The organism is Vibrio xiamenensis (assembly GCF_900100015.1).
Taxonomy (GTDB): Bacteria; Pseudomonadota; Gammaproteobacteria; order Enterobacterales; family Vibrionaceae; genus Vibrio; species Vibrio xiamenensis.
In genome coordinates this window covers 57,672-102,433 of the sequence record NZ_FNDD01000019.1, presented here as the reverse complement: position 1 = coordinate 102,433, position 44,762 = coordinate 57,672, and the positions used below count along the sequence as shown (strand labels likewise).

General features: G+C 47.5%; 33 protein-coding genes, 1 rRNA gene and 2 pseudogenes (1 of these 36 only partly in view). 16 read left to right on the top strand and 20 right to left on the bottom strand.

The window, feature by feature from the left end:
• The 8 genes and pseudogenes from BLS03_RS15615 to trxA form a co-directional block, all read right to left on the bottom strand.
• Positions 1-329, bottom strand: a 16S ribosomal RNA gene (locus BLS03_RS15615); the annotation flags it as partial.
• A 521-nt stretch (positions 330-850) separates the two neighbouring features.
• Positions 851-1,564: an NAD(P)H-flavin reductase gene (gene fre / locus BLS03_RS15610; RefSeq protein WP_093275926.1), complete on the bottom strand. Its 714-nt coding sequence runs from the start codon at positions 1,562-1,564 to the stop codon at positions 851-853.
• A 14-nt stretch (positions 1,565-1,578) separates the two neighbouring features.
• A complete protein-coding gene (locus BLS03_RS15605) occupies positions 1,579-1,848 on the bottom strand; it encodes a 2Fe-2S iron-sulfur cluster-binding protein (RefSeq protein WP_093275924.1) in 270 nt (89 codons plus the stop codon).
• Positions 1,845-2,204: pseudogene (locus BLS03_RS26210) on the bottom strand (4-hydroxy-3-polyprenylbenzoate decarboxylase); the annotation flags it as partial. The pseudogene BLS03_RS26210 and the gene BLS03_RS15605, both read right to left, overlap by 4 nt.
• Positions 2,205-2,314: 110 nt before the next feature.
• A pseudogene (gene ubiD / locus BLS03_RS15600) lies at positions 2,315-3,698 on the bottom strand (4-hydroxy-3-polyprenylbenzoate decarboxylase); the annotation flags it as partial.
• A 91-nt stretch (positions 3,699-3,789) separates the two neighbouring features.
• Positions 3,790-4,788: a hypothetical protein gene (locus tag BLS03_RS15595; RefSeq protein WP_093275918.1), complete on the bottom strand. Its 999-nt coding sequence runs from the start codon at positions 4,786-4,788 to the stop codon at positions 3,790-3,792.
• 103 nt (positions 4,789-4,891) lie between these two features.
• Positions 4,892-6,151: a transcription termination factor Rho gene (gene rho / locus BLS03_RS15590; protein ID WP_093275915.1), complete on the bottom strand. Its 1,260-nt coding sequence runs from the start codon at positions 6,149-6,151 to the stop codon at positions 4,892-4,894.
• Between the two features lie 200 nt (positions 6,152-6,351).
• A complete protein-coding gene (gene trxA / locus BLS03_RS15585; protein ID WP_093275912.1) occupies positions 6,352-6,678 on the bottom strand; it encodes a thioredoxin TrxA in 327 nt (108 codons plus the stop codon).
• Positions 6,679-6,790: 112 nt separating this feature from the next.
• Between trxA and rhlB the strand changes: the two genes are divergently transcribed.
• Together rhlB and gppA are read left to right on the top strand one after the other, a co-directional pair.
• A complete protein-coding gene (gene rhlB, locus BLS03_RS15580) occupies positions 6,791-8,101 on the top strand; it encodes an ATP-dependent RNA helicase RhlB (RefSeq protein ID WP_093275910.1) in 1,311 nt (436 codons plus the stop codon).
• Between the two features lie 6 nt (positions 8,102-8,107).
• Positions 8,108-9,598 (top strand): guanosine-5'-triphosphate,3'-diphosphate diphosphatase, encoded by a 1,491-nt coding sequence (gene gppA, locus BLS03_RS15575; protein ID WP_093275907.1) that lies wholly within the window; start codon positions 8,108-8,110, stop codon positions 9,596-9,598.
• An 88-nt stretch (positions 9,599-9,686) separates the two neighbouring features.
• Here the strand turns inward: gppA and BLS03_RS15570 are convergent, their stop codons facing one another.
• The 3 genes from BLS03_RS15570 to recQ form a co-directional block, all read right to left on the bottom strand.
• The gene (locus BLS03_RS15570) at positions 9,687-10,364 is read right to left on the bottom strand and encodes a 7-cyano-7-deazaguanine/7-aminomethyl-7-deazaguanine transporter (RefSeq protein ID WP_093275905.1); all 678 of its coding nucleotides are present in this window, start codon (positions 10,362-10,364) and stop codon (positions 9,687-9,689) included.
• A gap of 233 nt (positions 10,365-10,597) precedes the next feature.
• Positions 10,598-10,918 carry a DUF3630 family protein gene (locus BLS03_RS15565; RefSeq protein ID WP_093275903.1) on the bottom strand — a complete coding sequence of 107 codons (321 nt, stop codon included), beginning with the start codon at positions 10,916-10,918 and terminating at the stop codon, positions 10,598-10,600.
• Entirely contained in the window at positions 10,911-12,746 is a 1,836-nt protein-coding gene (gene recQ, locus BLS03_RS15560) for an ATP-dependent DNA helicase RecQ (protein WP_093275900.1), read from the bottom strand. Before recQ ends, BLS03_RS15565 begins: the two co-directional genes overlap by 8 nt.
• A 164-nt stretch (positions 12,747-12,910) precedes the next feature.
• On the opposite strand from recQ, the gene rarD reads away from it, so the two are divergent.
• From rarD to ggt, 4 genes are all read left to right on the top strand, one after another.
• The gene (gene rarD / locus BLS03_RS15555) at positions 12,911-13,837 is read left to right on the top strand and encodes an EamA family transporter RarD (protein WP_093275898.1); all 927 of its coding nucleotides are present in this window, start codon (positions 12,911-12,913) and stop codon (positions 13,835-13,837) included.
• Between the two features lie 105 nt (positions 13,838-13,942).
• Entirely contained in the window at positions 13,943-14,749 is an 807-nt protein-coding gene (locus BLS03_RS15550; RefSeq protein WP_093275894.1) for an AraC family transcriptional regulator, read from the top strand.
• Between the two features lie 114 nt (positions 14,750-14,863).
• On the top strand, positions 14,864-15,526 hold the full coding sequence (locus BLS03_RS15545) for a LysE family translocator (RefSeq protein WP_093275892.1): 663 nt from the start codon (positions 14,864-14,866) through the stop codon (positions 15,524-15,526).
• A gap of 156 nt (positions 15,527-15,682) precedes the next feature.
• A complete protein-coding gene (ggt, locus tag BLS03_RS15540; RefSeq protein ID WP_093275889.1) occupies positions 15,683-17,434 on the top strand; it encodes a gamma-glutamyltransferase in 1,752 nt (583 codons plus the stop codon).
• 744 nt (positions 17,435-18,178) lie between these two features.
• On the opposite strand, the gene uvrD is transcribed toward ggt, so the two are convergent.
• Both uvrD and prlC read right to left on the bottom strand, forming a co-directional pair.
• Positions 18,179-20,353, bottom strand: coding sequence for a DNA helicase II (gene uvrD, locus BLS03_RS15535; protein WP_093275887.1), 2,175 nt, complete (start codon positions 20,351-20,353; stop codon positions 18,179-18,181).
• Positions 20,354-21,266: 913 nt separating this feature from the next.
• Complete coding sequence (gene prlC, locus BLS03_RS15525) at positions 21,267-23,309, bottom strand: oligopeptidase A (protein WP_093275883.1); 2,043 nt, start codon at positions 23,307-23,309, stop codon at positions 21,267-21,269.
• A 168-nt stretch (positions 23,310-23,477) separates the two neighbouring features.
• Between prlC and BLS03_RS15520 the strand changes: the two genes are divergently transcribed.
• A complete protein-coding gene (locus BLS03_RS15520) occupies positions 23,478-24,317 on the top strand; it encodes a 23S rRNA (adenine(2030)-N(6))-methyltransferase RlmJ (RefSeq protein WP_093275880.1) in 840 nt (279 codons plus the stop codon).
• A gap of 139 nt (positions 24,318-24,456) precedes the next feature.
• Positions 24,457-25,827 (top strand): glutathione-disulfide reductase, encoded by a 1,371-nt coding sequence (gorA, locus tag BLS03_RS15515; RefSeq protein WP_176765611.1) that lies wholly within the window; start codon positions 24,457-24,459, stop codon positions 25,825-25,827.
• A gap of 95 nt (positions 25,828-25,922) precedes the next feature.
• Here the strand turns inward: gorA and BLS03_RS15510 are convergent, their stop codons facing one another.
• Positions 25,923-27,812 (bottom strand): acyltransferase family protein, encoded by a 1,890-nt coding sequence (locus BLS03_RS15510; RefSeq protein ID WP_093275875.1) that lies wholly within the window; start codon positions 27,810-27,812, stop codon positions 25,923-25,925.
• A gap of 865 nt (positions 27,813-28,677) precedes the next feature.
• On the opposite strand from BLS03_RS15510, the gene BLS03_RS15505 reads away from it, so the two are divergent.
• Genes BLS03_RS15505 through BLS03_RS15470 form a run of 8 tightly spaced genes read left to right on the top strand, consistent with a single transcriptional unit; the run spans position 28,678 to position 37,577 of the window.
• Positions 28,678-29,532: an ABC transporter ATP-binding protein gene (locus BLS03_RS15505; protein ID WP_093275868.1), complete on the top strand. Its 855-nt coding sequence runs from the start codon at positions 28,678-28,680 to the stop codon at positions 29,530-29,532.
• A gap of 48 nt (positions 29,533-29,580) precedes the next feature.
• The gene (locus BLS03_RS15500; protein ID WP_093275864.1) at positions 29,581-31,260 is read left to right on the top strand and encodes an ABC transporter substrate-binding protein; all 1,680 of its coding nucleotides are present in this window, start codon (positions 29,581-29,583) and stop codon (positions 31,258-31,260) included.
• A gap of 15 nt (positions 31,261-31,275) precedes the next feature.
• Positions 31,276-32,094 (top strand): vWA domain-containing protein, encoded by an 819-nt coding sequence (locus tag BLS03_RS15495; protein ID WP_093275860.1) that lies wholly within the window; start codon positions 31,276-31,278, stop codon positions 32,092-32,094.
• Positions 32,091-33,626: an OmpA family protein gene (locus tag BLS03_RS15490; protein WP_093275855.1), complete on the top strand. Its 1,536-nt coding sequence runs from the start codon at positions 32,091-32,093 to the stop codon at positions 33,624-33,626. The genes BLS03_RS15495 and BLS03_RS15490 overlap by 4 nt, the downstream gene beginning before the upstream one ends.
• A complete protein-coding gene (locus BLS03_RS15485; RefSeq protein ID WP_093275849.1) occupies positions 33,626-34,441 on the top strand; it encodes a hypothetical protein in 816 nt (271 codons plus the stop codon). Before BLS03_RS15490 ends, BLS03_RS15485 begins: the two co-directional genes overlap by 1 nt.
• A 3-nt stretch (positions 34,442-34,444) precedes the next feature.
• The gene (locus tag BLS03_RS15480) at positions 34,445-35,629 is read left to right on the top strand and encodes a toxic anion resistance protein (protein ID WP_093275847.1); all 1,185 of its coding nucleotides are present in this window, start codon (positions 34,445-34,447) and stop codon (positions 35,627-35,629) included.
• A 10-nt stretch (positions 35,630-35,639) separates the two neighbouring features.
• Positions 35,640-36,692: a putative urea ABC transporter substrate-binding protein gene (locus tag BLS03_RS15475; protein ID WP_093275844.1), complete on the top strand. Its 1,053-nt coding sequence runs from the start codon at positions 35,640-35,642 to the stop codon at positions 36,690-36,692.
• Positions 36,693-36,746: 54 nt separating this feature from the next.
• Complete coding sequence (locus BLS03_RS15470) at positions 36,747-37,577, top strand: ABC transporter permease (RefSeq protein WP_093275842.1); 831 nt, start codon at positions 36,747-36,749, stop codon at positions 37,575-37,577.
• A 71-nt stretch (positions 37,578-37,648) separates the two neighbouring features.
• Here the strand turns inward: BLS03_RS15470 and BLS03_RS15465 are convergent, their stop codons facing one another.
• The 6 genes from BLS03_RS15465 to BLS03_RS15440 all read right to left on the bottom strand — a co-directional run.
• Positions 37,649-38,188 carry a hypothetical protein gene (locus BLS03_RS15465; RefSeq protein WP_093275840.1) on the bottom strand — a complete coding sequence of 180 codons (540 nt, stop codon included), beginning with the start codon at positions 38,186-38,188 and terminating at the stop codon, positions 37,649-37,651.
• A 124-nt stretch (positions 38,189-38,312) separates the two neighbouring features.
• Positions 38,313-39,251, bottom strand: a complete 939-nt coding sequence (locus BLS03_RS15460) for an SPOR domain-containing protein (protein WP_245696712.1) — start codon at positions 39,249-39,251, stop codon at positions 38,313-38,315.
• A 150-nt stretch (positions 39,252-39,401) separates the two neighbouring features.
• Positions 39,402-40,340 carry an ABC transporter permease gene (locus tag BLS03_RS15455; protein WP_093275835.1) on the bottom strand — a complete coding sequence of 313 codons (939 nt, stop codon included), beginning with the start codon at positions 40,338-40,340 and terminating at the stop codon, positions 39,402-39,404.
• 2 nt (positions 40,341-40,342) lie between these two features.
• A complete protein-coding gene (locus tag BLS03_RS15450) occupies positions 40,343-41,320 on the bottom strand; it encodes an ABC transporter permease (protein WP_093275832.1) in 978 nt (325 codons plus the stop codon).
• A gap of 175 nt (positions 41,321-41,495) precedes the next feature.
• Complete coding sequence (locus tag BLS03_RS15445) at positions 41,496-43,055, bottom strand: ABC transporter substrate-binding protein (RefSeq protein WP_093275830.1); 1,560 nt, start codon at positions 43,053-43,055, stop codon at positions 41,496-41,498.
• A gap of 96 nt (positions 43,056-43,151) precedes the next feature.
• On the bottom strand, positions 43,152-44,762 hold the 3' portion of the coding sequence (locus BLS03_RS15440) for an ABC transporter ATP-binding protein (RefSeq protein ID WP_093275827.1). Its footprint extends 105 nt past the window's final position; the window shows 1,611 of its 1,716 coding nt (coding positions 106-1,716); the start codon falls outside the window, past its right edge; it ends in the stop codon at positions 43,152-43,154.

Sequence of the window (44,762 nt, the reverse complement as noted above, 5' to 3'; positions counted from 1 at the left end):
CCAGTGTGGCTGATCATCCTCTCAGACCAGCTAGGGATCGTCGCCTTGGTGAGCCCTTACCTCACCAACTAGCTAATCCCACCTGGGCATATCCTGACGCGAGAGGCCCGAAGGTCCCCCTCTTTGAGCCGAAGCTATCATGCGGTATTAGCCATCGTTTCCAATGGTTATCCCCCACATCAGGGCAATTTCCCAGGCATTACTCACCCGTCCGCCGCTCGCCGCCCATAAACGCCCCCGAAGGTTTGTTTATGTCGCTGCCGCTCGACTTGCATGTGTTAGGCCTGCCGCCAGCGTTCAATCTGAGCCATGATCAAACTCTTCAATTAAAAGTTTTTTCGGCTCAATGAATACTGAACATTACATAAAGTAATGTTTGAATTGACTGTGCTCTTATTGGTTTTCACTTTTGAAAAAGTGAAACAAAACAGCTCAAGGCTGCTTCCCAATTCGAATGGTCACTTCGTATCATTGAAACCAATTTGATTCCGAAGAATCTAATTTGATTATCATCAACGAGTGCCCACACAGATTGATAGGTTTATATTGTTAAAGAGCTTGCTTTACGAAACATTGTTTCTCAAAGCGGAGGTGCATTCTAACGAGTTAATTTGAAGAGTCAAACACTTTTTCAAATTTTCTTTTTAGAAGTCTTACCCTCTGAAACACTTGCTGTTGTCTTTCGACTCCCACCGTGTCAGTGAGGGCGCATTATAGGGAGTTTCCGAACTCGCGCAACCCTTTTATTTAAATAATTTTCAAAAAACATTCGTTCGCCGAATATCTGTACGAAAGCATAAAAAAAGAGGGCAGAAATGCCCTCTTTTTGACCAAGCTGGAATTCATCTATTTAGATAAAAGCGTATGCGTCACCAAAAATACGTTCTTTCAATGCTGATTTATTTTGAGTGAACTGTTCGCGCGCTGCACCCGCCATGTCGAAACGACCTGCGATATAAATGTCAAAATCCGCCAATGATGAAAAGTCTTCATTTACCGCTTCCAGTACATTACCTACTTTTCCTTGCCAATCTGATTTCGCTTGTTCAATGACTGGCACAAAATCGATATGTGAATGGGATTGAGCAATATGGATAAGCTCATCTTTGGCATAAAGCTGTTCTTCATCACGCGCTCCCCAGTAAAGGTGGATTGGGTTTTGAATATTTTGCGCGATGCAATGATCGAGAATTGACCGCACGTAGCTAAATCCTGTTCCCCCAGCAATGAGCAACAACGAGCGCTCGCTGTCCTCTTTAAGCCAAGCTTCGCCATGGGGAGCATCAATCGTGATATCGCCTTGAGTCTCGAGCGCGGTTTTCATTGCCTCAACAACTTCAATCGCATAAGCGTTATGTTCCGCAGCCCCAATGTGCAACTCCAATTCACCCTCATGGCGACATGGACTGCTGGCAATCGAGAACGGACGTTTATCTTTCTCACCCATAACCACCATCAAATACTGACCCGCTTTAAAATCTAGTGCGGTTTCTGGATGCAGAAGGATTTGATAAGTATTGCTCGCAAGCGGCTGAATAGACTTTACTTTACATTGAACTGTCATGGTTATCCTCTTACTTACTCTGCAAAAGTAAGTACTAATTGACTTTCTGCGAAGGCCTGGCAGGGGAAAATCCAACCTTGTTGCTGCTCTTTCTCTGTGAGCATTGGCTCAAGGTGATAACTGACCACGCCTTCTATTTTACGACATAGACATGCTGCACACGCGCCAACTTGGCAACGGTGTGGAAAACGGATGTTATTGTTGAGCGCCGCTTCCAATACAGTTTGTCCTTGTGGAACTTCAAATTCGATGCCTTGTGGCACTATGGTGACAAGATGACTCATTCGATACCAAGTTGATGCCAAATACTATCGATTTTACTCACAAGCGTTGGATCTTTATGGATTGGCGTCCCCCACTCTCTTTGAACTTCACCTGGAAATTTTTTGGTGGCATCTAAACCAAGTTTCGAGCTGTTGCCTGCTTCAGATGGACACTGAACGGTATCCCTAGCAGGATCCATGCGGGTCGTAATCGCCCAAATAACATCATGCCAATCGTATGGGTTAACATCCTCATCACAGAGTACAACATACTTAACATCAGTATAAGGCGCGAGAAACGACCAAAGTTTATCTAGAACTTGCCTAGATTCGCCTGCAGACGCTTTTTGCATGGTAACAATAACAAACTGATTCGCACTGCTTGGCGCAAAGTGGATTTCGATGATATTTGCAGTTTGATGTTTAAAATCCGCGATCTCATCTTCACTTGGTCTAGCGTTAGCTTTTGTACTGACACTTGGACTCATCGCGATTTCCGCTTCCCATTTGATGGTGGCATCAATCCCCATCTTTGAGCCTAAGCCAGCAACTGGCGAGGCAAAATCGAGAGAATCGATCGGCGTATTTTCTATCATTAGAGCGTCACCAACCGGATCGGTATGCTCGGTGATGGCTTGAATGACGTCATCCCAGTGACGAGCATTAACGCTTTCATCACAGACAATCACAAACTTGGTGTACATAAACTGACGCAAGAAAGACCAACATCCCATCATCACTCGTTTGGCATGACCGGGATATTGCTTTTTCATCGTCACAACCGCCATACGATACGAACACCCTTCCGGCGGCAAATAGAAATCAGTAATTTCAGGGAACTGCTTTTGCAAGATTGGCACAAACACTTCATTTAACGCAACGCCTAGCACGGCAGGCTCATCTGGCGGACGCCCAGTATAAGTGCTGTGATAAATCGGCTTGTTACGCATCGTAATGTGAGTAATAGTGAACACACGATGGCGCTCTTTTTCGTTGTAGTAACCGGTGTGATCGCCGTAAGGCCCTTCATCAGCAAACTCATTCGGGTCGATATAACCTTCAAGCACAATCTCTGCGCTCGCCGGCACTTCCAAATCATTACTGATGGATTTTACCACCTCGGTTTTACTACCACGTAGCAGGCCAGCGAATGCGTATTCAGATAACGAATCGGGAACCGGTGTTACTGCACCAAGGATAGTGGCTGGGTCTGCGCCAAATGCCACAGATACTGGAAACGGTTTGCCGGGAAATTTCTCCATCCAATCTTGCAAATCCAAAGCACCACCACGATGGGCTAACCAACGCATAATGATTTTATTTTTAGCGATTTTTTGCTGACGATAGATACCGATATTTTGGCGCTTTTTATTTGGCCCTCGAGTGACTGTTAATCCCCAAGTCATCAGTGGCGCGACATCATCAGCCCAGCAACTCATCACTGGCACTTTATCTAAATCAACTTGCTCACCCGTCCATACAACCTCTTGGCACGGAGAATGCCGAAGTCGCTTAGCTGGCATGTTTAAGACTTTCTTAAACACAGGCAATTTATCGATGGCGTCTTTAAATCCTTTCGGTGGCTCAGGCTCTTTTAAATACGCCAGCAACTTACCGACTTCACGAAGCTCTTGAACATCTTGACGCCCCATTCCCATGGCAACACGTTCGGTGGTGCCAAACAGATTGGTTAACACTGGAATGTCGTAGCCGATTGGATTTTCAAATAACAGAGCAGGACCGCCCGCGCGTAATGTGCGGTCGCTGATTTCTGTCATTTCATAATGAGGATCAACCGGATGAGAAATGCGCTTCAACAAACCTCTTTGTTCAAGATGATCGGTGAAATCGCGTAAGTCCTTAAAACTCATAGGCCTTCTATTGACTGGTTAAACTGCAGGCAGTATATCAAAAAGCACCATCAACCGATCCCTCTTTTTGAGTATGGTTATCATTAAAGCGCTATTGTCCTATCGCGCTTAAGATAAGGCGGCTTTTCACACCTTGATTACTATTGGCAAGCTCTTCCAACCATGAATGATAACCTTGGCTTGCCAACTCTTTGGCGACATAAGGCGCATCATCGGCCAACGACATTCGAGCGATCAGAAAGGTTTTCACCTCTTCGCTCATCGGTTTGACTTGAGTGAGCGCTTTCAGTGCTGGTTCCTTTAAGCTTGGGTTACCCGTTGCTTGCATGACTTGCTTGAGCGAGAAATTATCCGCAACACGCGCGAGACGTTCTAATTCGTTAACTACGTTTTGATCAGCTCGCATACGCCACAGTAACGAGTACAGTTCTGGATCTTCACTGACTTGAGCTAGCCGAACCATCACACTTGAGGACGGCAGCCAACTGGTCACCGCTTCTTTGGTTAATTGATGATTCAGATAAGTAATCGCACTATGAGAAAGGCTGTCGACCTCACTGATGAGCAGAGCTTCTCGAGCTTGCACTTGGTAAGCAGAACCTGATAACCAATCTTTGAGTACCAAATCGTGCCGCTCCGCGGACAATTTAAAACCTAAACTCGATTGGTTTTGGTGCCAGCGTTTGAGAATTCGACTGGCAATAGAAGGGTAATTAAACGCGGGTACAGAAAACTCATAGCCGTCACCACGCTCAAGCACTTGATAGGTAGGTGCCATCGCTTGCTGTTCTTCAACAAACAACGCCATTTTTGGCGTTAGGAAAATGCTCTGCTGGTCGATTTTCTTGAGTAGCAAATAACGAGCAATCTCTTGCTGAGGTAGCGCCAAACGTTCGAGAGAAAATTTAAGCGTGTCGACCTCATCCTCGATGGCATATTGAAGAAATTGCGCGACTTTATCTTGTAGCTGCGTGTCTTTGAGCCACTGTTTGACTTCTTGCGGCTGCATTTCCGCCGCCTGAAGAGTTGGTAAACCTGTACCCAGTAGCAAGATTGACAGGAGTAGCGAAGACAACATTCCTTGTTGCATATTAACCTCCTTGTAACATTGCACCTATTTTGGGCACTGTTTGCCTAGAATGCAAACAAAAACGCCACCGCTAGGCGGTGGCGCTTCAAACTTTCGTTCGAGATCACTGACGACGCATAGCGTCAAAGAATTCATCGTTGGTTTTGGTCATAGCCAATTTGTCGATGAGGAATTCCATCGCATCGATTTCGCCCATTGGGTGAACAATCTTACGTAGAATCCACATTTTTTGTAGCTCGTCGGTTTTCGTTAATAACTCTTCGCGACGAGTACCACTGCGGTTAAAATCAATCGCAGGGAAAACGCGTTTTTCAGCAATCTTACGGTTCAGGTGCAATTCCATGTTACCTGTACCTTTAAATTCTTCGTAGATAACTTCATCCATCTTAGAGCCTGTATCCACAAGCGCTGTTGCGATGATAGTCAGGCTACCACCTTCTTCTACGTTACGAGCCGCACCGAAGAAGCGCTTAGGACGATGCAGTGCGTTCGCATCCACACCACCAGTAAGTACTTTACCTGATGAAGGAACAACAGTGTTGTATGCACGAGCCAAACGAGTGATCGAGTCCAAAAGGATAACCACGTCTTTCTTGTGTTCAACTAGACGCTTGGCTTTTTCAATCACCATTTCCGCAACTTGCACGTGGCGCGATGCTGGCTCATCAAAAGTAGAAGCAATCACTTCACCTTTAACCAGACGCTGCATCTCGGTTACTTCTTCTGGACGCTCGTCGATAAGAAGAACCATCAATTCACATTCAGGGTGGTTGTAAGCGATGCTCTGCGCAATGTTTTGCAGCAGCATGGTTTTACCCGCTTTTGGCGGCGCGACAATCAGACCACGTTGGCCTTTACCGATTGGTGATGCAAGGTCAAGAACACGAGCAGTGATGTCTTCGGTTGAACCATTACCACGCTCCATAACCATACGTTCATTCGCATGTAGAGGGGTTAAGTTTTCAAAAAGGATTTTGTTGCGGGCGTTGTCTGGTTTGTCGTGGTTAACCGTGTTGACTTTGAGAAGGGCAAAATAACGTTCACCGTCTTTTGGTGGGCGAATTTTACCAGCAATCGAGTCACCGGTGCGCAGGTTAAAACGACGAATTTGGCTTGGTGAGACATAAATGTCATCAGGACCTGCCAAATATGAGCTGTCGGCACTGCGGAGGAAACCAAAGCCGTCTTGTAGAATTTCCAGAACCCCGTCGCCAAAAATATCTTCCCCGCTCTTTGCGTGAGCTTTGAGGATCGCGAAGATAATATCTTGTTTTCTCAAACGAGCCAGATTTTCAAGGCCTAAGCTTTCGCCAAGTTTCACAAGCTCAGACACAGGTCTGTTCTTCAGTTCAGTTAGATTCATTGTGGAGGATACTTGTTTAGTCAAAATAGGATCTGTTTTCTAGTTAAGATGGATTTGGTCACAGGATCGACCAAGAAGAGGATTCTTGTTTATTTAACGTGCGATAAACTATCACTAAAAGAAAGACTAGTCTAGATTTTGTTAAGAGACAAAAGTAAAACCGCACGTGTTAATTAACGTACGGTTTTACAATTGAGACATTAAAGATTGGCGTCTAGAAACTCTTTAAGTTGAGTTTTTGATAGCGCACCAACTTTTGTCGCTGCAACACCGCCATCTTTAAATAGCAGCAATGTAGGGATACCACGAATACCAAATTTTGGTGGCGTGCCTGCATTTTGATCGATATTCAGTTTACCGATAGTGAGTTTGCCAGCGTACTCTTCGGCGATTTCGTCAAGAATTGGCGCGATCATCTTACAAGGACCACACCACTCTGCCCAAAAATCAACCAGAACCGGGCCTGCAGCGTTGATAACGTCGTTGTCAAAACCATCGTCGGTCAGCTGCAAAATATTATCACTCATCTTCAACTCCAATGTGCATTTTTTGAACTGGTTTAATGGTAACCAGCAAATAGATGCCCTATTGGAATGTATTTACTTTCGTATTGCAAGCTTAAGCTGATATTCTATAGCAATGAAAAAGACGCATATCACAGAGCAAAAGTTCGCCGACTTGGACTTACACGCCCAAGTTATTGAAGGATTGAATAAAAAAGGGTTCGAGTATTGTACCCCTATTCAAGCTAAGGCGCTGCCGGTTCTGCTCACCGGCCAAGACATTGCAGGCCAGGCCCAAACCGGGACTGGTAAAACCATCGCGTTTCTCGCTGCTACTTTCCATCATTTATTGGTCACGCCTGAACATGAAGGTCGTAAGCCAACTCAGCCACGTGCAATTATTATGGCACCAACGCGAGAGTTAGCGATTCAGATTTTCAACGATGCTGAACCCCTTGTCGCTTCAACAGGCCTAAAAGCGGCTCTCGCTTATGGTGGTGAAAGCTACGACAAACAGCTGTCGAAAATTCAACAAGGCGTCGACATTCTAATCGGCACCACGGGCCGTATTATTGATTTTTATAAGCAAAACGCTTTTAACCTCAATAACATTCAAGCTGTGGTACTGGATGAAGCCGACCGCATGTTCGACCTTGGCTTTATTAAAGACATTCGTTTCTTGTTCCGCCGTATGCCGGAAGCTAAAGATCGTTTGAACATGCTGTTCTCTGCAACGCTGTCTTACCGCGTGCAAGAGTTGGCTTTTGAACATATGAATGAACCAGAACATGTGGTGGTTGAACCGGAACAAAAAACCGGCCATCGCATTACCGAAGAACTGTTCTACCCGTCTAACGAAGACAAAATGGCGCTATTGCAAACTCTGATTGAAGAAGAGTGGCCAGATCGCGCAATCATTTTTGCCAACACCAAACACCAATGTGAATTGGTTTGGGGCCATCTTGCTGCCGACCAACATCGCGTTGGCCTATTGACTGGCGACGTACCACAGAAGAAACGCGAAAAGATTCTTGAGCAATTTACTCAAGGTGAAGTCGATATTCTGGTCGCGACCGACGTGGCTGCCCGTGGTTTGCATATACCTCAAGTAACACACGTATTTAACTACGACTTACCGGATGACTGCGAAGACTATGTTCACCGTATTGGCCGTACTGGTCGTGCTGGCGCAAGCGGCTTCTCAATCAGCTTCGCCTGCGAGCGTTATGCAATCAACTTAACTGCGATTGAAGAGTACACCGAACACTCGATTCCAGTTTCAGATTACGACCCAAGTGCACTGCTGCGCGACCTTCCTGCGCCATTGCGTTTCCGTAGCGGCAATCAGCAGCGCCGTACCAATACGGGTGGTTCTCGTTCATCGAATAACAAACGTCAGCCACAACGTCGTCCACGCCAACCGCGTAAACCGCAGAAGGATTCGTAGTCGTCTATGAGCCAAGCCGTATCTTCTCCGCTCTATGCTGCCATCGACCTCGGGTCGAACAGTTTCCATATGCTCGTTGTGCGTCATATTGATGGCAGCATTCAAACCATGGCGAAAATCAAACGCAAAGTGCGTTTAGCTGCCGGTCTTGATGAAAACAATGCCCTTAGCCAAGAAGCCATGCAGCGCGGTTGGGATTGCTTGAGCTTATTTGCAGAGCGTCTGCAAGACATTCCTAAGCAAAACATTCGCATTGTCGGTACTGCAACGCTTAGAACCGCGACCAATGTCGAGGTGTTTCTCACCAAAGCCAAGCAAATTCTCGGTTATCCAATCGAGGTTATTTCAGGCGAAGAAGAAGCGGCCACCATCTATAAAGGGGTGGCGCATACCTCTGGCGGTATCGGCCGTCGGTTGGTTGTTGATATCGGCGGAGCTAGCACCGAACTGATTATCGGTGAAGGCTTTGATGCCAAAGCGCTAACCAGCCTAAAGATGGGTTGTGTGACTTGGCTGGAACGTCATTTTAAAGACCGCCAGCTTAACGCGCATAACTTTAATCAGGCAATTCAAGCGGCTAAAGACACATTACAACCGATTCTTGAGCAGTACACTCAACTCGGTTGGGATGTATGTGTGGGAGCAAGTGGCACAGTTCAAGCTCTGCAAGAAATCATGCTGGCGCAAGGTATGGATGAAGTCATCACCCATGCCAAACTCAAACGTCTGCAAAAGCAAGCCATGCTTGCTGATCACCTTGAAGAACTTGAAATTGAAGGCCTGACGCTGGAGCGTGCGCTGGTTTTCCCAAGCGGCCTATCGATTCTAATCGCGATATTTGAATTACTGAATATCGACGCCATGACTCTGGCTGGCGGCGCCCTGCGTGAAGGTCTGTTGTATGAAATGGTCGATGAACTGCGCCAAGATGACATTCGCGCTCGCACCATTGCCAGCGTTCAAACCCGTTACCAGCTAGATAACGAGTATGGCGAACAAGTTGCGCGTCTCGCGCAGCAAATGCTGGCCAGTTGTGGTGGCAGTGAATGGATTGAAGAGCCACAAGCCGAAACCCTACTGATCTCAGCAGCCAAACTGCATGAAATCGGTTTGACGATCGACTTTAAAAAAGGTGGCGAACACAGTGCTTACTTGTTACAGCACCTTGATTTACCGGGTTTTACTCGCGCCCAGAAGCATTGTTTAGCTGAGCTCACACGTCGCTATCGTGAGCATCTCACCTCACTTCCTGAGCAACATGCTCTCTCTGGAACCAGCGCCAAGCGTTTGCTGCGTTTATTGCGCCTTGCCGTGCTGTTAACCCATCGCCGTACACCAGAGTTGGAGCCAGACATTCATCTGACCGCTAACGGTGACCAGCTAACACTAAGCATCGACACCACTTGGCTACAAGCGAATCCGTTAACGGCCGCAGAGCTTGAAATTGAAGTGCACCGCCAAAGCGACATCGGCTGGCCACTGGTGATTGGTAGCTAACCCTAAGCGGCTGATATCGGAAACTTAGGATCAAAAAAGCCGAGCTTAAGCTCGGCTTTTTTCTATCTCAATATTATTTCTCAGTCGATTAAGAACGCTGAGCCACGCCTGCAATGGTGAAAGCTGGGTTGACCTGAGTGAGCTTTTTGACCAAGTAATTGAGCAGCACACCATACATAGGCACAAACAGCCCTAGGCTAATAATCAATTTAACCCCGTAATCCACCAGCGCGATTTCGGTCCAGTGCTCGGCCATAAACGCATCTGGGCTATGGTAAAACGCGATAGCAAAAAACGCGATGGTATCAAGCGCATTACCAAATAAGGTTGAACAGGTTGGCGCAATCCACCACTGCTTAAGTTGACGCAGGCGGTTGAACACTTGAACATCCAGAATCTGACCTAGCAAATAAGCCATAAAGCTCGCCAGAGCGATACGTGCGACAAACAGATTAAACTCACCTAACTGAGCAAACCCTTGATACGCACCTTCATAAAACAATACCGATAACGCATACGACACCAACAGCGCTGGAATCATCACCAAGAAAATGATTTTACGAGCCAAAGGCGCGCCAAAAATACGTACGGTGAGGTCGGTGGCGAGAAAGATAAATGGGAAAGTAAACGCGCCCCAAGTGGTGTGTAAACCAAACAGGGTAAATGGAATTTGAACCAGGTAGTTACTTGAAGCAATAATGACTAAATGGAACAAAACCAGATAGTTAAGGGCTTTGCGCTGCTGCGCAGGAGTAAAGTTATTCATGCGATACCTTTTTAGTTTGGTTTGGGGGCGAGGGAACCCAAATCGAGCCTATTCCATGTATTTGGAACAGCCCTTACCAACAATGTATAAAGTCAGAAGCTGTATTGATATCAGCCACTAACCACGAAAAATTTCGAATCCACGATTCGAGCGGCTGGCGATTATACCGAAACCCACTCAAGCCGCAAGAGGCGAAATATTAAGCAAACGTTTAAACGCAACATTCCGCGTGATTAATTGAATCCTTGAGTAAACAACTGGGCCAAAAACGCCAGTTCTTCAACCGCTTCACCAACCGCCAATGCTTCAAACCAAACAGCTTCGCTGTAATGCTCCGCTTTGAGCATTAACTGGCAGCCTTCAAAATCAATCAACCAAGAGTGAATATCAGCATCGGTTTGTTTATCGACCGCTTGCGCCGACAATCTGCTTAGCAAATACTCGCCAAGCTTGGGAAATGAATCGTAATCAAAGCTCGGCGCATTGATCACCAACCGTCCGTGCACAGCGTCATAATGATTGAGCGAGAAATCTGCGCCGCTAGAATTAGCCATAGTGAGTCACATGTTCCTGAATTAAATCTAAAAACGCATCGGCGTATTTTTCTAATTTACGCTGGCCAACGCCGTTGACCGCCAGCATTTCGCCGTAAGACATCGGCAAAATCTCAGCCATATCGATCAAGGTCGCGTCACTGAACACCACATAAGGAGGAATGCCCTCTTCGTCGGCAATCGACTTACGCAGTTTACGCAATTTGGCAAATAGCTGTTTATCGTAGTGTTTATTCGACAGTTTATCGGATTTGGCGGCGCGGGCTGCGGTATCTAAACGCGGTACCGCCAACTCAATGCTCATATCACCGCGCAGTAGCGGGCGCGCCTCTTCGGTCAGCTGTAAGGTCGAATTGCGCGTAATGTTTTGAAACAGCAACCCTTTGTGAATCAACTGGCGGAAAATACTCACCCAGTAATCGTGGCTGTGATCGCGACCAATACCATAGGTTGAAAGCTTGTCATGGCCCTGCTCACGAATTCGAATGTTCTGCATTCCGCGCAGTACTTCCACCACATAGCCAATACCGAAACTTTGATTGACGCGATAGACACACGACAGCGCTTTTTGCGCCTCTTGAGTAGCATCAAAATGCTTAGGCGGATCCAAGCAAATATCACAGTTTCCGCAAGGTTCGTGGCGATACTCTCCAAAGTAGTTAAGCAGCACTTGGCGACGACAGGTTTGCGCTTCGGCAAACGCACTCATGGCATTGAGCTTGTGGCTTTCGACCTGTTTCTGCGGCCCTTCTGGCTTTTCATCCAACATACGTTTGAGCCAACCAATGTCCGCTGGGTCATACAGCATCATCGCTTCAGCAGGCAAGCCATCACGCCCGGCTCGGCCAGTTTCTTGGTAGTAAGATTCAATGTTGCGCGGAATATCGAAATGCACCACAAAACGCACGTTGGGTTTGTTAATCCCCATGCCAAACGCCACTGTCGCCACCACGATTTGAATATCATCGCGCTGAAACGCTTCTTGCACATAAGATCGCTCATCCATGTCTAGACCGGCGTGATAACTGGCGGCGCGAATATGGTTGTTACACAGCTTTTCGGTCAGCATTTCGACTTTTTTACGGCTGCCGCAATAGATGATGCCGCACTGGCCTTTTTGAGTGCCGAGAAAACGAATGATCTGCGATACCGGTTTGTGCTTTTCTACCAATGTATAACGGATATTCGGTCGGTCAAAGCTGCCAAGATGGATATCCGGTTCGCTGAGCTGCAAACGGTGCATGATGTCATTACGCGTCGCATCGTCGGCGGTCGCGGTTAACGCCATCACGGGCACATGGGGGAAATGCTGTTTGAGTTGGCCTAGTGAAGCGTATTCCGGGCGAAAATCGTGTCCCCACTGCGAAATACAGTGCGCTTCATCGACGGCAATCATTGATAGTGGCAGTTGGCTAAGACGCTCAATAAAATCGCGCATTAGAACCCGCTCTGGCGAGACATACACCAATTTCACCGCGCCACTATGAATGCGGTTATAAATGGTAATGAGGTCGTCTCGCGCAATCGTCGAGTTAATGCATTCTGCCGCCACGCCATTGGCTTTAAGTTGGTCGACTTGGTCTTTCATCAATGAAATCAGAGGCGAAATCACTAACGTTAGGCCAGAACGCACCAAGGCTGGAATCTGATAACACAGCGACTTACCGCCACCGGTTGGCATAATCACCAATGAGTCTTTGCCTTCGACCGCCGCTTCAATCACGGCTTTTTGACCTTCACGAAACGCCTGATAACCAAATACGGTTTCTAACACGCTTTGCGGCGTAAGTTCGGATTCGGGTTGCTGGGCTAACAGAGTGGAGGTCATGCAATATCTCAAACAAGCGGTAATTTAGGTCGAAACGATAATTTCGATTGAGCCGCACATTGTAGTGGGGTTTGCTGGTGAATAAAACTGCAAATTATTAGGTGAATACTTTTAGCGCTCGTATAATAAGCCCCCGCTCAACTTTCTAATGACAGAGATTTCTGATGTCAACCGACCAACAACTCCAAGCCAAACAAGGGGTATTGCTGGCTCTCGCCGCGTACACCATGTGGGGCATCGCACCGATCTATTTTAAAGCCATCGCTCATGTTCCCGCATTGGAAATTCTCGGTCACCGCATTGTGTGGTCATTCGTCTTTTTAGCCGTTTTGATTCACACTGGTAAACGCTGGCGCAGCTTCGTTGAGGTCTTTCGCAGTAAAACCAAACTCGCCTACATGCTGGTCACCTCGCTGCTTATCGGCGCTAACTGGCTGATCTTCATCTGGGCGATCAACGCTAATCATATGCTGGATGCCAGCTTGGGTTACTATATCAACCCATTGATTAACGTAGTGTTTGGCATGTTGTTCTTGGGGGAACGGCTACGAAAAATGCAATGGGTCGCGGTGTTTCTCGCCGCCTGTGGCGTACTGGTGCAATTGCTGGCGTTTGGCAGTGTGCCGATTGTTGCGTTTGCGCTAGCGATGACATTTGCCCTGTATGGATTGCTACGTAAAAAAGTCAACTTGGATGCGCAAACTGGTTTGTTTGTCGAAACCTTAGTGTTGTTACCGGTTGCAGCGGTGTATCTATTGTGGATAGCCGACACGCCAACCTCAGATATGACGACCAATATCCTAAGCTTAAATGTGCTTTTGGTTGCTGCCGGTATTGTCACTACCCTGCCATTACTGTGTTTTACTGGCGCGGCCACGCGGCTCAAGTTGTCAACTTTGGGGTTCTTTCAATATATCGGGCCAAGTTTTATGTTCGTGCTGGCAGTCTTGGTCTATGGCGAAACCTTTAGCATGGATAAAGCCCTGACGTTTGCCTTTATCTGGGGCGCGTTGGTGATTTTTAGCGCCGATGCTTACCACAATAATCGCAAATCAAAACGTGCCGCCGCCGCGCTAAGCCCAATAAAATGATCGCCGCGATAGCGTTAGCAGCGCAGTGACGTGATCGATTTTTACAAGACTTCCCGATAGGAACTGGATAAGCTTGGTTAGAAACTAACCAAGCTTTTTTTATTTATGCCACACGACAAGGTCAACTATTACGCCACGGCTCACCAAGCTCTGCACCTGATTGAAGCGGACTATCAGGCGTTTGCGTTTTCCCGTCATTATCATTTGGATTTTCATATCGGCTTGATGATCCGAGGTGAGCAAACTTTTCAGTTTCAAGGCCGCCAACATCGCGTTGGGCCCGGTGAAATGATTTTAATGCCACCCGATGAACTGCACGATGGCCGAGCAGCGCTTGATCGTGGCTATCAAGTACGGGTGTTTTCGATCGAACCTCACTGGCTCAGTGATCTGGCCGATCTTAAGCAAAATGGCGAAATAATCGACTTTAAACGCCTGATCGTCTCGGATCCGCAGCTATTTTCACAACTGGTTAACCTGCACCAATTGTTGGCGGCTGATAATTTAAGCGCATTAGCGAAAGATTGCCTACCATTTGAAGGACTTAACACGCTTTTTGATCGCTTTGGATCTCGGATTCGCAAGCCAAATTATGCGCTTGGTAGCCGTTCAATTACGACCCTAAAAGAGTACCTACTTGCCAATCTCGACCAAGCGATACGTTTACCCGAACTGGCGAAATTGTGTGATTTGAGTTTGACCCAATTTCAACGCCATTTTAAAGCCACCATGCACATTAGCCCGCATGCTTGGCTAGCAAGACTGCGCATGGAACAGAGCTTTAAATTGCTCAAAGCAGGTCAATACGGCACCGATGTTGCTCATGCAGTGGGTTTCTATGACCAAGCGCACTTTAGTAAAGCGTTCAAAAGCTGCTATGGTATCTCACCATCCCAACTCCAGCGCCGTTAACTCGCCGCGTTTAACCGATTAACCCCAGACAAAACCAGTGCGAGAAATTTACAATCGTTCGCAACCCGATTGTTCGATACTAAGCACCCTTGTTGTTTGTCTGTTTGAGAAAGTATGTACGACCTAACACCTGTCATTACTATTGCGACCATTCACTTTATTGCCTTAATGAGCCCCGGTCCCGACTTCGCGCTCGTGGTGCAAAATGCGACCCGTTACGGGCGCAATACCGGGCTTGCCATTGCGTTTGGCTTATCATGCGGCATTTTGCTGCACTCAGTGCTTAGCATCACCGGCGTGTCGTTGATCGTTCACCAACACCCGCTGCTGTTTGCTCTGATGCAGTTGATTGGCGGTGGCTATCTACTCTATCTCGGCCTTGGCGCACTCAACGCCGTGTGGCGCCTGGCGAAAAGTGATGCGCCATACACGCCTAGCGCAGCGAAAAATCAATTGCTCTCTAGCCGCCGCCAAGCGTTTTCACGCGGTTTTGCCACCAATATTCTCAACCCTAAAGCGCTGGTGTTCTTTATCAGTTTGATGTCGAGCTTAGTGCCGGCAGATATGCCAGTTGCCGTGAAGACCTTAACCATTGCGATATTGTTTGGCTTGTCACTGCTGTGGTTTTCATTTTTAGCTTGGGCTTTATCAACCGAGCGCCTTCAAACTAAGCTGCAATCCGCTACGCTATATATCGACGGCTTATGTGGACTGGTCTTTACTGGTGTCGGTGTGATGATTGTTTGGCAGGCGATTCAGGCATTTACCTCACCTTAACCAATGCTTCAAGTGTGATTCATCAGCGTAATTAATTGGCAAAACGCTAGACTCAGCGCCACTCCACTGTCAGTCTCGAAAAAGTTTGCTTTTACTCAGCTAAGTCATTGGCTAAGCAAACTTTCCATCACTTGTCTTAAACACAAGGAGAACGATATGCAGTGGAAACGCAAGCTGATGCTCACTTCAAGCTTGATGCTCTTAAGCCCTTTCACTTGGGCAGATCAAGTCACCGATAGCGTTGCGCCGGAGCAAAGCAGCGGCCTAGAACATAAAACCTTAACCAAAGCCAAGCATTGGATGGTGACCGCCGCCAACCCTATAGCAGCTCGCGCTGGTGCCAATATTCTCAAACAAGGCGGTAACGCCATTGACGCTATGGTCGCGGTGCAATTTATGCTCGGCTTAGTTGAACCGCAATCATCGGGGATCGGTGGTGGCGCGTTTATGGTTTATTGGGATGCCAAAAACCAAGATCTCACCACCTTTGATGGCCGCGAAACCGCGCCGATGGCCGTCACACCCACGCTGTTCCAAAATGACGATGGCGAGCCGCTGTCATTCTACGATGCCGTAGTCGGTGGACGCTCAGTCGGCACGCCCGGCACCGTCAAACTGATGTGGGAAACGCACCAGAAATACGGAAAACTAGCTTGGGCACGCTTGCTCGAGCCTGCGATTCAAGCCGCCGAACAGGGCTTTATCGTCAGTCCGCGCCTCGCCAGTTTGATTGCTGAAGATGGCGAACGTTTACGTCGCTATCCTGGCACTCTCCACTACTTCTTCGATAAAGATGGTCAACCCTTGCAAGCCGGTGCGCTACTGAAAAATCCGCAATATGCCCAAACCTTAACGGCGATCGCCAAGCAAGGTGCAGACGCTTTTTATCAAGGCGAGATTAGCAAAGACATTATCGATACCGTGCAAAATGCCCAAGGTAATCCGGGCGTATTGGCTCAGCGCGATATGGATAACTACGAGGTTAAACAGAGACCTGTGGTGTGTTCTAGCTATCAAAGCTATGACGTTTGCGGCATGGGGCCGCCAAGCTCCGGCGGCTTGACTGTTGGTCAGATTCTGGCGTTAACCGAGCCCTATGAACTTAACAAATGGGGGCCGAAAGATGCGCGCTCTTGGCAAGTGATTGGCGACGCATCAAGGTTAGCCTTTGCCGATCGCGGCCAGTACATGGCTGATGAAGATTTTGTCCCGATGCCAACTCAAGGCTTACTTGACGAAGGTTATCTGGCGGATCGCGCTCGGTTGATCAAAGTCGGCCAAGCGCTGAAAGACGTAAAACCCGGCAATCCACCATGGAATCATGCGCTTAAACAGAGCGCCGATGAATCCATTGAACTTCCCTGCACCAGCCATTTTAATATCGTTGATCGCGATGGCAATGTGGTCTCGATCACCACCACCATTGAAAACCAATTTGGATCACGTTTGATGGTGCGCGGCTTTTTGCTCAACAACGAACTGACCGACTTTTCATTCCGCACCCACAATAAGGGCGTACCAATTGCCAACCGAATTGAACCGGGCAAACGACCACGCTCTTCGATGGCACCGACCATCGTGATGAAAGACGATCAACCGTACCTAGCGATTGGCTCTCCGGGCGGCAGTCGCATCATAGGTTATGTTGCGCAAGCCATTATCGCGCATACCCAATGGGGAATGGATATTCAACAAGCTCTGAACATGCCACATGTTCTCAACCGTTTTGGTGATATGGACATTGAGCAAGGCACCAATGCCGAGCAGCTTGAAGCGCCACTTGTCAAAATGGGCTTCAAAGTTAACGTGCGAGATCTCAATTCTGGACTGCACGCAATTCGTATTACATCACAAGGTTTGGAAGGCGCCGCAGATCCACGCCGAGAGGGGGTGGCAATTGGTCAGTAACCCTTAGGGGGTATATGGATGATCTGCTCACCTCCGTGTGCGAGATCTCTCACACAGGGGTGAGTAAATATCGCTTTTTTACGCAGAAAATAACACTTAGCATTACGTAACATATTGATTCATAAAAACATGAACAAAGATCACTCAAATAAAAACTCATGTAATCCATTTCTTACCATTGCTGAAAACTCAGAATGCCGTAATATCAAATTCGTCGGTAGGATGCTGGCAAGGAACAGGAAATCACCACGGATTGGTTATCTTCAGGACGAAGATTCGGTTATTCAGGAAGAATGATCGGCATGGATAGCAAACTGGACATTGAACGGACGCAATAGTAACTAGGATGGTTACTAAACAGGAAGTGAAATGGACACCTCTGGACGAGGCAAGGACTCAACATCAGGATGATGTAAAGGACACCGCTCAGGGATTAAGTGATGAGAGCTAACTGGGATAGTTAGTGGACCAGGATAGGTCAAGGACACCGCTAGGAAGGCGATGAAAGGACTAAGCTGACGGATTTCAGCACACTTATCAAGGAATAGATGCAGGGAGCACCTATAGTAGCCGGATTGCTGCAAGTAAGACTATAACCCCGATGGGCGCAAGCCCTCGGGGTTTTTCTTTATCTCTTCATGGCACATGGATACCGAATCGAATTGCTCTCCCAAGCCCGACCTCATCGGCATCTAGCGAAAAAAAAGAGCGCCGAAGCACTCCTTTCATATTGATATCAGCGAGTTAAAGCTGTTCCAGTTTGGCGTAAGCGGTCACCAGCCATTTGATACCTTCACCATTAAACGCAACCTGAACACGGCTCTGCGGACCGCTACCTTCAAAGTTAATGATGGTTCCCTCGCCAAACTTAGGATGCTTCACGCGTGAGCCAAGGCTAAAGCCCGTTTCATTGAAAGTCTCTTTCACCACACTTTGACTAAAGCGACCACTGCTGGCCGGTCGGCTCACTTGCGCTTTCATACGTACTTCATCCAAACACGCTTCTGGCAATTCGCGAATAAAACGTGACGGCTTATGGTATTTGTCTTGTCCGTACAAACGGCGCATTTCTGCGTAAGTGATGTAGAGTTTTTCCATCGCTCGCGTCATGCCAACATAACAAAGGCGGCGCTCTTCTTCCAAACGCCCAGCTTCTTCTGCTGACATTTGGCTTGGGAACATGCCCTCTTCGACACCGACCATAAACACCAGCGGAAACTCCAAACCTTTCGCGCTGTGCAGCGTCATCAGTTGCACCGCATCGTCAAACTCATCCGCTTGCCCTTCACCCGCTTCTAGCGCAGCATGGGTTAAAAATGCAGTCAGCAACGACATCTCTTCCGCTTCTTCCGGTTTTTCAAACTGACGGGTCGCGGTGACCAGCTCTTCCAAGTTCTCAATGCGCGCTTTGGATTTCTCACCCTTTTCTTGCTCGTACATGGTGTACAAGCCAGATGAGTGAATCACGTGATTGGTTTGCTCATGCAGCGGTAATTCTAATGTATCGTCTTCAAGGGCATTGATCAGTTCGACAAAGCGACTGAGCGCGCCTGCGGCCCGCCCGGTGAGCACTTGTTCGCTGAGCAGAGCAATACTGGCATCCCACATAGTGCAGCCACGTTCTCGAGCGGCAAAACGAATGGTCTCCAATGTTTTATCGCCCATACCGCGAGTTGGCGTGTTAACGATACGTTCAAATGCCGCGTCGTCGTTTCGGTTCGACATCAACCGCATATAGCTGAGCGCATCACGAATTTCCTGACGTTCGAAGAAGCGCATACCTCCATAAATACGATACGGCAAGCCAGCTTGAATCAAGGCTTCTTCCAGCACCCGCGACTGGGCGTTGTTGCGATACAACATGGCGCAATCATTGAGCACGCCGCCTTTATCTTGCCACTCTTTGATTTTACTGACCGTAAAACGCGCTTCATCCAATTCGTTGTACGCCGAATACACCGAAATCAATTCGCCTTCACTGCCATCGGTCCACAGCTCTTTGCCCATACGTTCGGTGTTATTGGCAATCAAAGCGTTCGATGCATCCAAAATGGTTTTGGTCGAACGGTAGTTTTGCTCAAGACGAATAGTGTTGACGCTTGGAAACTCTTGAGTGAATTTCTCAATGTTTTCTACTTTGGCGCCGCGCCAGCCATAAATCGATTGGTCATCGTCACCGACGATCATTACATGGCTATTTGGCCCCGCCATCATACGCAGCCAAGCATATTGAATGTTGTTGGTATCTTGGAATTCGTCGACCAGAATGTGTTGGAAACGCGCCTGATAATGTTCGCGAATGTGTTTTTTATCGCGCAGTAATTCATGGGCACGCAGCAAAATTTCCGCAAAATCGACCAACCCGGCGCGATCACACGCCTCTTGATAAGCACGATAAAGCTGCAAATAGGTTTTGGTGATCGGATCGTGGTAAGCATCGATGTGCTGCGGACGTAAGCCTTCATCTTTCTTACCGTTGATCCACCACGCCGCTTGGCGAGCAGGCCACTGTTTTTCATCCAGATTCTGCGCTTTGATCAAACGGCGCAGCAAGCGTTGCTGGTCGTCGCTGTCGATGATCTGAAAATCTTCTGGCAGCTTGGCATCCAAGTAATGGGCGCGCAAAATACGGTGACAAATACCGTGGAAAGTCCCGTTCCACATTCCAGAAGCACTGCCCATCATCAGCTCTTCAATACGCCCACGCATCTCAGCCGCGGCTTTATTGGTAAAGGTGACCGACATAATCGAAAACGGCGAAGCCTGCTCAACCGACATCAGCCAAGCGATACGGTGAACCAACACGCGCGTTTTACCACTCCCCGCACCGGCAAGTACAAGTAAGTTCTCAAGCGGCGCCGCGACCGCTTGGCGTTGTTTGTCGTTAAGACCATCGAGAAGTAAGGAAGGATCGATCATGTCAGGCTACTGGTTATTTATACATAGACAGCGATTATAACCTAAACACTTGGCTGTGTTCAGAGCAAAGCCAAGAAAAAATGGATGAAAATTAATCTTTTATTATTCAGTTGTTTATCTATACATTGCAGCGAGCGATTCACCAGATTAAAGCTGCGCGAGTAAAAATCCCGATACTCCAGCTTCAAAATCCGCCGCAATTTGAGGAGGCCAAGCAAAAATGCCACTCATACGACACTTTTTACTCAAGTGGTTGCAAAAACAGCAAAATAAACTTTAGAATTAACAAAGGCCAACTTGGTTTAGATGCCAATAACCACGATTGGATTAGGTCTACGATAAGTTTCAATCTCATGGCTAATTTTTGACTCGCTATGAGCTGTACAGCTAAAGCAGCAAATAGAACATAGCAACCCTTCCCTTAAAAAAGCTGTACACCCCTCATTGCCTAGCAGGTTAATAGGCTTTTAGCCTACCATGTTCCTTTTACTAAAATCGCTGTACAGCCACTCTTTAAGCACTTGTTATAGCATTTAGAACATAGCAACCAAAAAAGACATAAACAAAGTAAAATCAATAAGTTAAGCAATAATCTTCATTTTAAAGCTAAGCACTGACATCATCAGCTGTACATAAGGCTTGTGCTAACCATTTGCAATGACTTCCCCCTTAAGCGACAAATTCGGTCATTGGACTGCGCCGTATCGAATTGCGACACACTTTTTTGCTGTACAGCTTTTACAGTAAATAGATCATAGGTAACCAAAAGCCTAAATCGCTGTACAGATAACAGGTTGCGAGCAATTAAGCAGCGCTGAGTGACGCCAATTTCACACATAAAAAAAGCCCTCCAAACGGAGGGCTTTAACGCTTAAGTTTATTAGTAATTGACTAGCTAGCAGGATTGAGCCAATTAAGCGGCGATCCCAGCATGACGAAGCAGCGCATCGATTTCCGGCTCACGGCCACGGAAGCGCTTGAACAATTCCATTGGCTCTTCACTGCCGCCCATTTCGAGAATATTGTGCAGGAAGCTTTGACCAGTTTGCTGGTTAAAAATGCCTTCTTCTTCAAAGCGTGAAAACGCATCTGAAGACAACACTTCAGCCCATAAGTAGCTGTAGTAACCAGCACTGTATCCACCAGCAAAGATGTGGCTAAAGCTGTGTGAGAAGCGGGTCCACTCTAAGCTTGGTAATACCGCCACTTTGGCTTTGACTTGAGCAAGAGTTTCCAGCACTCGCGCGCCCACTTCTGGGTCGTATTCGGTGTGGAGAGTAAAATCAAACAGACCAAACTCCAATTGGCGCAGAATAAACATCGCCGACTGGAAGTTTTTCGCCGCCAACATTTTATCTAGCATCGCTTTTGGCAATGGTTCACCAGTTTGGTAATGGCCTGAGATAAACGCCAGTGCTTGTTCTTCCCAGCACCAGTTCTCAAGGAACTGACTTGGTAATTCCACCGCGTCCCAAGGCACACCGTTAATTCCCGATACCGCGCCGGTCTCGACTTGAGTCAGCATATGGTGAATGCCGTGGCCAGTTTCGTGGAACAGAGTAACCACTTCATCGTGAGTAAACAGCGCTGGCTTATCACCAACCGGCTTGTTGAAGTTACAGGTTAGATACGCCACCGGGGTTTGCAGTTCACCTTGCGCATTGATGCGGCGTACTCGACATTCGTCCATCCACGCACCGCCACGCTTGTGTTCACGAGCGTAAAGGTCGAGATAGAAACTGCCGCGCAGCTTGTCTTGGCTATCGAAAATATCAAAGAAGCGCACTGACGGATGCCAGGTATCTACGCCTTCGCGTTCCACGACTTTCATGCCAAACACGCGGTTAAGGACTTCAAACAAGCCATTCACCACTTTTTGCTCAGGAAAGTAAGGGCGCAGCTCTTCGTCAGAAATTTCAAACAGATGCTGCTTTTGTTTTTCACTGTAATAAGCGATGTCCCAAGGGTTGAGCTCGTCAACGCCAAATTCTGCTTTGGCAAATTGGCGCAGCTCTTCCACTTCTTTTTCACCTTGCGGTTTCGCTTTGGCCGCTAAATCATTTAAAAAGCCCAGCACCTGAGCGGGCGTTTCCGCCATTTTGGTTGCCAGTGACTTTTCACTAAAACTGCTAAAACCCAACATACGTGCGATTTCATGGCGCAGTTTCAACTGCTCGTTAATGATATCGGTGTTGTCCCACTTACCAGCATTTGGTCCGCGGTCAGAGGCGCGAGTCACGTAAGCTTCGTAAAGCTCGGCGCGCAGCGCTTGGTTATCACAGTAGGTCATGACTGGCAGATACGACGGAATATCCAGAGTCAGCAAGTAACCGTCAAGCTCTTTGGCTTCTGCCGCCGCTTGAGCCGCCGCTAGCGCAGATTCAGGCATACCTGTAAGCTCTGCTTGATCGGCAATGTGCTTGGTCCAACCCATAGTCGCATCAAGCACATTATTAGAAAATTGCGAGCCCAGCTCAGACATGCGTTTGCTGATTTCGCCATAGCGCGTTTGTTGATCTTTTGGCAAGCCGATACCCGATAGCTCGAAGTCACGCAGTGAATCGGTGATGGTTTTTTGCTGAGCGCGGGTTAAACCGGCAAATTCGTCACTGGCTTTAATGGCTTTATAGGCTTCAAACAAGCCTTTATGCTGACCAACCCAAGTGCCGTATTCCGATAACAAAGGAAGGCAGCTTTCATAGGCTTCGCGCAGCTCTTCACTGTTCATCACCGAATTTAAATGGCTCACAGGAGACCACAAGCGACTTAAGTGATCGTCGACTTCTTCAATCGGTGCCACTAAGTTTTCCCAAGTGGGCGCATCATTGGCTTCAAGAACTTGCTCGATTTTGCTGCGACAGTCGCTGATCGCTTGCTCCACAGCTGGCTTGACGTGCTCTGGTTTTATCTGCGAAAACGCAGGTAAATCCGTGATGCTAAGCAGAGGGTTCGACATAGAGAATTCCTTTTGTTAACGAAAGTGATGAAGGCTTAAATCACTTATCAATCATTGCGGATATTAATTAGTAAATATAGGTAGGTTCAGCAATTTTCAATAGTGGCGTATAATTTGCCGCATTGACTGATAGTAATTGCGCCACAGGCCCATTTTTGAGAGTTCGTTTTGTTAAGTTATCGCCACAGCTTCCATGCTGGTAACCACGCTGATGTGGTTAAACATATAGTGCAGAGTTTGATTCTTGATGCGTTAAAGCAAAAAGAGACGCCTTTCGTATACCACGATACCCATTCTGGTGTCGGACGCTACGACCTGACTCACGAATGGTCAGAAAAAACCGGAGAGTACAAACAAGGTATCGCGCGCATCTGGCAACAGGCCGACATTCCAGCGGAAGTACAAAGCTATCTTGATGCGGTAGCTCAACTCAATAACGGTGACACACTTCGTTACTATCCGGGCTCACCACGCGTCGCTCGCGCTCAGATCCGTGAGCAAGATCGTATGGTGCTGACCGAGCTGCATCCCAGTGATTTTCCATTGCTAGAGCAAGAGTTTCACCGCGATCGCCAAGTCAAAATCTTTAAAGAGGATGGCTTCTCGCGCTTAAAAGCCAGCTTGCCGCCAAAAGAGCGTCGAGGCCTGGTATTGATTGATCCGCCATATGAGCTGGCGCGCGAATATCGCGATGTGGTTACCGCCATCGCCCAAAGCCATAAACGCTGGGCAACCGGTATCTACGCGATTTGGTACCCGGTGGTGAATCGCTGCGATATCGAAGACATGCTGGAAGGTTTACAAGGCTTGGGCATTCGCAAAATTTTACAAATTGAGCTGGGTGTTTCACCGGATACGACCGAGCGCGGCATGACCGCTTCCGGTATGATAGTCATCAACCCGCCTTGGAAGTTGGAAAGCCAAATGCAGACTGTGCTGCCTTTCCTTAAACAGGCGATTGCCCCGGCGACTGGTCATTTCAAAGTGGAATGGGTGGTTCCAGAGTAATGCAGCAAAAATTCACCGAGGCAGATTGAGTTCAACAGATCTGCCTCCATATCATTTTAATCACTTAGAAATAATATTCAGTGGGCCAACATCAGCGACTCAACAATTTGTCTTTGGCCTCAAATAAATGGAGAAAGTAATGGCGACTCATTTCGACTATATCTGTATCGGTGGCGGTAGCGGCGGTATTGCCTCAGCAAACCGCGCGGCGATGTACGGCGCCAAAGTCGCGCTTATTGAAGCGAAAGATCTTGGCGGTACTTGCGTCAACGTTGGTTGTGTACCGAAGAAAGTCATGTGGCACGGCGCGCAAGTCGCTGAAGCCATGAACTTATATGCCCCAGATTACGGCTTTGATGTCGAAGTAAAAGGCTTTGACTGGGCCAAAATGGTTGAGAGTCGCCAAGCTTACATTGGCCGCATTCACCAATCGTACGACCGCGTTCTGGGTAACAACAAAGTAGAAGTCATTCGTGGCTTTGCACGCTTTGTTGCAGGAGATGATGGCGATGTAAAAACCGTAGAAGTGAACGGTGAGCACTACACGGCTGACCATATTCTAATCGCCGTGGGTGGTCGTCCAACCATTCCAAACATTCCTGGCGCGGAATACGGCATCGACTCAAACGGTTTCTTTGACCTCAACGAGCAGCCAAAACGCGTTGCTGTTGTCGGCGCAGGTTACATTGCGGTTGAAATTGCCGGCGTATTGAACGCACTAGGTACCGAAACGCATCTGTTTGTTCGTAAAGAGTCACCACTGCGCAGCTTTGACCCTATGGTCATTGACACACTAGTTGAAGTGATGGAGGCCGAAGGTCCAAAACTGCACACCAACTCCGTGCCAAAAGAAGTGGTTAAAGAAGCCGATGGCAGCTTAACTCTGCACTTTGAAAATGGTCACTCGCAAAACGTCGATACCCTAATCTGGGCAATTGGCCGTCATCCGGCAACCGATGCGATTAATCTGGCTGCGACTGGCGTTGCCACCAACGATTACGGTTACATCAAAGTGGATGAATACCAGCAAACCAATGTTGAAGGCATTTACTGTGTCGGCGATATCATGGAAGGCGGTATTGAGTTAACGCCAGTGGCGGTGAAAGCTGGTCGTCAACTTTCTGAGCGTTTGTTTAACAACCAGACAAACGCCAAAATGGATTACGACTTGGTACCAACGGTGGTCTTTAGCCACCCGCCAATCGGCACTATCGGTTTGACCGAGCCGGAAGCAATCGCGAAATACGGCGAAGACAACGTTAAAGTTTACACATCGGGCTTTACCGCGATGTACACCGCAGTGACCCAACACCGTCAACCATGCAAGATGAAACTTGTCTGCGCGGGTGATGACGAGAAAGTCGTTGGCCTACACGGCATCGGTTTTGCAGTCGATGAAATGATTCAAGGCTTTGGCGTTGCCATGAAAATGGGCGCAACCAAAGCAGACTTCGACTCCGTGGTTGCCATTCACCCGACCGGTAGCGAAGAGTTCGTTACCATGCGCTAAGCAATTAGATGATATGCAAAAGGCCGGAAATACTCCGGCCTTTTTTATACAAGTGCCCCATCCTAAATAAGGTTGACAGGCGCTCAGGTCTCCAATTAATAGCTCAATCCGCTGGTTATCTCATTCATCATATAATTCTTAACCACAAAATCAGATCCTGTGGTGGTCAAGTGACCGTAATCAAAAGCAATTAAATCGCCGTCAACCTCAGCTCGACAGCTAAAGCTATTTTTGTCTGTCGCGAATCGACACAGGGATTTAAACAGGTCGATGAAAACAAACTTGTTGTTGTCTTCATGCATATGCTCTAGGTAGCTATTATTTTCAACCACTGACGGATCAAAACTGTTATCGCTAATAAATTCTTCACCATAATGCTTTTGAAAGTAAATCAGCGGAAGCGACGGCTGCCATTGAGGAAACGGCCCCATAATGATCACCTTTTTGACCCCTAAACTTTTAAGCGTATCAACAGTGTTAAGCCAATCATTTTGCTCATGAAAGCGTCGAGCTCCGAGAATCACCACTCTGGGTTTGGTTTTCACAATCGACTGGTAAGCGATGCCATTTGAGTAATCGCAGCCAATATCTGAGCGATTGGAACCATGACGTTTAATAGTAAATGACGGTAAGCAGCCAGAAGATGTTAACTGGCTAAATGGCACGTCCGGTGGCAGATTTTTTCGCAGACCAGTGGAAAGAGCTCCCATGTGCGAATCGCCCCATAAAAACACCCCACCGGTTTTCTCACTAATACACTTATCGCTCACTTGTACCTTGCCAGTGAGATGGATTTGAAGCGATGTATTGCACAAGTTGAATAGCCCTGATGGGTCCATGTCGTAGGTTAGGTATTTATCTAAAAATTTAGCTCTAAGTGAGGTTGCACCGGACCGATACGTAGAATCAATACCGTTCATATAAAGAACGGTAAATGAAAACACCGCCACACCCAGCGATAACCACAATGGCTTGACTTGGAGAATAGTCTTCCACTGTAACAGGCTTGGAAATTTAATCGATTCAACCCACCGATAGCTTACCCATCCTAATAAAATCGATAACGGCCCACCGAAAATAAACCAATAATCAATACTGAAATAGCCAAACACCACTAAAGGCCAATGCCATAGGTAAATGGAGTAAGACCATTTGCCGATGTATTGAAACACCACATTATTGGTAACCACGCTATCCTGACGGTTGGCGATCAAAATAAGGTACGCGCCTAACACTGGTAATAAAGCCAAATAGCCTGGCCATGGCGTATGGCTTGAGATCAGCGCATAGGATAAAACAATAAGCAGCAGCCCTGCCCACTCGACCCGTTTTTTTAACTTGATACTCAACGACAAAGGGTAAATGTAGGCGATACCACCGCACATCATTTCCCAAGCTCGAGTGGGAAATAAATAGTAGGCCGCTGTTGGTGAGCGCATTGTCAAAACAATACTGATCAGCAAACTGAATATGGCCCCAACAACCACTAAGCGCTTGAGGTTGGTTATCGATAAAAAGCGTTTGAGAAGTACCAGTACCAGTGGATAGAGAATATAGAACTGCCATTCAACCGACAAAGACCAAGTGTGCAATAGCCATTTGAAATGTGAATCGGCATCAAAGTACCCGGACTCATGTTTGTAAACAATGTTGGAAACAAAGAACAAGCTGGCGGTGACGTGTTTACCAACCTCTTGATATTCGATAGGAGAAAGAAAGAACCAGCCATAAATTAGTAAACATACACAAACGACGGATAATGCAGGGATAATACGATTAGCGCGCGCAACGTAAAATTTAAACAGATTAAATGCGTTTTCTTCTAAGCCACGGAATATAATTCCGGTCATCAAAAAACCAGAAATAACAAAGAAAATGTCAACGCCGGCAAAGCCACCAGGCATAAGCGTCGACTTAAAGTGGAATATAACTACAGCAATGACAGCAATAGCTCTTAATCCGTTGATATCGTATCGAAAGTTCACAATCCCTTGGCTCCGATTGGGTATAACTTCACAATGAAATTAATTCTCGGCTGAACACTGTATAGTTCTATTCTGTAGATAAACATCTACACAATCAAACGACACTACCGTTTCACGATCAAATCCTGACCAAAATTTAAATTAATATTGACACTGAGCGTTGTCAAAAATAAATAGCCAACACAAAATGGCCTAAAGTTTATTATTTATAATGCAATATTATTAAAACCAATATCATAAAAATAAACCTTAGAATTAAACAATAATTTGCTAAATATTAGCTTATTTTTAATGCTTCAAATGCCGTAAGTAAAAAATCTTGACTGGGATAGAAAATTTATTTTTAGAAACTCTAAAAAAACAGACATTTAGTTTATTTGAAAATTTTTAAATAGTTATTTTCAAACATGAATATTTAGAAAAAATAAACTGCAATTTCAACATAACCTAGGTTCTAGACCGAAATAGTGAACATGTACAATCAGTAATCGCAACCGCCATCTCATAATTGAGATGCCTTTCATCCCACATACGCCGTTTCATCTCCCTTATTCGCCCATTGCGATTATTCCTTTCCCCACTCGCTGAAAACTTTTAAATCTTTTTCCAATCTTGGTCGCCCCTTTGCTGTGCGGCACTCAGTGCATTGATGGTTATATCAATCGCTTATTGCTGACTAAAAAAACAAAAAATCGATAACAATGCTCACCGCCCGATGCCGGTCAGTGAGAAATAAAGCGTTAATCACAATGGCTAGGCTCTCTATTTACACCACTGCTTTCAAAGGCGGTGGGATCGTTCCCGTCTAGCTGTTGACCGTGATGTAACGCATTAGCAAACGCTGACATTAGACGGAGAGACAGGCATGGCCGAAAAACACATTCTGCACTTAGAAGATGTGTACAAAAGCTACGACGGAAAAACGATTTTACGTGATATCGATCTGGCGATTCGAGAGGGCGAATTTTGCTCTGTGGTCGGGCCTTCAGGATGTGGTAAAAGCACTTTGCTGCGCCTAATCCTTGGCCAAGAAGTCGCGGATTCTGGCACCATACACCTCGATGGCAAAATCATCGGTTTACCCGATGCGCGTCGCGGTGTGGTGTATCAAAAATACAGTTTGTTTCCACATTTGACGGTGCTGGAAAACGTCATGCTTGGCCCTCGCTATCTCGGTCTTGCAGACAACGCAACGCCCAATGCCAGCCAAATTCGCGAAGCGGCGCTGTATTATCTCGAGCGCGTTCGTTTAAGCCACGCCGCCAATAAGTACCCTCACGAATTGAGCGGCGGTATGCAGCAACGCGCTGCGATTGCTCAAACTTTAATTGCCCACCCCAAAATTCTGTTAATGGATGAACCGTTCGGTGCATTAGATCCCGATACTCGTGAACAGCTACAAGTGTTTTTACTTGAACTGTGGGAGTCCATGGGGCTAACCATTCTGTTTATCACTCACAGCCTAGAGGAAGCCTGCTTTGTCGGCTCCCGCTTACTGGCACTGAGCCAATACTATAACAGCGGAGACACTGTGCAAGCCCACGGGGCAACCATAGTTGAAGACCATCCGTTAGCCCGCGTCGCTCACTCGACCGAAATCAAAACCAACGTTGAGTTTCAAGAGCTTATTGCACAAGTCAAAAGCCGAGCCTTTGACCCTGACGTCAAACAGTACATTAACAACTTCAACCTCAAGCATCAGGACAGTTTCCGTACTTAATGGCTGACATCACCTCATTCACGAATTATCAAGATTAAGGATAAGCTTATGAAACGGCTCGCTTTAGCTTGCGCGCTCACTTTTCCACTCGCGGCCCAAGCGGTGGATTCCATCACTGTCACTCCAATCGAAAACCGCAACTTACCCAGTGCGCAAAATGTCCATTCTGGACCTTATAACCTGCCGTTAATTACTTGGGGCGGCGACATCGCAACCATTTCTGCCAACGGCTCCAATGCCGTAACCGACAGCCACTCGCTGTTTGGTAGCATCGGCCTGAAATTCAAACTCGAGCGCGAAGATATTTTTGAAAATCAGCTCAAAAATTACATTCAAGGTAAATCGCCGTTTTTGCGCGGCTCGATGTCGATGATCAACATGGCGGCATCAGCGGTGAATAACAACAGCCAGCTTACTCCGGTGGTGTTCTATCAGTTGACTTGGTCTTCTGGTGGCGATGCTTTGGTGGTCAAAAACAACATCAAACGAGCTTCGGATCTGTGTGGTAAAACCATCGCGATTAACTACGACGGCCCTCACCTCAACTACGCATATCGCATTTTGAGCGATGCTGGCTGTAAGATAAAAGACAACCACTTCGTCTGGACTCGCGACCTGTCCGGCACCTCACAGACGCCGTTAGAAGCTTTGCGTAGCTCGAAAGTCGATGCCGCGTTTATGATCACTCCCGATGCCCTCGCCGCATCATCCGGCGGTAACGTAGGAACGGGCTCTGAAGACAGCATCAAAGGCGCCCATATTCTGCTTTCCACCAAAACCGCCAACCGCGTGATTGCAGATGTCTACGCTGTACGTAAAGACTATTACGATCAGCACAAAGACCAGATTGAAAAATTCGTCTCGGCGATGACCAAAGCGCAACAGGCGCTTAGCAATCATCCCGACAAAAACGCTGACTATCGTAAATTGATGGCAGCGTCGGCCAAATTACTGCTCGACACGCCAGAGGCCGTAACCGAAGCCGAAGCGTTACTTGGTGATGCGACCATCGCTGGCGCCAACGGCAACATCGCGTTTTTCCAAGATGACAAAAATTTCCGTAACTTTGAGCAAGTGGTAAAAGAGTCTTCACAAGGCTTGAGAGAGTTTGGTGTGATTCGCGCGGCAGGCAAAGTGCTCAAAGCCGACATCAACTACAAATTGCTCGCAACCGGCAGTTCGACCCCAGTCAAAACCGCATTTGATAGCCAACAAGTGGCCAAAGTCGTCGAATCTCGTCAGAAGCAAGGCACCTTAGATAACAGCACCGTTTTTGAGTTTGAGGTCTACTTTAAACCTAACCAAAAAGCGTTTGACCAATCCTTGTATCAAAGCAACTTCAAACGTGTTGTTGAGCTGTCGCAAACCTATGCTGGCGCGGTCATCACTATTGAAGGTCACAGCGACCCTATGGGTTATCTGCGCAAGAAAAAAGAGCACGAATCGGCGTTTGTGCTTAATCGCATCAAACAAAGTGCTAAGAACCTCTCAATGACCCGCGCCCAGCAAGTTCGCCAAGCGATCATGGATTATGCAGCGCAAAATCACGTTCAATTGGATGAGTCGCAGTTCTCTGTGATCGGCCACGGTATTTCTAATCCAAAGACCGGCATTTGTGGCGTCGACCCTTGCGCGCCGCGCAACGAGAAAGAGTGGTTGAGCAACATGCGCGTGGTATTCCGTTTACTGCAAGTTGAAGCCGAAGAAAGTGCTTTCAGCCCGCTATAACCAAGGAGTACCAGCATGAAAAACTCTCAATTTTGTCTGTCGTTGCTGTGCATTAGTTTACTGAGCGGCTGTGGGAACGAAGAAGCGCCAGCTCCTGTGGCGAAAGTCGACCAACCTGCTCCACCGCCTTTTGAAACCAGCAATATCATCATTGATGGTCTATCTGGCAGTGAAAGCTACGCACTGCGCGGTGCTGATCAAGCTTGGCCAAACGGCCAAGCAGACACGCTGGCAACTGACCTCAATGCCAATAACTACTACGTTATTTTCGATGCCAGCGGCTCAATGGGCTCAACCGAATGTGGCGATGGCCACCGCCGCATTGCGGTCGCCAAACAAGCGATTAAACGCTTCTTTGAAACTCTGCCAAAAGACAGCAACCTGGGCTTACTTGCCTTTAGTTCCAAGGGTGTTCAGCAGCTAAGCGCGATTCAACCGGTTAATGCGTCAAGGCTGTCTAATCTCACCAGCGCGATTGTCGCCGGCGGCACCACACCGCTGGCCGACAGCATGGTGTATGCAGCGGCCAAACTCGAACAGCAAGGCCAAAAACAGTTGGGTTACGGTGAGTACAACATCGTGGTTCTGACCGATGGCGTTGCCAACGACCCTAAAGATCTGCGCGCTCAAGTGAGCAAAATTGTCGCCAACACGCCAATCAATATTCACACCATTGGCTTTTGTATCGGCAGTGACCACTCACTCAATCAACAAGGCATCATCAATTACCACCCGGCTTCCAACGCCGATGAGCTGTTGTCTGGGCTAACCGCGGTGTTAGCCGAAGCGCCGCAATATGACAGTGACCATTTTGATAATGGGAGCGCGCAATGAATAAAATTATCGCGGCAGTGATCTTCATCCTGGGCGTGATCGGATTATTTGTACTTAAAGACGTGACGGACGATCGCTCAACAGCTCACACGCTCGCCACGTCTGATGCGAAATCGATTCGTGCCAGCGTCAAAATCGGTGTCGACAGCTGGGTGGGTTACTACCCGCTGTGCAGCCGAAATTTTAAGTCGGCGCTGCGTAACGATGGTATTCGCAGCAGCTGCGAGCAACAAACCAACCTCGAAAAGCGCTTTGAACAGTTAAAAAATGGCGACCTGCAATTTGCGGTATCGAGTGTCGACGCGTATCTCGCCTTAGGTCAGAAGACTCAGTTTTCCGCCACCATCATCGCAGTGATTGATGAATCCAAAGGCGGCGACGCTTTAGTGGCTTGGGAAGATACGGTTTCCTCAATCGACGAGTTGAAAACCAACCCTAACTTGCGCGTTGCGCTGACGCCCGATAGTCCGAGTGAACATCTGGTGCGTTCATTGGCGGTGCACTTTGATGTGCAAAATTTCCAAAGCCGCGGAAAATGGTTAGTCGCCAGCGACAGCGCTGAGCAAGCCGAAGCGATGCTGGAAAATCATCAAGTCGATGCGGCGGTGCTGTGGGAGCCGAACGTCACCAAAGCGCTACAAGTTAAAGGGATTAAAAAGATTCTCGGCACCGAAGATACCGAGCATCTGATCGTCGATGTTTTGCTGGTGAATCGCGATTATGCCCAGGCGCACCCCGATATTGTTCAGCAAGTGCTGCAACGTTATTTTGAAGCGCTCGATGGTTATCGCAACGCGCCGGACAGCTTGGTTAGTGAGCTTAAGAAAAACACCGGCTTAGACACCACAGAAGTTCAAGCGATGCTCAAAGGCGTGCAGTGGGCAACATTGGCCGACAACGCCTACGACTGGTTTTCGACCACCAGCCAGCAGATCTCTAACAGTGAATATCTGATTGATGTCATCGACAGCAGTTACGACATTTTACACGCCACCAAAGTGTTAGATAAAAACCCGCTGCCGGATGAAAACCCCTACCTCATCACCAACAGTCATTTCGTTGACCAACTGTTCACTCAGCTGGTCGACCCAAAACAGAACCGTACGCAAACCGCAACCGACGTCAAGTTTGCCACGTTAAATGATGCTCAGTGGCGCTCGCTGCGTGATGTCGGCACACTCAAAGTTCGCCAGATTCCATTTGCCAGTTCTAGCGACCAGCTGTCGATGGAAGCCAAACGCACCTTGGATCAGGCAGCGCAAGACCTCAGCCACTATCCAAACTTTCGTATTTTGGTCAAAGGCCATACCGGTATTAATGGTGACAAACAAGCGAACCGTAAGCTCAGCCAAGAGCGAGCCGAAGCGGTGGTTCGTTATTTATCGATCACTCACAGCATTCAAGATGCACGTATGCAGGCGCTCGGCGTAGGTTCGGATGAGCCGCTAAGTCGTCTGCCAAACGAAAGTTATCGTGCCTACAAATATCGTCTTCCTCGAGTCGAACTGATTCTCAAAGCGAGGAATCCATAATGGCAAACCTAGCTTCGAACCCTCTCAGTGAACGCGATCTTAAACAGCGTTTACGTAAAGAGACCATCAATCACCCGCTGACGCTGTCCACCTTTGTGGTTGGCGCTTTAGCGGGTTTGGCGGCGTTTTTGTTTGCCCAATATGACGGCGTGGCATTTCTGCTGGTCGCGGCAATTTTTAGTTTGCTGGTGTGCGGCGGCTTTACTTTGTATCGCAACGTGATTGGGCGGCACAAATCGATGCTGGCACTGATTGAAAAAGTGCGCCAAGAAACCTGTTCAAGGCGGGTTCAGATTGAAACCAGTGTCCACGACGGTCTAAGCGAGTTCAAAGAGCACCAGGCGCTGCATCAGCTAGGCCAGCTCAAAGACAAGTTCAGCGCCTTCACAACCGTGCTCAATTTACAGTTTGATAGCGATGAAATGGCGCATAAACGCTATCTCACCACCGCAGAACAGCTGTATTTCAGCGCGGTCGACAACCTGCGCCGCTTTATGGTGCTGCGCCATAGCATTAATGCCATCGACGTGAAACACATTCGCCAACAGCTCAAAAACGGCGAGTCACTCGATCAATCAACCCGCGACGCACTGACTAAGCGCCTCGATATCTATCAAGATGCGCAATACGACATGCTGCACCTGCTTTCAATTAACGAACAAGCCATGACCAAACTCGATGACGTATCGAGCAACCTTGGGTCAATTCAGACTCGCGAAGGACTCGGCACCATCGGCCTTGAACATGCAATGCAAGAAATTCACACCCTCATTTCACGAGCAGAAAAATACGACATCTCAAATCAAAAAGGATAATGAATGACAACGACTACGGCTACTGAGTCTCAAAACGCACTATCGCTTCCAACCGTTGATGCGATTAAGCAAGAGATCACCACAAACAACGAATCCCGATTGGAAGGCGAAGCCAAAATGGCCGCCGATCAGTGGTTAGAAAAAATCACCACCATCGATCCCAAAGACTTAGACGCCCAGCTGCAAGTCACCACTGAGACCAAAACTCTGGGTAATGACATTGAACTGCGTTTGACGGAACAATCCAAACTGCTGCAAGCGCCGATGTCAGAGTTAATGGCCGATGCTGAGAACGGCGGCGACATCGCACTCGACTTGCTTAAGCTTGAAGACACCGCGCGCAGCATTGATCCAAATGGCTTTGATTTCACCTCGGTATCTGGTTTCCGTCGTTTTCTGGCGCGCATCGGCGTACCAACGGCGCTGCAACAATGGATTGCGAAGTACCAATCGACCGAGGCGATCATCAAAAGTATTGCTACCGGCCTTGAGCAAGGTAAAGCTAAGTTAAAACGCGATAACACCACGCTCAAAGAAGACCAGATTCGCTACCGTAAAACGTTGTTTTCTCTTGATGACTACATCAACTTTGCCGCTTACATCGACAACAATCTCGAAACGCGTATCGCGCAAATCAGTGATGAAAATCAGCTGCGTTTTCTAAAAGATGAAGTGCTCTTCCCGATGCGTCAGCGCCATCAAGACTTGTTGACCTCAAAAGCCGTTTATCAACAGGCTTGGGTGACCAGTGAGTTCATCATCAAAACCAACGAAGAGCTCATTCGCGGCGTCGACCGTGCGCTGAAACACACCATGACCGCGCTAGGTGTTGCGACATCATTAGCCATTGCCTTAGCACGTCAGAAAAAAGTGCTGGTGGCGTTGCAGTCATCTAAAGAAGTGACCGCCAAAATGATTGCCGACATTGCCGACCGTCTTGAATCACAAGGCGCGGCAGTGATGCAGCAAGCGTCTGAGCCGTACATTCAAGTTGAAGTGATGAAGTCTGCCTTTAGCAAAACTCTGCAAGCGATGGCGCACGTCAGTAACTATCGCGCCGAAGCGATCGATGCAATGAAGAGTGGCATCGACGAGTTGAAGACCATGACTTCGGAAATGGACGACAACATCAAACGTATCGAACAGGGTCAACAGACCAAAGAACAGTTTCGCGTCATTTTGAACTAAGGATCCGAGCATGAAATCTATCAAACGTTTATTGGGTTTGGGCGTGGTTGCTGCGTCAGCCTTGGCAGTGACGCCAGCACAAGCCACCGAGCACTTTAAAGTCTGTTACAGCCACTACACCGGTTGGGAACCTTACGCTTTGCTGGAATCTACCGGCATTCTCAAGCGCTGGGAGAAAAAATACGATGTTGATATCGAAGTGTCGCTGATTAACGACTACGTAGAGTCGATTAACCTTTTTACCTCAGGCGCTTACGATGCTTGTACCATGGCCAACATGGACGCGCTGACCATTCCAGCCGCAGGTGGTGTGGATTCTACTGCGCTGATTTTAGGCGATTTTTCAAATGGTAATGACGGCATCGTAATGAAAAACGGTGACAGCATTAAAGACCTCAAAGGCCGCGACATCAACTTGGTTGAGCTGTCGGTTTCGCACTACTTACTGACTCGTGCGCTGCAGCAAAACAACATGAGCGAACGCGACCTGACCATAGTCAATACCTCTGATGCCGACATCGCTTCACTGTTTGTGGCCGATAAAAATGCCGCAGCCGTCACTTGGAACCCACCACTGCAAGTGGTGCGTAATGCCAAAGGCGCCAAAATGGTGTTTGACTCAAGCCAAATTCCTGAAGAGATCATGGATATGTTGGTGGTGCGCACCGATACCAGTGATAACTTTAAAAAAGCCATCACTGGCGCTTGGTATGAACTGATGGGTCAATTGAATTCACGCTCAAAACAGGCTTCTGCGCTAGTACGTGAAATGGCCGAGAACTCTGGCGCAACCGAAGCGGAATTCCTTGCCCAACTGAAAACTACTTATATGTACTTTGATCCAGCCAAAGCAGTTGAGGTGTTTAACGCGGACAAGACTTACAAAACCATGGACTACATTCGCCAATTCTCGTTTGAGCATGGATTATTTGGTCAAGGTGCGGCTGACGCCAACTTTGTCGGTATTGAATTTCCAAACGGCAAAGTGCTGGGTGACAAGCACAACATCAAACTGCGTTTCGACCCAAGCTACATGGCGCTGGCAGCTCAGGGCAAACTCTAACGTGTTCGGCCCAGCAGCTTTGTTGGGCCGTTTTTCTTTCCAAGGAGCGATTACATGAAGCGTCCCCAATTTCTTGGCTTACATGCCCAGCCCTCCGGGCAAACTCGTTGGCTGCTGGCGGTGGTGCCCTTTTTGCTATTGATGGTGGTGTATTTCTCAGCCTCTCACATGCGCCATTTGGTGAACGAAAGCGACAAGCTGTTGCCTTCGGCGCTGCAGATGCTCGATGCCACCGGACGAATGGCTTTTCAACAAGACGTGCGCAGCGGCGACTACTTACTGCTGTCAGACTCGTTATTTTCGTTGTATCGCATTTTTGCTGGCGTATTGATGGCAACCGTCACTGCATTGATTATTGGCCTCAATATGGGTCTGTATCGCGGTTTTCGCGCGCTCAGTAACCCTTTGATCACCTTTATTGCGATGGTGCCACCGCTGTCAATTTTGCCGATTCTGTTTATCGCCTTTGGCGTCGGTGACTTTGGCAAAATTATGTTGGTGTTCATCGGTACGGCGCCGATTTTGATTCGCGACATCTGTTTGTATGTCTCAGCGCTGCCCAAAGAAACCATAGTCAAAGCCCAGACTCTGGGAGCTGGCAATCTGGCCATCACGTACCGCATCATCATGCCAATGGTGATTCCTAAGTTGGTTGACTCAGTAAGGCTAAGCCTAGGCAGCGCCTGGCTATTTGTTATCGCCGCAGAAGGCATTTCGTCCACCAACGGCTTGGGTTATCGAATCTTCTTGATGCGCCGCTATATGAATATGGAAGTCATCATTCCTTATGTGCTGATCATTACGCTACTTGGCGTGACCATCGACTTTGCGCTGCGCTACTTTATTCGCAAAGTGTACCCTTGGTACATCGAAGCCAAAAACTGATTAGCTCGGTTTACAGACATAAAAAACGCCACACATCTGTGTGGCGTTTTTTCATCGAAAAGCGTTGCGAATTATGAAGATTTCTTCATTGATGCCAGCAACATATCCATTTCGCTGATCAACTGCTCTGTCTTAGGATTGACTTCTTTCATCGCTGAAATCACTTTTTCCTGCAGATCTTCATTCAGTTTGCGCACTTCTGGATCGGCCAAGAATTTGGCACGCACTTCTGCTTGGTCGTCTTGAACTTCTTTCAAGCCAGCCATAACTTCTTTGCGGTCATCATCAGACATGCTGCTGTCAGACAGTTTGGTCTGTGCTTTAGCCAGAGCCGATTTCATCACGTTTGGATCGTAACCAATCTCGTCAGCTTTCTCTTTAAGCTGCTCATTGGTTTTGTCTGCGGCTTTGACTAAATCTGGGTCTTGTTTAAATGCCTGATCCCAAATTTTATTGAGTTCGCTTTGGATTTCACCAATGCGCTGATGTGTAGGATTAGGATTCGATTGTGCTGCTGCTTGACCATCGACTTTAGGTGAAACTTCAGCCGATGCCGGCATAGCGTAAAGAGTCGCTAGCGAAAGCGTCACACTCAGGAGTAGTTTTTTCATAGAAGCACCTTTTAATAAACATGAGTCCAACACGGGGTCATCTTCGAGTCTATAAGGTGCTCCCTTGACCAAGTCATACTGCAGTCATGGAGTGTTAATAGAATGTCAAACCGTTTGCAGTCTTTTATTTGGTACACATGATATTAAGTAAAGAGGTACCTTTGAGCTTGGTCACTTTTCCGTTAGTAAACAATCCGCGACGATCATTTCCCCAGTATGGTAAATGGATTGGCCACTTATCTTTAGCCAGCACATCGGATTTCAGCAAACGCGACCATTCCACTTCGGTCGGCAATTTCATGCCCAACTGGCGGCACACATAGACAGCATCATCGTAGTTCAAACGATTCCAGGCGAGGCCATGCTCCATATAGAACTGGTGATCGCTGTGCATAATATACGGCACCACATAATCCACATCGGCAACGCGTCCTTTCAGGCGAGTATCGATGTCTTTAGCACTGATGGCTTTTGCTGCAGGTGCTTGAGCCGTAGCAACGGGCACTGGCGTTTTGGCTGGAGCCGGTTTCGGCGCGCTTAATACTGTGGTGGTTTGGTTACTTTTCGGCGCGCTTTTCGCAGCCGGTTTCTGTTTCGCCGCAGGCTTAGCCGCTGTGACTGGCGGATTAGCAACACCAGGGATCACTTCACGAATAAACGCTTCTTTATAAGCGCGCTCAGTTCTTAGCGAAGACAGATCACGCTTAGCTTCTTGAAAATCTTTGTAAGGGCCAATCAAACAGCGAACATTATTACCTTCAGGTTTCATCCATACATCGGTCGAAATGTGTTTATACAGGGATTTAGCACGCGCTAATGATAAAGGCTTATCAAGCAAGCCACATTGAATCCAAAAGAGTGATGCATTGTTTTTCGGTTGTTGGTTACCCCATAAACCGCGACCGATTGGACAACTCTTGTCTAAAACCGGTAGTTGTTGGCTGGAGGCTTGTTTGGCATCACACAAAAAATCCTCAGCACTGGTAGGTGAAGTCCAAAACGAAACAGAAAGCGCAGACAAACTGAAGAGTATCGCCCAAGGACGTGCAGATTTTACAGCCATCGTGTTATCCATATGTTTTTACTCATAATGATTTAATAGTGACATTATTGACGGTTCACTGTTGAGAAAAAAATAAATGCAAAAAAAGAGCCGTTATTGATAACGACTCTTAGTGTAGGAACATTTTTGTTAATAAATCTTAGGATGAGATCACCCTTTGTAGATTTTGGGGTTAAATACGTCGCGTAGCCAGTCACCTAAAAGGTTGATAACCAGAACCAAGGTCACAAGCACTATGCCTGGGAACACAGTAATCCACCAAGAACCTGAGAAGATGTAGTTAAAGCCAATGCTGATAAGCGAGCCTAGTGAAGGCTGATCAACCGGCAAACCCAGACCGAGGAAGGAAAGTGCCGCTTCCGACATGATGGCGTTTGCCACCTGAACAGTAGAGATAACCAAAATCGGTGATAAACAGTTTGGCAAGATGTGGCGGAACATAATGCGTGGCGACTTAAAGCCCATCACGCGCGCTGCTTCCACATACTCTTTTTTCTTCTCAGCTAATACCGAAGCACGAATGGTACGCGCGTATTGCGGCCACTCAGCAATGCCGATGATCACCACCAACATCACAACCGCATATTGGCTGTAAAACTCGCTACCAAAGCTGGCTTTAAAAATTGCCGATACAATGATCGCCACCATCATGGTTGAGAACGACAGCTGGACATCAGCAAAGCGCATCAAAAAGCTGTCCACGCGACCACCGAAGTAACCAGCGGACAAACCAATCATGATCCCCAAGAACAGCTGCAGAGCAACCGCCAAAAAGCCGATAGTGAGTGATAGGCGCGAACCGTAAAAGATCGTCGATAAAATGTCGCGGCCTTGGTCATCAGTACCGAGTACGAAACTCGCATCACCACCGTCAAGCCAAGCTGGCGGTAATTCGGAGTTCATAATATCAATGGACGATAAATCGTATGGGTTAGTCGGCGCAATCCATGGCGACAGCAAAGCGATAATGGCAAACACCAGAAAAACCACAAAGCTGAACATCGCCACTTTATCGCGGCGGAAATAGTAAAGAAAATCTGAAGATTTAAAGCGTTCCCAACGAGAAGGAACTTGAACCGATTGAGTCATGATTACGCTCCTTTTCCTGTTAGGTTCACAGTTGGGTTAATCAACCCGTACAGCAAGTCAACGATAGTGTTGGTAACGACGAAAATCAGGCCCACGAAAATAACGTAAGCGGTGATGAGCGGCGTATCGACGCGGTTGATTGCTTCAAGGAAAAGGAAGCCGGTTCCCGGCCATTGGAAAACGGTTTCGGTCAAAATCGTGTAGGCAACCATAGTCCCGATTTGTACCCCGCCGACAGTCAGCACTGGCAACATGGTATTTTTCAATGCGTGTTGGTAGTAAACCTTTTTCAGCGGCAGACCTTTGGCTTGCGCGAATTTAATGTACTCCGAGCTCAAGACTTCCAACATTTCAGAACGCACCAAACGAATGAACAGTGGCAACATGATTGAAGCAAGTGATACGCAAGGCAGAATCAAGTGTGCAAGACCATCAAGGGTAAAATAACCAGACTCCCAGCCAAGGAGATTGGCGGTTTCCCCACGCCCATAAGATGGCAGCCAACCTAATTCAATTGAGAATACGTACATCAGCATGATCGCGGTTAGGAACACAGGAATCGAAATCCCGATACTACTGCCGGCCATGATAATTTTAGTGAAGATGCTTTTGGGCCTGATCGCTGAATAGACGCCAAGCGGAATCGAGCAAACGATGATGATAAGGCTTGCGCCAAACACCAACTCAAGCGTGGCAACCAGTTTTTCTAAAATGACATCAACGGCTGGACGCTTGAAGAAATAAGAAGTGCCTAAATCACCGTGAACTGCGGCAGTGATAAAGCGTGTGTATTTTGTAATGAAGGGATCGTTGAGGCCGAGTTCATCACGCAGCGCTTGACGCTCTGCTTCTGAAACCGACTGACCGACAAGCTCACGCAACGGGTCACCCAGGTTATCCTGAATGGCGAACGCCACTAAACTGATCACAAACATCACTATCAGTGCCTGAAACAGGCGCTTGACCAGAAACGAAAACATTCCTTGCCCCTTAACTTTCCATGAAGAATCTGCGATACACCCAAAGGTGCGAAACTATTCAGCCTTAAAAATTGCGCCTAACTCGACTGAACAAAAGTGAGTACGCCAAATGATGAAAACACGCCTTCCATGCAGTCCGCACAGAAGGCGTGGCATAACTTATTGCAACTTATCCTTACTTCTCATCAACCACTAGGTCGCCGAAGTATGGGAAGTTCATTGCGTTTACGATTGGTTTGATGTGCAGAGTAGACTTCGCACCCCAAGCGAGATTTTGCCAATGTAGAGGAACAAACGCCGCTTCGTTGTACAGAGTCGCTTCAACTTTTTGTAGCATCTGTGCACGTTTCGCAGGATCAGTTTCTAGGTTTGAATCTTCAACCAGCTTATCGACTTCTGGGTTTGAGTAGTGACCACAGTTGTACTGACCTTTACCTGTCTCTTCGTTACGAGTCATGGTTAGGAATTCAGAGAAGTTCGCTGAATCTTCAGTATCTGAGTGCCAGCCAATCATCAGCATGTCTGCTGCACATTTATCAAACTCAGGCCAGTATTGCGCTTTTGGCATGGTTTTTAGGTCAACTTTGATGCCGATTTTTGACAGCATAGCAGCCGCCGCTTGCGCGATTTTCGCATCGTTAACATAACGGTTGTTTGGCGCGATCATCGTTAGCGTAAAGCCTTTCTCGTAACCCGCTTCTTTCATCAGCTCTTTGGCTTTTTTCAGATCGTAGCGTGGCACTAGGTCTGCGTTGTAACCCGCGTAACCTGCAGGGCTTTGTTGGCCCGCTGCGGTTGCAAAACCTTTCATGATCTTGTCAACAATACCTTTGTTGTTGATTGCGTATACGATAGCTTGACGCACACGTACATCTTTTAGCGCTGGGTTTGAATCTTGGTTCATTTGGAACTCGATGATACGAGTACCTGGTAGCGTCACAAGGTCAACACCTTTTGCAGACTCAACACGTTTGTGATCGTTCGGTGCAACCGGTGCAATCATATCAACGTCGCCAGAAAGTAGCGCCGCTACGCGAGTAGCGTCTTCTTTGATTGGCACAAGTGTTAGGTGGTCAACGTTACCTTTTGAATCTTTGTCCCAGTAATCTTTAAAGCGTTCAAACTCAACTTTTACGCCTTGTTCACGTGAAGTCACGATAAATGGACCAGTACCTGAAACGTGAGTAGAAGCGTATGAGTTACCGTGTTTCACGATAGCCGCTTTCTCAGTACCGTCAGCGGCTTTACCTGAGTAGAACTTGCTGTCCATTGGGAAAATGTAAGTTGCTGTTTGTAGAACCAGTGGGTAAGCACCTTTTGATACGAGATCAACGGTGTAATCATCCACTTTAACCATTTCTGAATATGGTTCGAAGATCGCTTTAAAGTCTGGCGAGTCTTTAAGACGTTTGAAAGTCCAAACGACGTCATCCGCAGTCAGTTCGTTACCAGAATGGAATTTCACCCCTTTACGCAAGTGGAAACGGAAGGTTTTATCATCCTTACGCTCCCAGCTTTTTGCTAGGCGTGGTTCAAAATCCAAATCTTGGGTGTAACGAACTAGAGGATCAAACACCATGTGAGACATTTGCAGTGTGCCGCCAGATAGCTGCTCATGTGGATCAAGAGAAACTGGGTCAGCGTCATAAGCAACAGTGATATCCGCAGCCGCTGCTGCGAAGCTCAAACCAGCTGCCATTAAAGCCACTGCTATCTTGCTTTTCATGGTTTTCATTGCATAACTCCTTATGCGGGAATCCAATCCCTAGTTGTTGTATTTGCTTCTGTTTATTAATTCAGGCAAGCCTGACAATGTGACGGCCTTTTTAAGTTAAGCCGTTTTTACATCTTCTCTTAAGCCTGTAAATTCAGGCATTAAAGAAATCAATTTCTTACTGTACTCATGTTGTGGGTGATTGAACAACTGCTCCGTCGGTGCAACTTCAAGCAATTTACCCATTTTCATCACCCCGACGCGATCGCACATCTGGCGAATCACAGGTAAATCGTGGCTGATAAACAACATGGTCAAGTTGAGCTCATCTTGCAAATCCTTAAGCAAATTAAGAATTTGCGCCTGTACCGACACATCCAGTGCCGAAGTTGGCTCATCACAAATCAGTAAGCGAGGACGCGTTGCAAGAGCACGCGCAATCGAAATACGTTGGCGTTGACCGCCAGAAAACTCATGAGGATATTTGACGCCAGCCATACGGCCTAAACCGACGTGATCCAACAGATCGTTGACGATCTGACGCGTTTCGGCTTCATTTTTCGTCAACTTATGAAAACGAATTGGCTCCGCGATGATGTCGAAAATTTTCATTCGCGGGTTCATCGAGGTATACGGGTTCTGGAACACCATCTGCATTTGACGACGAATCGGACGGCGTTGCTTCTCCGAGGTCATCGCAGTTAAATCAATCCCTTCAAAGGTTACTTTACCTTCATTTGGCTGATATAAACCGGCAATCACTCGAGCGATGGTCGACTTGCCTGAACCCGATTCACCCACCAGACCAAAGGTTTCACCTTCAAACACTTCAAAGCTGACATCGTCAGACGCCTGAACGTATTCGCGGCGACTTTCAAACAGTGAATCTTTGGTGGTAAAGCGCAAATTTACGTGCTCTACGTTGAGTAATGGACCCGTGTAAACCCGCTGGTCTTGGCTTTGCCCCAACCAGTGGTTTTTGACATCTAGCGGCTTATGCTCTTGCGCTTCTTCGATATAATTCACCAAAGGAAAACGGTCAAGTTTGGTGTCAGAGCGCGGCACAGCGGAAATCAAACTGTGGGTATACGGATGTTCTGGCGTGCCAAGCACTTTTGCCGTCGGGCCAAATTCCACCAAGTCGCCGCGATACATAACCGCCACTTTGTCGGTGACGTTCGATACCACGCCCATATCGTGAGTCACCAGCATACAACCGACATTGTGCTCAATACACAAGTCACGAATCAGCTGCAGGATTTGGTCTTGAATTGATACATCCAGTGCGGTGGTGGGCTCATCGGCGATGATAAGGTCAGGTTCGCCAGCTAAAGCGATCGCAATCACCACACGCTGACGCATACCGCCAGAAAATTGGTGGGGATACTGCTTAAGACGGTTTTCTGGCTGAGGAATACCAACTTGGTTCATCAGCGATAACGCACGCTTATAAGCCTCTTCATCCGAGACTTTCATATTGGCGTGAATGGTTTCTTTAAGTTGATGCTCAACCGTGAACAGCGGGTTCAAGGATGTCATTGGGTCTTGGAAAATAAACCCAATTTTTGAACCACGGATTTGGCGCATCTCTTGTGCAGAGAGGCCAGAAATTTTTTCACCATCAAGGAATACTTCCCCGCCCGCAATTCGACCCGGAGGACTCAAAAGATCGCTCACGGCATTACCAACGGTGGATTTCCCTGCGCCCGACTCACCAACAACGCCAAC

Coding starts and splice junctions, on each gene's coding strand:
- rhlB (WP_093275910.1), top strand. CDS start 6,791: ATGAAAAAGACGCATATCACAGAGCAAAAGTTCGCCGACTTGGACTTA.
- rarD (WP_093275898.1), top strand. CDS start 12,911: ATGTCAACCGACCAACAACTCCAAGCCAAACAAGGGGTATTGCTGGCT.
- trxA (WP_093275912.1), bottom strand. CDS start 6,678: ATGAGTGATAATATTTTGCAGCTGACCGACGATGGTTTTGACAACGAC.
- BLS03_RS15450 (WP_093275832.1), bottom strand. CDS start 41,320: ATGTTTTCGTTTCTGGTCAAGCGCCTGTTTCAGGCACTGATAGTGATG.
- BLS03_RS15455 (WP_093275835.1), bottom strand. CDS start 40,340: ATGACTCAATCGGTTCAAGTTCCTTCTCGTTGGGAACGCTTTAAATCT.
- BLS03_RS15595 (WP_093275918.1), bottom strand. CDS start 4,788: ATGCAACAAGGAATGTTGTCTTCGCTACTCCTGTCAATCTTGCTACTG.
- rho (WP_093275915.1), bottom strand. CDS start 6,151: ATGAATCTAACTGAACTGAAGAACAGACCTGTGTCTGAGCTTGTGAAA.
- BLS03_RS15475 (WP_093275844.1), top strand. CDS start 35,640: ATGAAATCTATCAAACGTTTATTGGGTTTGGGCGTGGTTGCTGCGTCA.
- BLS03_RS15485 (WP_093275849.1), top strand. CDS start 33,626: ATGGCAAACCTAGCTTCGAACCCTCTCAGTGAACGCGATCTTAAACAG.
- recQ (WP_093275900.1), bottom strand. CDS start 12,746: ATGACCTCCACTCTGTTAGCCCAGCAACCCGAATCCGAACTTACGCCG.
- gorA (WP_176765611.1), top strand. CDS start 24,457: ATGGCGACTCATTTCGACTATATCTGTATCGGTGGCGGTAGCGGCGGT.
- BLS03_RS15505 (WP_093275868.1), top strand. CDS start 28,678: ATGGCCGAAAAACACATTCTGCACTTAGAAGATGTGTACAAAAGCTAC.
- BLS03_RS15480 (WP_093275847.1), top strand. CDS start 34,445: ATGACAACGACTACGGCTACTGAGTCTCAAAACGCACTATCGCTTCCA.
- BLS03_RS15570 (WP_093275905.1), bottom strand. CDS start 10,364: ATGAATAACTTTACTCCTGCGCAGCAGCGCAAAGCCCTTAACTATCTG.
- BLS03_RS15465 (WP_093275840.1), bottom strand. CDS start 38,188: ATGAAAAAACTACTCCTGAGTGTGACGCTTTCGCTAGCGACTCTTTAC.
- prlC (WP_093275883.1), bottom strand. CDS start 23,309: ATGTCGAACCCTCTGCTTAGCATCACGGATTTACCTGCGTTTTCGCAG.
- BLS03_RS15605 (WP_093275924.1), bottom strand. CDS start 1,848: ATGAGTCATCTTGTCACCATAGTGCCACAAGGCATCGAATTTGAAGTT.
- BLS03_RS15565 (WP_093275903.1), bottom strand. CDS start 10,918: ATGGCTAATTCTAGCGGCGCAGATTTCTCGCTCAATCATTATGACGCT.
- uvrD (WP_093275887.1), bottom strand. CDS start 20,353: ATGATCGATCCTTCCTTACTTCTCGATGGTCTTAACGACAAACAACGC.
- BLS03_RS15545 (WP_093275892.1), top strand. CDS start 14,864: ATGTACGACCTAACACCTGTCATTACTATTGCGACCATTCACTTTATT.
- BLS03_RS15550 (WP_093275894.1), top strand. CDS start 13,943: ATGCCACACGACAAGGTCAACTATTACGCCACGGCTCACCAAGCTCTG.
- BLS03_RS15470 (WP_093275842.1), top strand. CDS start 36,747: ATGAAGCGTCCCCAATTTCTTGGCTTACATGCCCAGCCCTCCGGGCAA.
- BLS03_RS15495 (WP_093275860.1), top strand. CDS start 31,276: ATGAAAAACTCTCAATTTTGTCTGTCGTTGCTGTGCATTAGTTTACTG.
- fre (WP_093275926.1), bottom strand. CDS start 1,564: ATGACAGTTCAATGTAAAGTAAAGTCTATTCAGCCGCTTGCGAGCAAT.
- BLS03_RS15490 (WP_093275855.1), top strand. CDS start 32,091: ATGAATAAAATTATCGCGGCAGTGATCTTCATCCTGGGCGTGATCGGA.
- BLS03_RS15460 (WP_245696712.1), bottom strand. CDS start 39,251: ATGGCTGTAAAATCTGCACGTCCTTGGGCGATACTCTTCAGTTTGTCT.
- BLS03_RS15500 (WP_093275864.1), top strand. CDS start 29,581: ATGAAACGGCTCGCTTTAGCTTGCGCGCTCACTTTTCCACTCGCGGCC.
- gppA (WP_093275907.1), top strand. CDS start 8,108: ATGAGCCAAGCCGTATCTTCTCCGCTCTATGCTGCCATCGACCTCGGG.
- BLS03_RS15445 (WP_093275830.1), bottom strand. CDS start 43,055: ATGAAAACCATGAAAAGCAAGATAGCAGTGGCTTTAATGGCAGCTGGT.
- ggt (WP_093275889.1), top strand. CDS start 15,683: ATGCAGTGGAAACGCAAGCTGATGCTCACTTCAAGCTTGATGCTCTTA.